At 72.6% G+C, this 55,334-nt stretch carries 52 protein-coding genes and 2 tRNA genes (1 of these 54 running past the window's edge); 28 read left to right on the top strand and 26 right to left on the bottom strand.

The annotated features are described in order from the left end of the window. The 7 genes in view from ABTX60_RS09640 to ABTX60_RS09610 are tightly spaced (at most 52 nt apart) and all read left to right on the top strand, a layout consistent with a single transcriptional unit that may run on beyond the window. On the top strand, nucleotides 1-95 hold the end of the coding sequence (locus ABTX60_RS09640) for a helix-turn-helix domain-containing protein (protein WP_352096535.1). It extends 583 nt beyond the left edge of the window; 95 of the gene's 678 nt are visible here — the last part of the coding sequence; the start codon falls outside the window, past its left edge; the stop codon is at nucleotides 93-95. 52 nt (nucleotides 96-147) lie between these two features. Next, nucleotides 148-1,617, top strand: coding sequence for a M24 family metallopeptidase (locus ABTX60_RS09635; RefSeq protein ID WP_352096534.1), 1,470 nt, complete (start codon nucleotides 148-150; stop codon nucleotides 1,615-1,617). Continuing rightward, nucleotides 1,617-2,594, top strand: a complete 978-nt coding sequence (locus tag ABTX60_RS09630; protein ID WP_352096533.1) for a thiamine pyrophosphate-dependent dehydrogenase E1 component subunit alpha — start codon at nucleotides 1,617-1,619, stop codon at nucleotides 2,592-2,594. Before ABTX60_RS09635 ends, ABTX60_RS09630 begins: the two co-directional genes overlap by 1 nt. Further along, the gene (locus ABTX60_RS09625) at nucleotides 2,582-3,562 is read left to right on the top strand and encodes an alpha-ketoacid dehydrogenase subunit beta (RefSeq protein ID WP_352096532.1); all 981 of its coding nucleotides are present in this window, start codon (nucleotides 2,582-2,584) and stop codon (nucleotides 3,560-3,562) included. Before ABTX60_RS09630 ends, ABTX60_RS09625 begins: the two co-directional genes overlap by 13 nt. A gap of 39 nt (nucleotides 3,563-3,601) precedes the next feature. Beyond that, a complete protein-coding gene (locus ABTX60_RS09620; RefSeq protein WP_352096531.1) occupies nucleotides 3,602-4,963 on the top strand; it encodes an amidohydrolase family protein in 1,362 nt (453 codons plus the stop codon). Then, a complete protein-coding gene (locus ABTX60_RS09615) occupies nucleotides 4,960-5,841 on the top strand; it encodes a cupin domain-containing protein (protein WP_352096530.1) in 882 nt (293 codons plus the stop codon). The genes ABTX60_RS09620 and ABTX60_RS09615 overlap by 4 nt, the downstream gene beginning before the upstream one ends. Next, a complete protein-coding gene (locus tag ABTX60_RS09610) occupies nucleotides 5,838-6,527 on the top strand; it encodes an SDR family oxidoreductase (protein ID WP_352096529.1) in 690 nt (229 codons plus the stop codon). Before ABTX60_RS09615 ends, ABTX60_RS09610 begins: the two co-directional genes overlap by 4 nt. A gap of 46 nt (nucleotides 6,528-6,573) precedes the next feature. On the opposite strand, the gene ABTX60_RS09605 is transcribed toward ABTX60_RS09610, so the two are convergent. From ABTX60_RS09605 to ABTX60_RS09590, 4 genes are read right to left on the bottom strand one after another with little or no spacing between them, the layout of a single operon-like run. Next, complete coding sequence (locus ABTX60_RS09605) at nucleotides 6,574-7,221, bottom strand: HhH-GDP family DNA glycosylase (RefSeq protein WP_352096528.1); 648 nt, start codon at nucleotides 7,219-7,221, stop codon at nucleotides 6,574-6,576. Between the two features lie 3 nt (nucleotides 7,222-7,224). Continuing rightward, nucleotides 7,225-7,569, bottom strand: coding sequence for a DUF3140 domain-containing protein (locus ABTX60_RS09600; RefSeq protein ID WP_352096527.1), 345 nt, complete (start codon nucleotides 7,567-7,569; stop codon nucleotides 7,225-7,227). 49 nt (nucleotides 7,570-7,618) lie between these two features. Then, the gene (locus ABTX60_RS09595; RefSeq protein ID WP_352096526.1) at nucleotides 7,619-8,095 is read right to left on the bottom strand and encodes a Dps family protein; all 477 of its coding nucleotides are present in this window, start codon (nucleotides 8,093-8,095) and stop codon (nucleotides 7,619-7,621) included. After that, on the bottom strand, nucleotides 8,092-8,349 hold the full coding sequence (locus ABTX60_RS09590; RefSeq protein ID WP_352096525.1) for a WhiB family transcriptional regulator: 258 nt from the start codon (nucleotides 8,347-8,349) through the stop codon (nucleotides 8,092-8,094). Before ABTX60_RS09590 ends, ABTX60_RS09595 begins: the two co-directional genes overlap by 4 nt. A 183-nt stretch (nucleotides 8,350-8,532) precedes the next feature. On the opposite strand from ABTX60_RS09590, the gene ABTX60_RS09585 reads away from it, so the two are divergent. Together ABTX60_RS09585 and ABTX60_RS09580 are read left to right on the top strand one after the other, a co-directional pair. Continuing rightward, nucleotides 8,533-9,720: a thiolase family protein gene (locus ABTX60_RS09585; RefSeq protein WP_352096524.1), complete on the top strand. Its 1,188-nt coding sequence runs from the start codon at nucleotides 8,533-8,535 to the stop codon at nucleotides 9,718-9,720. 74 nt (nucleotides 9,721-9,794) lie between these two features. Then, entirely contained in the window at nucleotides 9,795-10,568 is a 774-nt protein-coding gene (locus ABTX60_RS09580; protein ID WP_352096523.1) for a sulfite exporter TauE/SafE family protein, read from the top strand. 10 nt (nucleotides 10,569-10,578) lie between these two features. On the opposite strand, the gene ABTX60_RS09575 is transcribed toward ABTX60_RS09580, so the two are convergent. After that, nucleotides 10,579-11,379: an HAD-IIA family hydrolase gene (locus ABTX60_RS09575; RefSeq protein ID WP_352096522.1), complete on the bottom strand. Its 801-nt coding sequence runs from the start codon at nucleotides 11,377-11,379 to the stop codon at nucleotides 10,579-10,581. Nucleotides 11,380-11,747: 368 nt separating this feature from the next. On the opposite strand from ABTX60_RS09575, the gene ABTX60_RS09570 reads away from it, so the two are divergent. Further along, complete coding sequence (locus tag ABTX60_RS09570; protein WP_352096521.1) at nucleotides 11,748-12,488, top strand: cobalt-precorrin-6A reductase; 741 nt, start codon at nucleotides 11,748-11,750, stop codon at nucleotides 12,486-12,488. 49 nt (nucleotides 12,489-12,537) lie between these two features. Here ABTX60_RS09570 and ABTX60_RS09565 read toward each other — a convergent pair whose 3' ends face one another. The 3 genes from ABTX60_RS09565 to ABTX60_RS09555 all read right to left on the bottom strand — a co-directional run bounded on the left by ABTX60_RS09565 (nucleotide 12,538) and on the right by ABTX60_RS09555 (nucleotide 16,344). After that, nucleotides 12,538-14,613 (bottom strand): MDR family MFS transporter, encoded by a 2,076-nt coding sequence (locus tag ABTX60_RS09565; protein ID WP_352096520.1) that lies wholly within the window; start codon nucleotides 14,611-14,613, stop codon nucleotides 12,538-12,540. Between the two features lie 90 nt (nucleotides 14,614-14,703). Beyond that, nucleotides 14,704-15,474 (bottom strand): precorrin-6A synthase (deacetylating), encoded by a 771-nt coding sequence (gene cobF / locus ABTX60_RS09560; protein ID WP_352096519.1) that lies wholly within the window; start codon nucleotides 15,472-15,474, stop codon nucleotides 14,704-14,706. Between the two features lie 330 nt (nucleotides 15,475-15,804). Beyond that, the gene (locus tag ABTX60_RS09555; RefSeq protein WP_352096518.1) at nucleotides 15,805-16,344 is read right to left on the bottom strand and encodes a DUF309 domain-containing protein; all 540 of its coding nucleotides are present in this window, start codon (nucleotides 16,342-16,344) and stop codon (nucleotides 15,805-15,807) included. Between the two features lie 98 nt (nucleotides 16,345-16,442). Between ABTX60_RS09555 and ABTX60_RS09550 the strand changes: the two genes are divergently transcribed. The 3 genes from ABTX60_RS09550 (at nucleotide 16,443) to ABTX60_RS09540 (ending at nucleotide 18,526) form a co-directional block, all read left to right on the top strand. Continuing rightward, nucleotides 16,443-16,516, top strand: a tRNA-Pro gene (locus ABTX60_RS09550). Nucleotides 16,517-16,662: 146 nt separating this feature from the next. After that, a complete protein-coding gene (locus ABTX60_RS09545; RefSeq protein ID WP_352096517.1) occupies nucleotides 16,663-17,646 on the top strand; it encodes an aldo/keto reductase in 984 nt (327 codons plus the stop codon). Between the two features lie 55 nt (nucleotides 17,647-17,701). Continuing rightward, nucleotides 17,702-18,526: a DUF427 domain-containing protein gene (locus tag ABTX60_RS09540; protein ID WP_352096516.1), complete on the top strand. Its 825-nt coding sequence runs from the start codon at nucleotides 17,702-17,704 to the stop codon at nucleotides 18,524-18,526. 25 nt (nucleotides 18,527-18,551) lie between these two features. Here ABTX60_RS09540 and ABTX60_RS09535 read toward each other — a convergent pair whose 3' ends face one another. The 6 genes from ABTX60_RS09535 to iolC are packed head-to-tail and all read right to left on the bottom strand — an operon-like array spanning nucleotide 18,552 to nucleotide 25,542. After that, entirely contained in the window at nucleotides 18,552-19,337 is a 786-nt protein-coding gene (locus ABTX60_RS09535) for a GntR family transcriptional regulator (RefSeq protein ID WP_352096515.1), read from the bottom strand. Nucleotides 19,338-19,358: 21 nt separating this feature from the next. Continuing rightward, nucleotides 19,359-20,852, bottom strand: coding sequence for a CoA-acylating methylmalonate-semialdehyde dehydrogenase (locus ABTX60_RS09530; RefSeq protein ID WP_352096777.1), 1,494 nt, complete (start codon nucleotides 20,850-20,852; stop codon nucleotides 19,359-19,361). Nucleotides 20,853-20,894: 42 nt separating this feature from the next. Next, nucleotides 20,895-22,769, bottom strand: coding sequence for a 3D-(3,5/4)-trihydroxycyclohexane-1,2-dione acylhydrolase (decyclizing) (iolD, locus tag ABTX60_RS09525; protein WP_352096514.1), 1,875 nt, complete (start codon nucleotides 22,767-22,769; stop codon nucleotides 20,895-20,897). After that, complete coding sequence (gene iolB / locus ABTX60_RS09520; RefSeq protein WP_352096513.1) at nucleotides 22,766-23,659, bottom strand: 5-deoxy-glucuronate isomerase; 894 nt, start codon at nucleotides 23,657-23,659, stop codon at nucleotides 22,766-22,768. The genes iolD and iolB overlap by 4 nt, the downstream gene beginning before the upstream one ends. 13 nt (nucleotides 23,660-23,672) lie before the next feature. Further along, the gene (locus tag ABTX60_RS09515) at nucleotides 23,673-24,551 is read right to left on the bottom strand and encodes a Cgl0159 family (beta/alpha)8-fold protein (RefSeq protein ID WP_352096512.1); all 879 of its coding nucleotides are present in this window, start codon (nucleotides 24,549-24,551) and stop codon (nucleotides 23,673-23,675) included. Nucleotides 24,552-24,564: 13 nt separating this feature from the next. Continuing rightward, nucleotides 24,565-25,542: a 5-dehydro-2-deoxygluconokinase gene (iolC, locus tag ABTX60_RS09510; RefSeq protein WP_352096511.1), complete on the bottom strand. Its 978-nt coding sequence runs from the start codon at nucleotides 25,540-25,542 to the stop codon at nucleotides 24,565-24,567. 320 nt (nucleotides 25,543-25,862) lie between these two features. On the opposite strand from iolC, the gene ABTX60_RS09505 reads away from it, so the two are divergent. The 5 genes from ABTX60_RS09505 to ABTX60_RS09485 are packed head-to-tail and all read left to right on the top strand — an operon-like array spanning nucleotide 25,863 to nucleotide 30,817. Further along, the gene (locus tag ABTX60_RS09505) at nucleotides 25,863-26,882 is read left to right on the top strand and encodes a sugar ABC transporter substrate-binding protein (protein WP_352096510.1); all 1,020 of its coding nucleotides are present in this window, start codon (nucleotides 25,863-25,865) and stop codon (nucleotides 26,880-26,882) included. Beyond that, the gene (locus tag ABTX60_RS09500) at nucleotides 26,882-27,958 is read left to right on the top strand and encodes an ABC transporter permease (protein WP_352096509.1); all 1,077 of its coding nucleotides are present in this window, start codon (nucleotides 26,882-26,884) and stop codon (nucleotides 27,956-27,958) included. Before ABTX60_RS09505 ends, ABTX60_RS09500 begins: the two co-directional genes overlap by 1 nt. Before the next feature lie 5 nt (nucleotides 27,959-27,963). Further along, nucleotides 27,964-28,875 (top strand): ATP-binding cassette domain-containing protein, encoded by a 912-nt coding sequence (locus ABTX60_RS09495; protein WP_352096508.1) that lies wholly within the window; start codon nucleotides 27,964-27,966, stop codon nucleotides 28,873-28,875. Nucleotide 28,876: 1 nt separating this feature from the next. Further along, a complete protein-coding gene (locus ABTX60_RS09490) occupies nucleotides 28,877-29,779 on the top strand; it encodes a sugar phosphate isomerase/epimerase family protein (RefSeq protein ID WP_352096507.1) in 903 nt (300 codons plus the stop codon). Nucleotides 29,780-29,797: 18 nt separating this feature from the next. Continuing rightward, nucleotides 29,798-30,817: a Gfo/Idh/MocA family protein gene (locus ABTX60_RS09485; protein WP_352096506.1), complete on the top strand. Its 1,020-nt coding sequence runs from the start codon at nucleotides 29,798-29,800 to the stop codon at nucleotides 30,815-30,817. 43 nt (nucleotides 30,818-30,860) lie between these two features. Here ABTX60_RS09485 and ABTX60_RS09480 read toward each other — a convergent pair whose 3' ends face one another. From ABTX60_RS09480 to ABTX60_RS09465, 4 genes are all read right to left on the bottom strand, one after another. Continuing rightward, the gene (locus ABTX60_RS09480) at nucleotides 30,861-31,877 is read right to left on the bottom strand and encodes a Gfo/Idh/MocA family protein (RefSeq protein ID WP_352096505.1); all 1,017 of its coding nucleotides are present in this window, start codon (nucleotides 31,875-31,877) and stop codon (nucleotides 30,861-30,863) included. After that, nucleotides 31,874-32,878, bottom strand: coding sequence for a Gfo/Idh/MocA family protein (locus tag ABTX60_RS09475; protein ID WP_352096504.1), 1,005 nt, complete (start codon nucleotides 32,876-32,878; stop codon nucleotides 31,874-31,876). The genes ABTX60_RS09480 and ABTX60_RS09475 overlap by 4 nt, the downstream gene beginning before the upstream one ends. A 120-nt stretch (nucleotides 32,879-32,998) precedes the next feature. Beyond that, nucleotides 32,999-33,775: an SDR family oxidoreductase gene (locus tag ABTX60_RS09470; RefSeq protein ID WP_352096503.1), complete on the bottom strand. Its 777-nt coding sequence runs from the start codon at nucleotides 33,773-33,775 to the stop codon at nucleotides 32,999-33,001. A gap of 8 nt (nucleotides 33,776-33,783) precedes the next feature. Then, on the bottom strand, nucleotides 33,784-34,941 hold the full coding sequence (locus ABTX60_RS09465; RefSeq protein WP_352096502.1) for a phytanoyl-CoA dioxygenase family protein: 1,158 nt from the start codon (nucleotides 34,939-34,941) through the stop codon (nucleotides 33,784-33,786). A gap of 108 nt (nucleotides 34,942-35,049) precedes the next feature. On the opposite strand from ABTX60_RS09465, the gene ABTX60_RS09460 reads away from it, so the two are divergent. Continuing rightward, nucleotides 35,050-36,081 (top strand): LacI family DNA-binding transcriptional regulator, encoded by a 1,032-nt coding sequence (locus ABTX60_RS09460; RefSeq protein ID WP_352096501.1) that lies wholly within the window; start codon nucleotides 35,050-35,052, stop codon nucleotides 36,079-36,081. A 63-nt stretch (nucleotides 36,082-36,144) separates the two neighbouring features. Further along, entirely contained in the window at nucleotides 36,145-36,756 is a 612-nt protein-coding gene (locus ABTX60_RS09455) for a TMEM175 family protein (RefSeq protein WP_352096500.1), read from the top strand. An 8-nt stretch (nucleotides 36,757-36,764) separates the two neighbouring features. Here the strand turns inward: ABTX60_RS09455 and ABTX60_RS09450 are convergent, their stop codons facing one another. Next, entirely contained in the window at nucleotides 36,765-37,928 is a 1,164-nt protein-coding gene (locus ABTX60_RS09450) for a Gfo/Idh/MocA family protein (protein WP_352096499.1), read from the bottom strand. Nucleotides 37,929-38,037: 109 nt separating this feature from the next. On the opposite strand from ABTX60_RS09450, the gene ABTX60_RS09445 reads away from it, so the two are divergent. Both ABTX60_RS09445 and ABTX60_RS09440 read left to right on the top strand, forming a co-directional pair. After that, a complete protein-coding gene (locus ABTX60_RS09445) occupies nucleotides 38,038-39,036 on the top strand; it encodes a LacI family DNA-binding transcriptional regulator (protein WP_352096498.1) in 999 nt (332 codons plus the stop codon). A gap of 252 nt (nucleotides 39,037-39,288) precedes the next feature. Continuing rightward, on the top strand, nucleotides 39,289-39,786 hold the full coding sequence (locus tag ABTX60_RS09440; RefSeq protein WP_352096497.1) for a hypothetical protein: 498 nt from the start codon (nucleotides 39,289-39,291) through the stop codon (nucleotides 39,784-39,786). A 68-nt stretch (nucleotides 39,787-39,854) separates the two neighbouring features. On the opposite strand, the gene ABTX60_RS09435 is transcribed toward ABTX60_RS09440, so the two are convergent. After that, a complete protein-coding gene (locus ABTX60_RS09435; protein WP_352096496.1) occupies nucleotides 39,855-40,199 on the bottom strand; it encodes a cupin domain-containing protein in 345 nt (114 codons plus the stop codon). Nucleotides 40,200-40,466: 267 nt separating this feature from the next. On the opposite strand from ABTX60_RS09435, the gene ABTX60_RS09430 reads away from it, so the two are divergent. The 3 genes from ABTX60_RS09430 to ABTX60_RS43205 all read left to right on the top strand — a co-directional run bounded on the left by ABTX60_RS09430 (nucleotide 40,467) and on the right by ABTX60_RS43205 (nucleotide 41,177). After that, the gene (locus ABTX60_RS09430) at nucleotides 40,467-40,748 is read left to right on the top strand and encodes a hypothetical protein (RefSeq protein ID WP_352096495.1); all 282 of its coding nucleotides are present in this window, start codon (nucleotides 40,467-40,469) and stop codon (nucleotides 40,746-40,748) included. A 44-nt stretch (nucleotides 40,749-40,792) separates the two neighbouring features. Beyond that, nucleotides 40,793-40,866, top strand: a tRNA-Pro gene (locus ABTX60_RS09425). A 233-nt stretch (nucleotides 40,867-41,099) separates the two neighbouring features. Then, on the top strand, nucleotides 41,100-41,177 hold the full coding sequence (locus tag ABTX60_RS43205) for a 50S ribosomal protein bL37 (protein ID WP_370443954.1): 78 nt from the start codon (nucleotides 41,100-41,102) through the stop codon (nucleotides 41,175-41,177). 105 nt (nucleotides 41,178-41,282) lie between these two features. Here ABTX60_RS43205 and ABTX60_RS09420 read toward each other — a convergent pair whose 3' ends face one another. Together ABTX60_RS09420 and ABTX60_RS09415 are read right to left on the bottom strand one after the other, a co-directional pair. After that, a complete protein-coding gene (locus tag ABTX60_RS09420) occupies nucleotides 41,283-42,638 on the bottom strand; it encodes an HEXXH motif domain-containing protein (RefSeq protein ID WP_352096494.1) in 1,356 nt (451 codons plus the stop codon). A gap of 8 nt (nucleotides 42,639-42,646) precedes the next feature. Next, nucleotides 42,647-43,870 (bottom strand): FxsB family cyclophane-forming radical SAM/SPASM peptide maturase, encoded by a 1,224-nt coding sequence (locus ABTX60_RS09415; RefSeq protein ID WP_352096493.1) that lies wholly within the window; start codon nucleotides 43,868-43,870, stop codon nucleotides 42,647-42,649. A 257-nt stretch (nucleotides 43,871-44,127) separates the two neighbouring features. Between ABTX60_RS09415 and fxsA the strand changes: the two genes are divergently transcribed. The 3 genes from fxsA to ABTX60_RS09400 all read left to right on the top strand — a co-directional run bounded on the left by fxsA (nucleotide 44,128) and on the right by ABTX60_RS09400 (nucleotide 49,115). Continuing rightward, nucleotides 44,128-44,322: an FxSxx-COOH cyclophane-containing RiPP peptide gene (fxsA, locus tag ABTX60_RS09410; protein WP_352096492.1), complete on the top strand. Its 195-nt coding sequence runs from the start codon at nucleotides 44,128-44,130 to the stop codon at nucleotides 44,320-44,322. A gap of 124 nt (nucleotides 44,323-44,446) precedes the next feature. Continuing rightward, nucleotides 44,447-48,073, top strand: coding sequence for an FxSxx-COOH system tetratricopeptide repeat protein (gene fxsT, locus ABTX60_RS09405; RefSeq protein ID WP_352096491.1), 3,627 nt, complete (start codon nucleotides 44,447-44,449; stop codon nucleotides 48,071-48,073). Between the two features lie 46 nt (nucleotides 48,074-48,119). Further along, nucleotides 48,120-49,115, top strand: coding sequence for a hypothetical protein (locus ABTX60_RS09400; protein ID WP_352096490.1), 996 nt, complete (start codon nucleotides 48,120-48,122; stop codon nucleotides 49,113-49,115). On the opposite strand, the gene ABTX60_RS09395 is transcribed toward ABTX60_RS09400, so the two are convergent. The 4 genes from ABTX60_RS09395 to ABTX60_RS09380 are packed head-to-tail and all read right to left on the bottom strand — an operon-like array spanning nucleotide 49,093 to nucleotide 54,824. Then, nucleotides 49,093-51,369 (bottom strand): serine/threonine-protein kinase, encoded by a 2,277-nt coding sequence (locus ABTX60_RS09395; RefSeq protein ID WP_352096489.1) that lies wholly within the window; start codon nucleotides 51,367-51,369, stop codon nucleotides 49,093-49,095. The two genes, ABTX60_RS09400 and ABTX60_RS09395, sit on opposite strands and share 23 nt — an antisense overlap. Nucleotides 51,370-51,416: 47 nt before the next feature. After that, nucleotides 51,417-52,502: a P-loop NTPase family protein gene (locus ABTX60_RS09390; protein WP_352096488.1), complete on the bottom strand. Its 1,086-nt coding sequence runs from the start codon at nucleotides 52,500-52,502 to the stop codon at nucleotides 51,417-51,419. Continuing rightward, on the bottom strand, nucleotides 52,499-53,515 hold the full coding sequence (locus ABTX60_RS09385; RefSeq protein WP_352096487.1) for a hypothetical protein: 1,017 nt from the start codon (nucleotides 53,513-53,515) through the stop codon (nucleotides 52,499-52,501). The genes ABTX60_RS09390 and ABTX60_RS09385 overlap by 4 nt, the downstream gene beginning before the upstream one ends. A gap of 55 nt (nucleotides 53,516-53,570) precedes the next feature. After that, nucleotides 53,571-54,824, bottom strand: coding sequence for a cation:proton antiporter domain-containing protein (locus ABTX60_RS09380; RefSeq protein ID WP_352096486.1), 1,254 nt, complete (start codon nucleotides 54,822-54,824; stop codon nucleotides 53,571-53,573). Between the last annotated feature and the right edge of the window lie 510 nt (nucleotides 54,825-55,334).

Genomic DNA, 55,334 nt, shown 5'->3' with positions numbered 1-55,334 from the left:
CCGTCTGCTTCGAGTCGACGACCCCCCACCGTTACCGCAACGATGGAGAGGTACCGGCGGTGGGCGTCTGGTTCGTTTCCGGCGATGTTCAGTGACGCTTGACACCCATCGCACACGGGCGTTCACTCCGAAGTGGGGGTGGTCGCCATGGCGATCCGCACATACGGCCCCAACGCCGTCGACTGGGAAGAGCGCATCGACCTGGACCGGCTGCGGGGACAGCGGCTGGCCCGGCTGCGCGAATCCCTGAACCGCTCCGAGCTCGGCGCGGTGCTCAGCTTCGACTTCGCCAACATCAGGTACATGACGGCCACCCACATCGGCACCTGGGCGATGGACAAACTGATCCGCTTCGCCCTGCTGGTGCGCGACGGCGAACCGGTCGTCTGGGACTTCGGCTCCGCCGCCCGCCACCATCAGCTCTACAACCCCTGGCTGGACTACAGCGACGGCGAGGGCGGACCGCCCACCGGCGCCCGGGCCGGCATCTCCACCCTGCGCGGCGCCTTCCACCCGGACGCCGGGATCGCCGAGGACGTGGCGGCCAAGATCGCCGCCGAGCTGCGCGGCCACGGGCTCGCGGGCGAGCCCCTGGGCGTCGATGTCGCCGAGATGCCGGTCCTCGCCGCGCTGCGCGCCGAGGGCATCGACGTCGTCGACGGGCAGCAGGTGTTCCTGGAGGCCCGCCGTATCAAGACCGGCGACGAGATCGCCCTGCTCACCCAGGCCTGCGCCATGGTCGACGCGGCCTACGAGGAGCTGTACGGGTACCTGCGCCCGGGGGTGCGCGAGAACGAGTGCGTCGGCGTGGTCAGCAAGGTGCTGTACGACCTGGGCAGCGAGTACGTCGAAGGGGTCAACGCCATCTCGGGCGAACGCTGTTCACCGCATCCGCACGTCTACAGCGACCGTCTGGTCCGCCCCGGCGACCCCGCCTTCTTCGACATCCTGCACAGCCACCTCGGCTACCGCACCTGCTACTACCGCACGTTCGCCGTGGGCAGCGCGTCGCGGGCGCAGCGGGACGCGTACGTGCGCTGCCGGGCGTACATGGACGAGGCGATCGCCCTGGTCCGGCCGGGCGCCACCACCGCCGACATCGTGCGGCTCTGGCCGCGCGCCGAGGAGTTCGGCTTCGCCGACGAGACCGCCGCCTTCGCCCTCCAGTACGGCCACGGCGTCGGCCTGTCGATCTGGGAGAAGCCGATCTTCAGCCGTCTGGTCTCCCTCGACCACCCCGAAGTCCTCGAAGAGGGCATGGTGTTCGCCCTGGAGACGTACTGGCCGGCCGCCGACGGCTGGTCCGCCGCCCGGATCGAGGAGGAACTGGTCGTCACCGCTCGGGGCTGCGAGGTCATCACCAAGTTCCCCGCCGAGGAACTACTGGTGGCCGGGCGCAAGTACTGGACGGTGGGCGGCGAACTGAACACCCGGCGCGAGGCGCAGTCCCACCTCAACACGGGGGACCGCGAGCGGGCGGACACCGGGGAGCGCGCACACGCGGACACCGGGCAGGGCTCGCGCGCGGACACCGGGCACCGCTCACGTGCGGACACCGGGGAGCGCTCACCCGCGCACACCGCGGACCGTCGGCGGACGAGCCACGGGGACCGCTGATGGACGCCACCGCGCTCCTCGACCGGTACGAGCGGATGAACGTCATCCGCCGGACGGAGAAGGCCGCCCACGACCTGTTCCTGCAGGGGCTGGTGAAGGGCACCACCCACCTCGCCGCCGGGCAGGAGGCGATCGCCGTGGGCGCGAGCGCCGCCCTGCGCCCGGACGACTATGTGTTCGCCACCTATAGGGGCCACCACCACGCCCTCGCCCGGGGCGCCACCCCCGAGGAGTGCCTCGCCGAGCTGATGAGCCGGGCGACCGGGCTGTGCCGGGCCAAGGGCGGTTCCATGCACCTGACGAAGGCGGCCACCGGCATGCTCGGCTCGTACGCCATCGTCGGCGCCCATCTGCCGATGGCGGTGGGTGCCGCCTGGTCGGCCCGGCTGCGGGGTACCGAGCAGCTCGCGGTCGCCTTCTTCGGTGACGGCGCGACCAACATCGGTGCCTTCCACGAGTCGCTCAACCTGGCCGCCGTCTGGAAACTGCCGGTGCTGTTCGTGTGCGAGAACAACCTCTACATGGAGTACACGCCGATCGCCGACGTCACGGCCGTGCCCCGCCCCGCCGCGGACCGGGCCCCCGCCCACGGCATCCCGGGCGAGGTCGTCGACGGCAACGACGTCGTGGCGGTCGAGGAGGCGGTGGTGCGGCTCGCACTGCGGGCCCGGGCCGGAGACGGGCCCGCCGTGCTGGAGGCCGAGACCTACCGCCACTTCGGGCACAGTCGCGCCGACCCGGCTGCCTATCGCCCGGCCGAGGAGGTCGAACGCTGGCTCAAGCACGACCCGTTGGACCTCGCGCGGGGGCGCCTGGCCGAGCTCGGGGTGGGCGCGGAGACGGTCGCCGGGGTCGACGGGCGGGCCCGGGCCGTGGTGGAGCGGGCCGTGGAGGCGGCGAAGGCCGCGCCTCCGCCCGATCCTCGTGAGGCACTGACCGACGTGTGGGCGGACGGAGGTGCCGCATGGCGGACGTGATCACCTACCGGGACGCGGTCGCCGAGGGCATCGCCCGCGAGATGCGGCGGGACGCGTCGGTGGTGTGCCTCGGGGAGGACATCGGCGCCGCCGGAGGGGTGTTCAAGACGACCACGGGGCTGCTGGAGGAGTTCGGGCCTGAGCGCGTGTGGGACACGCCCATCTCCGAACAGGCCATCGTGGGCGCGGCGATGGGCGCCGCCATGACCGGGATGCGGCCCGTCGTGGAGATCATGTTCTCCGACTTCCTGGCCTGCTGCTGGGACTACCTCGCCAACGAGATCCCCAAGGTCCGCTACATGACCGGCGGCCAGGTGACCGTGCCCCTCGTCGTGCGCACCGCCAACGGCGGCGGACTCGGCTTCGGCGCGCAGCACTCCCAGGCCACCGAGAACTGGACCCTGACCGTCCCCGGGCTCAAGGTCGCGGCGCCGGCGACACCCGCCGACGTCATCGGCATGCTGGCAGCGGCGATCCGCAGCGACGACCCGGTGGTCTTCTTCGAGCACAAGGGGCTGCTCGCGACCAAGGGCCCACCGCCCCTGCCCGATCACGTCGTCGAGCTGGGCCGGGCGGCGGTCGTCCGCGAGGGCGGTGACATCACGCTCGTCGCGCTCGCCGCCATGGTCCCCTTGGCCCTGAAGGCCGCCGACGTCCTGGCCGGGGAGGGCATCGAGGCCGAAGTGGTCGACCTGCGCTGCCTCGTCCCGCTGGACGCCGCGACCGTCCTCGCCTCGCTGCGCAAGACCTCCCGGCTCGTCACCGTCGAGGAGAACCCGTACCAGGGCGGCTGGGGCGCCACCGTCGTCTCGGTCGTCGCCGACGAGGGATTCGGCCTGCTGGACGCGCCGGTGCGGCGGGTGGCGGGGGAGTGCGTCCCGCTGCCGTTCGCGGACGCGCTGGAGGAGCAGGTCATCCCCACCGTCGACAAGATCGTCACGGAGGTGCGCCGGCTCGCCGCGTACTGAGCCGCACACCCGCACCGAACACCCTTGGGAGGAAGCGCGATGACCACCAGGACACTGCTGCGCTCCGGTCACGTGATCTCGATGGACCCGGGCATCGGGGACCTGCCCCAGGGGGACGTCCTCGTCGAGGACGGCAGGATCGCGGCCGTCGAACCCGAGATCAGCGCCGACGCCGACGTCCTCGACATGAGCGGCCACATCGTGATCCCCGGCTTCGTCGATACCCACCGCCACACCTGGGAGGCCCCCATCCGGGGCGTCGCCCCCGACGCCACCCTCGACGACTACTTCGTCGACATCCTCGACACCTTCGCCCCCCTGTACACCCCGGAGGACGTGTACGCCGGCAATCTCGCGGGCGCGCTGGAGTGCCTCAACGCCGGCATCACCACCCTCGTCGACTGGTCGCACATCAACAACACCCCCGAGCACCCGGACGCGGCGATCCAGGGCCTGAGGGAATCCGGCATCCGGGCGCAGTACGCGTACGGCAGTGCCAACACCTCCCTCGCCGAGTACTGGTTCGAGAGCAGGGTCGCCATCCCCGCGGACGACGTACGGCGGATCCGGTCGACGCACTTCGCGTCCGACGACGGTCTGCTGACCATGGGCCTCGCCACCCGCGGCCCCGGTTTCTGCCTCGACGAGGTCGTCACCGCCGAGTGGGCCATGGCGCGCGAGCTGGGCCTGCCGATCACCGTGCACGTGGCCATGGGGCGCCTCGCCGGCCGCTTCGGCATGGTGAAGCAGCTCCACGCCCTGGGGCTGCTCGGCCCGGACACCACCTACGTCCACAGCTGCCACCTCAGCGGGGAGGAGTGGCAGATGGTCGCCGACAGCGGCGGCATGATCTCGGTCGCGCCGCAGGTGGAGCTCCAGATGGGGCACGGCTGGCCGCCCGTGATGCAGGCCGTCGAGTACGGTCTGCGGCCCGCGCTCAGCATCGACGTCGTCACCACCGTGCCCGGCGACATGTTCACCCAGATCCGCGCGGCCTTCGCGGCCGAACGCGCCCGCGTCAACGCCGACTGCTGGCAGGCCAACATGCCCGTGCCCAGCACCATGCTGACAGTGCGTCAGATGCTGGAGATCGCCACCGTCAACGGCGCCCGCGTCGCCGGCCTCGAGGACCGCACCGGCTCCCTGACCCCCGGCAAGCGCGCCGACATCGTCGCGATCGACGCCACCGCTCCCAACGTCGCCCCGGTGCACGACGCGGTGGCCGCGGTGACGCTGTGCGCCGACGTCTCCAACGTGGACACCGTCCTCGTCGGCGGCGTGATCCACAAGCGCGACGGCCGGCTCCTCGGCGACTTCGCCCGCGCCCTGCGGCTCGTCGACGAGTCCCGCGACCGGCTCCTCGCGGCGAAGGCGGCCAAGGCGGCGAAGGCTCCGGCATGACGAATCACCTGGTGCGCCACGCCGCCGACCCGCCCGAACCGCCCTTCGACGGCCACGGGCACCGGCGTCGGGCACTGGTCGGCGAGGACGACGGCAGCGTCCACACCGGTTTCGGGCTGTGCGAACTGCGCCCCGACGGCCGGGTGCCGGCTCATGTGCACTCCTACGAGGAGAGCTTCCACCTCCTCGACGGGGCCGTGATCCTCGACCTGCCCGAGGGTTCGTACCTGCTGGAGAAGGGCGACTACGGCCTGCTGCCGACCGGCGTCCCGCACGCCTGGCGCGGGGCCGGGGGCACCGGCGGGCGCTGGGCGGACATGCTGGCCCCGGTGCCGCGCGCCCGCTACGGGCACGACACCCAGGCCGTGCCGGACCTGCCCGCGCGCGATCCGGTCCGGGTGGACGTGCGCGACCCGCGCACCCGCCGCTTCGGCCGGTTCGAGCCCGGCCTGATGGATCCCGGCAGGCAGTCCCAGGACCTGCTGGCCGTCACGGCGAGCATGCGGACCGCGCTGCTGGTCTACAGCGGGATCACGGTGAAGATGATGATCGACGGCGATCTGGGCGCGGTCGCCTCCACCATGTTCATGGTGCAGTACGCGTCCGACGGGGTCATCGGCACCCACGACCACCCCTTCGAGGAGACCTATCTGATCCTGGAGGGCGTCGCGGAGGCCACCCTCGACGGCGAACGGCACCGGCTGCAGCCCGGCGATGTGGCCTGGGCGGGCGCCGGATGCGTGCACGGGTTCGTCAACGCCGGGCACGGCTCGCTGCGCTGGCTGGAGACACAGGCGCCGCAACCGCCGTCACGGCACTCGTACCGGTTCACGCGGGACTGGGACTACCTGCGCGCGGCACTGGAGGAGAAGTCATGAGCAGTGTGCTCGTCGTCGGCGGCACGTCCGGGATCGGGCTCGAGTTCGCCCGGTCGCGCGCCGGAAACGGAGACGACGTGGTTCTCACCGGCCGCGACACCCAGCGGGCCGAAGCGGTCGCCAAGGAGGTCGGCGCCCGCGGACTCGCCCTCGACCTGGCGCGGCCACTGGAGATCGCGGCGGCCCTGGCCGGTATGGGGCGCGTCGACCATCTGGTGATCGCGGGCGTCTCCCGGGACGACAACAAGGTGACCGACTACGACATCGACGCCGCCCTGCGCCTGGTCACGCTCAAACTCGTCGGGTACACGGAGGTCGTGCACACGCTGCGCGGCCGCCTGCACGACGACAGCGCCATCGTGCTGTTCGGCGGCCAGGCCAAGGAACGCCCCTACCCGGGCGCGACGACGGTGGCGACGGTCAACGCGGGCGTGCGGGGCCTGATGAACTCCCTCGCCGTCGAGCTCGCTCCCGTCCGGGTCAACGCCGTGCATCCCGGTGTCGTGGGCGACAGCCCCTACTGGCAGGCCAAACCGGAGAAAGTGCTCGCCGCCCTGCGCACCGAAACACCCACGGGGCGGCTCGCCGCGATGGCGGACGTGGTGGACGCGGTGGACTTCCTGCTGCGCAACCGGTCGGTCAACGCCGTCGAACTGACGGTGGACGGGGGCTGGTTGCTCGGGTGAGCCGGCGGCCTGGCCGGAAGGAGCGCGGCTGCTCCGAGGTGGCCGGTCAGCCGGCGCGGCGCAGTGTGTCCTGCGCCACCTCCTTGTCCATCGCCGCCCGCACCAGCGCGGCGGCGAGGACGGCCGGGTCGGTGTCCCCGGCCAGTTCGGTGATGCGCTCCGGATCCCCGGGCAGGTTCAGCCGCTCGGCGCCCTGGAGGGCCTTGGCGTCCAGGTAGGGGGCCGCCTCCGGCCAGACTCCCTGTGCCTCGCGCAGAAAGATGTCGGCACCCGCAGGCCCGATTCCGGGGAACTCCTGGAGGAGGCGGCGTAGTTCGGGGACCTCGCCGTCCGCCTCCCGGCGCAGCCGCCGCAGGTCGCCGCCCCACCGTTCGGACAGCAGCTCGGCGGCGTCGCCGAGCTGGGTGGACGTACGCTCGTCGTAGCGCCGGTAACCGCCCCGGCCCAGCGCGTCGACCCGTTCCCGCCAGGAGGCCCGCGCCATACGCCGCGGATCGCGCAGCCCCGCCTCGTGCAGCGCACGGGCGGTGGCCAGCGCGATCGAACCGCGGATGCGGGCACTGAGCAGCTGGGACAGCACCAGCAGCCGGTACAGCGGCTGGGGCGTGTCCTTCAGCGCGATGCCCGCCTCCTCGGCGTACGTCCGGCCGTGCACGTCGACGAGTTCCCGCACGACGCGCGCGGGGCGGTCCACGGTCTACCCCTTCAGCGGATCGTGCCCGACGGTCATCAGCCGGTGCCGGCGACGAGTGTCCTCGGCCGTCACCTCGGGCTCGGGCTCGTTCTCGAGGTCCACCTCGTCGGTGACCTTGTCCACGACCTTCCGCATCACGTGCAGGTCGTCCTCGGTCAGATCGGTGCGCCGCTTCTGGAGGATGGCCAGGACGTGCTGCCCGGTGGCCGGGCCCGCCTGGTCCGGCAGCGGCTCGGTGGCCTCGTCGGCGTCGCGGACCCGCAGCCATGCCGCGAGTTCCTGCGAGGTCATGTTCACCACGCGGTGGAAGTCCTCCCACAGCGCGTCGAGTTCGAGGGCGTCGGTCATCGCCTGCCCCTTTCCGTACGTGGGTGTTCTGCGCCGGTCCGCCCGCGGGTCAGCGGGGGAAGTTCTCGGCGTCGAACATCCACCGCTGCTTCTCCAGCTCCGCGGTGATGCTGATCAGCAGGTCCTGGGTGACCGGGTCCGCCTTCTCGGTCGCGTCGATGCGCTCGCGCAGCCGGGCGACCGCGTCCTGCAGCGCCTCAACCATCACCCGCACGGCGTCCGAGTCGCGTACCCAGCCCTCCTGCGGGGCGGGCAGGGTGAAGTCCTTGGCGACGGTCTCCGGCCGGCCGTCCGGCGGGACGCCGAGCGCCGCGGACCGCTCCGCGACCGTGTCGGCGAAGTCCCGGGTCGCCGTGACCACCTCGTCGAGCTGGAGGTGGATGGAGCGGAACCGCGGTCCGACGATGTTCCAGTGCGCCTGCTTCCCGACCAGCGAGAGCCCGAGCAGATCCACCAAGGTGTCCTGGAGTGCCTCGCAGGCGACCTTCCGGGCGTCGTCGGGCAGGGTGCTCCTCACAGTCGTCATAGGGCGCTTCTCCTTCTCGCGTCGTTCCTGGTCGTCCGGAGCAGTGCGTCGCGCTCGTCCTCGCCGGTGCCGCCCCACACGCCCGCGGCCTGGCCGCTGCTCAGCGCGAAGTGCAGGCACTGGTCGGTCACGGGGCAGCGCGCACAGACCCGCTTCGCGGCGCTCACGTCGCGCAGGGCGGGGCCGGCGGTGCCGACGGGAAAGAACAGCTCGGGGTCCTCGCCCACGCAGGCGGCGCTGCGCAACCACTCCATGAACGCGCGGGTGCCCCGGACGCTCTGGGGCAAACTCGGCCCGTGAGCATCACCTGACCTGCGATACGACTGCGGGACACCGTGGGAGGCGCAGAATCTTCACAGGGGGTGGACCGAGGGTCTATAGTCCGAAACTAGCAGTGCTAATTAATGCGCGTTGATGCGCGGCGTGAGGAGCCTTTCGTGCGTCCCGTCCATTTCGCGGCCGCCCGCCGCACCCCCATCGGCAAGCTGCGGGGATCCCTCTCCTCCATCCGCCCCGACGACCTCGCCGCGACCGTGGTCCGCGCCCTGGTCACCGGCGTGCCCGCGCTGGACCCGGCCCGGATCGACGACGTCTACTGGGGCGCCGCCAACCAGGCGGGCGAGGACAACCGCAACGTCGCCCGCATGGCCGCGCTCCTCGCCGGCCTCCCCGACTCCGTGCCCGGCGCCACCGTCAACCGGCTCTGCGCGTCGGGTCTGGAAGCCGTGACCACGGCCGCCCGCACCATCGCCGCCGGCGAGGCCGACGTCGTGATCGCGGGCGGCTCCGAGTCGATGAGCCGCGCCCCCTTCGTCCTGCCCCGCCCCGACGAGGCCCTGCCGCACCGCATCGAGACCGTCGACACCCGCCTCGGCTGGCGCCTGGTCAACCCGGCCATGCGCGAGCTGCACGGCCTGCTGGCCATGGGCGAGACGGCCGAGGAGGTCGCCGCGCGGTACGGCATCCCGCGCGAGCGCCAGGACGACTTCGCCCTGCGCAGCCACCAGCGCGCCGCCCTGGCCCGCAAGAACGGCCACTTCGACGACGAACTCCTGCCCGTGGAGCGCCCCGACGGGGTCGTCGTCGACACCGACGAGTGCGTCCGCGAGGACACCTCGTACGAGAAGCTGTCCCGGCTCAAGCCGGTCTTCCGCGACGGCGGCACGGTCACCGCGGGCAACGCCTCACCGATGAACGACGGCGCCGCCGGCCTCCTCCTCGTCAGCGAGGACGCCCTGAACGATCTGGGCCTTACGTCCCTGGGCCGCTACGTCGCCGGCGCCTCCGCCGGTGTCCACCCCGACGTCATGGGCATCGGCCCCGTCCCCGCCACCCGCAAGGCGCTGGCCCGTACCGGCTGGAGCGTCGGCGACCTGGAGGAGGCCGAGTTCAACGAGGCCTTCGCCGCCCAGGCCCTGGCCTGCGTGGACCAGCTCGGCATCGACCCGGAGCTGGTCAACCCGAGCGGCGGCGCCATCGCGCTGGGTCACCCCCTGGGCTGCTCCGGAGCCCGCATCCTGACGACGCTGCTGCACCGGATGCGGCGTACGGGGGCGGGACGGGGCCTCGCCACGATGTGCGTCGGGGTGGGCCAGGGCAGCGCGGTCCTCGTCGAGCGGCCTTAGCACTCCGGGCGGCGCCCACCAGGCGAGACAGCGCTTACGAGCACCGGTTCGTTGCACATAGCATCAGTGTTCGCATGAACACCATGACGCTCTGGCACATCACCGGCTGGGAGTTCGCCGCCCTCGCCTTCGCGGCCCTGCTCGTCGGCTTCTCGAAGACCGCCGTGAGCGGGGCCAACACGGTCAGCCTCGCCGTCTTCGCGGCGGTGCTGCCCGCCCGCGCCTCCACCGGCGTGCTGCTGCCCATCCTGATCGCCGGCGACCTCCTGGCCGTCGCCACCTACCGGCGGCACGCCCACTGGCCCACGCTGTGGCGGCTGTTCCCGGCGGTCGCCGCGGGCGTCGTCGTCGGCACGGTGTTCCTCCTCTGGGCCGACGACGCGATCGTGCGGACCTCGATCGGCGCGATCCTGCTGCTGATGGCGGCGGTCACGGTCTGGCGCCGGCGCACGGCAGACAGGGAGGAGGAACCGGAGTCGGTCACCACCCGCTCGGGCCGGCTCAAGGCCCGCTCCTACGGTGTCCTCGGCGGCTTCACCACCATGGTCGCCAACGCGGGCGGGCCCGTGATGTCGATGTACCTGCTCTCCGCGGGCTTCCGCAAGCTCGGCTTCCTCGGCACCTCGGCCTTCTTCTTCCTGATCGTCAACGTCTCCAAGCTGCCCTTCAGCGCGGGCCTCGGCCTGATCGACGGCCGCTCGCTCCTCCTCGACCTGGCGCTCGTGGCGTTCGTCGTGCCCGGGGCGCTGCTCGGCAAGTGGGCCGTGCACCGGATCAACCAGCGGCTGTTCGAGCAGCTCGTCATCGCGGCGACGATCGTGGGCGGTCTCCAGCTGTTGCTGCGCTGACTCCCGCACGCTACTGCCGCGCCGACTCCCGCAACAGCGCCGGAAGGTCCGCGAAGGAGCCGATCACGTGGTCGGGCCTGCCGTCGGCGGCCCGCAGCGTCTCCTCCTGGAACTTCCCGGTCCGTACGAGCACCCCGGTGACCCCGGCCCGCTGCGCCGCCAACACGTCGGACTCGACGTCGTCTCCGACCATCACCGCCTCGTCGGCGCCGACGCCCAGCCGCGCGAGCGCCGCATCGAAGAACGCCCGCGCCGGCTTGCCGGTGATCTCGGCCTCCACCCGTGCCGCCCCCTCCAGCCCGGCCAGGAACGCCCCGGAGTCCAGCCGCAGCCCCTCGGCCGTACGCCAGTACAGGTTGCGGTGCATCGCGACCAGCCGGGCCCCGCGCTGCAGATGCCCGAAGGCCCGGTCCAGCGCCGCATAGCCGAACTCGGGACCAGCGCCGCCGACCAGCACGACATCCGGCACGCTGCCGGTGTCGCCCGCCTCGACGACGGTGACACCGTCCAGGTCCTCCGCGATGTCGCCGCTGTTCAGCAGCGCGCACCGGGCGCCCGGGCAGTGCTCGGCCAGGTACGCGGCGGTCGCGGCGGGCGCCGTGAGGATGTCCTCGGCGGAAACCGGGAAGCCCGCCTCCGCCAGCGCCTGGGCGATCGACGCCCGGGTACGGGAGGTGGTGTTGGTGACCAGCAGGACGCCGAGCCCGGCCTCCCGGATCTCCCGCAACGCCTCGACGGCCCCGGGCAACGGCCGCCACGAGACGGTGAGCACCCCGTCGATGTCGATGAGCACGGCACGCACGGACTCCATGCCAGGACGATAGCGACCGGGGGCCGACCCCGCCGGTCGACACCTGCCCCGCTTCCGGGCGGCTGGCCGGGCTCGCCGCTCGGCCGCCGTCCTGCGCCGGTGCCTGTCTCGCGCCGTCGCCCGCTGCGCGGCCGCCGTCCTCCGCCAGTGCCCGTCCCGCGCCGTCCCGCCGACGTCGCCCGCCGGTGTCCGTCTCGCGCCGTCGCCCGCCGGTGCCGCCGCCGTGCCCCGCCGTCGCCCGCCGGGGCCCGTCCCCCGCCGTCGCCCGCCGCCGTCGCCCGCCGTTCCCCGTCCCGCGCCGTCCCGCCGGCGTCCCACGCCAGTACCCGTCCCGCGCCCGCCGCACCGGACCTCGTACGCTCGACGCCGTGTCCCCTCACGTCCTGATCCTCGGCGGCACGACCGAGGCCCGTGCCCTGGCCGCGGCGCTGTCCACCCGCCCCGGCGTCCGCGTCACGACCTCCCTCGCGGGCCGCGTCGCCGCGCCGGGCGCGCTCGACGGGGAGGTGCGCGTCGGGGGCTTCGGCGGGGCCCGGGGACTGGCCGGCTGGCTGCGGGACGAGAGCGTGGACGCGCTCGTCGACGCCACACACCCCTTCGCCGAGTCGATCACCGCCAACGCCGCCCGCGCCGCCACCGAGACCGGCGTCACCGCCGTGGTGCTCCGCCGCCCCGGATGGCGGTCCGGCCCCGGGGACCACTGGCACCCGGTCCCCTCACTGGACGCCGCCGCGGACCTGCTCCCGCGCCTCGGCCGCCGGGTGTTCCTGACCACCGGGCGCCTCGGCCTGGCCTCCTTCGCCCACCTGACGCGACTCCAGTTCGTCGTGCGGTCGGTGGATCCCCCCGAGCCGCCGATGCCCCCCGACACCCATGTGCTCCTCGCCCGGGGCCCGTTCACCGTGCCCGGCGAGACAGCCCTGCTGCGCGAGCACCGCATCGACGTCCTGGTGACCAAGGACAGCGGGGGAGCGGCCACGGCGGCCAAACTGACGGCGGCCCGGGACTTCGGGCTGCCGGTCGTGGTCGTAAGGCGGCCGCCGCTGCCGGACGGTGTGACGGCCGTATCCGACGTGGACGGCGTGCTGCGACGGCTGGGGCTCGGCTAGAGCTGGCACAGTGAACCGGCCGTCGGGCTTCGGCCGGATTCCGCGGCCCTCACACCGAGCCGGCCGTGAGGGACTTCTCCGCACTGCGCGGCAGCCCGTGGCTCAGATCCTCCACCAGCAGCCGTTTCGCGATCGCGTCGACCGCCACGCGCAGGTCGCTGTCCGAGGGGCGGCCGATGTCCCGCCCCAGCCGGTCCTCCAGCCAGTCGGCCCAGGCCCGCGTGAGGACCGCCGCCTCGCGGGCGCCCGCCTCGGTGTGGGACAGCAGGGAACCGGCGCGGGTCAGGAACCCTTCCTCGACCATCCGCTCGAAGACCGGCAGCAGCACCTCCGGAGGCAGCCGGCGCCGCGCGGCGATCAGCCCGAGGCTCGCGTGTCCGACCATGCGGGTGAACAGCTCGACCTGCATCACCGCCCACGCCCCGGCCACGTCGAGCCGGGTGTCGGACTCCAGGACGATCCGCCGCGCGGTGTCCAGATCGGTACGGCCGATGATCTTGCCGACGGCGGCCTCCAGCACCCGCCGGGAATCCGCGCCGCTCGGCGAGCCGAACCCCTCGCCCATGTCGGTCGAGCCCGTCCGCGCGGTGTCGCGCAGCCGGACCTGCTTGAGGAACAGGGCGACCAGGAAGCCCAGCGCGGCGACCGGCACCGTCCACAGGAACACGGTCTGGAGCGTGTCGGCGTAGGCGTCGACGATGGGTGCGGCCGCGGCCGACGGCAGCTCGTGCACGCCTTCCGGACTGGTCGCCGCACGGCTGAGCGTGGCCGGGTCCAGCTCACCGGTCCGCGCCGCCTGCGCCACCCCGTCGCGGAGGTTGGGCGCCAGCGCGTTGGTGTAGATCGTGCCGAACACGGCCGTGCCGAACGAGCTGCCGAGCGTACGGAAGAAGGTCACGCCGGAGGTCGCGGTGCCCAGGTCGGCGTAGTCGACGGTGTTCTGCACCGCGATCGTCAGCACCTGCATGCACAGGCCGATGCCACTGCCCAGCACGAACATGTACAGGGACTCCAGCCACGAGCCGGTGTCCGGCCCCATGAGGGACATCAGGAACAGGCCGACGCCCATCACCAGCGCGCCGACGATCGGGAAGATCCGGTACCGCCCTGTCCTGCTGACCACGGTGCCGCTGAAGACCGACGCGATGAGCAGCCCCGCCACCATCGGCAGCGTCCGCACACCGGAGATCGTGGCCGAGTCGCCGTCGACGTACTGGAGATACGTCGGCAGGTACGTCATCGCGCCGAGCATCGCGAAGCCGACGATGAAGCTCAGCACCGAGCAGACCGTGAACACCGGGTTGGCGAACAGCCGCATGGGCAGCATCGGTTCGCGCGCCCGCGTCTCCACCCGGCAGAACAGGCCGAGCGCGACCACACCGCCCACGAACAGCCCGATGATCACCCACGAGTCCCACGCGTACTCGTTGCCGCCCCAACTCGTCGCCAGGATCAGGGCGCTGGCGCCCACCGCCACGAGCGCGATGCCCAGGTAGTCGATGACCGGCCGGGAGAGAGACTTCACCACCGGAATGGTCCTGGCCGCCGCCATCACGACCACGATCGCGATCGGCACATTCACGTAGAACGCCCAGCGCCACGTCAGATGGTCGGTGAACAGCCCGCCCAGCAGCGGCCCGATGACGGTCGCCACCCCGAACACCGCGCCGATCGCGCCCTGGTACTTGCCCCGCTCGCGCAGCGGGATCACATCGGCGATCAGCGCCATCGAGGTGACCATCAGCCCGCCCGCGCCGATGCCCTGCATCGCCCGCCAGGCGATCAGCAGCGACATGTTCGTCGCCAGCCCGCACAGGAACGAGCCCGTGATGAACACGACCGCCGAGACCTGGAAGACCACCTTGCGGCCGAACAGGTCTCCGAACTTGCCGACCAGCACGGTCGCGACGGTCTCCGCGAGGAGGTACGACGTGACCACCCACGACATGTGGTCCGCCCCGCCCAGGTCCGACACGATGGTCGGCAGCGCGGTGCCGACGATGGTCTGGTCGAGGGCCGCGAGCAGCATCCCGAGCATGATCGTCACGAAGACGACGTTGCGGCGACGGGCGTCCAGCACCGGCGGCTGGGAGGCGGGCAGGGCGGTTTCCTCCACGACGGTCACCTCGTCACCTTCACACCTGTGGGCTACGTGCGCATGCCAGAACGTCCGCACGGGTGCCCGGTGATGGGCCCCTCAGTCCCGCCGGTCCCGTCAGTCGCGGGAATGCCGGCGCAGCAGATACGTGTCCATGATCCAGCCCTTGCGCTCACGGGCCTCGGCCCGCAACCGCTCGATGCGCGGGGCGGCCTCGGCGATCGGGCCGGAGACGAGGATCTCGTCCGGGGTGCCGATGTAGGCGCCCCAGTAGATGTCGACGTCCTCCCGCGCGTACTGCCGGAAGGTCTGGTGGGCGTCGAGCATGACCACCACGTCGTCCACGCCCTCCGGGAAGCCCTCCGCCAGTCGCCGGCCGGTGGTGATCTGCACCGGGCGGGCGACGCGGTTGAGGCCCGTGCGGTGGCGGGCGACGAGCGCGGAGACGCTGCTGATGCCGGGCACGACGTCGTACTCGAACGTCACGGCGCCTCGCTCCAGCACCTCCTCCAGGATCCCCAGCGTGCTGTCGTACAGCGACGGGTCGCCCCACACCAGGAACGCGCCGGTCTGCTCCTCGCCGAGCTCCTCGGCGATCAGCCGCTCGTAGATGTCGGCGCGGGCGGTGCGCCAGTCCCCGACGGCGGGGGAGTAGGCCGCGCCGCCGGCGCTCCGGTCCCGCTCCGGGTCACGCGCCTCGACGACGCGGTACGTCCCCTCGGGCACGTGCGCGTCGAGCATGTCCCGGCGGAGCCCGGTGAGGTCCGCCTTCACCTCGCCCTTCTCCAGGATGAAGAACACATCCGTGCTCCGTAGCGCCCTGACCGCCTGGAGGGTGAGCTGGTCGGGGTCGCCCGCGCCGATACCGATGACATGAATCTTTCGCACGCCCCGAGTCTGCCGCACCGGTTCGACGGCCCTTGCACCGCGGTCACCCTGCCGGCGGCCAGGGCCGGGGGACAGCGCGGCGGCGCCCGGGAGAAAGGGGGCAGGGCGCCGTCGCCCGGGCCCGGGAGCGCGTCGTCCCTGAGCCCGGGGAGAGCGCCTCGTCACTCGAGCCACGGGACAGTGCCTCGTTGCCTCGTTGCCTCGTTGCCTCGTTCCCCCGGGCCCGGGACAGCCTCGTTCCCCCGGGCCCGGGACAGCCTCGTTCCCCCGGGCCCGGGACAGCCTCGTGCCCGTCACCGCGGTCCGGGTTCAGCCCTCCCGGCGGGCGGGTCAGCTCGCGGGCGCCCCACCCCGCAGCCGGGGCGCCCGCGCCCCCGCGTCCACCGCCCGGCCGTTCCGCTCGACCTCCCCGGCCAGCTCCCGCGCCCACGCGGCGACGCCGGCGACGTCGATCCCGTGCGGCAGGGTCTGCCCAGCCTCGGACGCCCAGGCCTCGGAGGCTCCCGCCCCGCGACGCAGAAGCCGGGCCCCGCCGGTCAGATTCCCCCGGGCGGCGTGCGTGAGCCCCACGGCGAGCTGGGCGAGCGCGCGCCACAGCTCGCGCTCCTGCTCGGGCCCCGACTTCCACGCGTCCTCGAAGACCTCGTGCGCGTGGAACGGCTTGCCCTCGTCCAGCAGCCGCTGCGCTTCCGCGACGGTCTCCTCGGGGGTGCGGACGACGCCCTCGGGCTGCCGGGGCACACCGTCCGCGCCGTACGGCAGGGGCCGTCCGAGTCCGTCCCGGGGCCGGGCGTTGCGCGCCCGCCCCTCACCGTCGCGGTCCCGTGTGTCGCCCGGCCGGCCCGAGCCGGTCTCTCCTGTGCTGCCCATAGGCCGATTGTCCCGCCCGGCCCGTTTTCGGCGCGGCCAGGGGTGTGGGGTAAGGTGCTGTTCGCGCGATCACGCGGCTCACCGCGGGTGGCGCGCACCGGGACGTGGCGCAGCTTGGTAGCGCACTTGACTGGGGGTCAAGGGGTCGCAGGTTCAAATCCTGTCGTCCCGACGGTGCGAAGGGTCCCGCAGGCCGATGCCTGCGGGACCTTTTTGTCGTGCACATCCGTGGTGCGTACGCCCTTGACCTCAAGAGCACTCCAAGCTGAAGACTCCCCTGCGTGCCCGAGACCCGGAGCACCGGAGGGAGCGACACCCATGAGGTACCGCGCGATCGGCACGAACCCCACGACCCGCCGCGAGGTGAGTGTCCTCGCGCTCGGCGCGATGCTGTTCGGCTCGGTGACGGACGAGGCGACGTCCTTCGCCCTGCTCGACCGCTACGTCGAAGCCGGCGGGAACTTCATCGACACGTCCGACAACTACGCCTTCTGGGTCGACGGAGGCCAGGGCGGCCAGAGCGAGGAACTCCTCGGCCGCTGGCGGCGCAGCCGTGGCGTAGGCGACGAGATCGTCATCGCGACCAAGCTCGGCGCCCGCCCCCTGGCCCCCGGCACCGGATACGTCGACAACCCCGAGGGCCTGTCCGCGAAGGTGATCCGCGAGTCCGCCGACCGCAGCCGCGAGCGGCTCGGCATCGCCACCATCGATCTGCTGTACGCGCACATCGAGGACCACACCGTCGAGCCACAGGAAACCGTCGAGGGCTTCGCCGCCCTCGTCGCCGAGGGCACCGTCGGACTGCTCGGCGCGAGCAACCACGCCGTGTGGCGCGTGGAACGGGCCCGGGCCCTCGCCGCCGCCGCCGGACTTCCCGGCTACGAGGTCCTCCAGTACGCCCACACCCACCTGCGCCCCCGCGCCGACGTCCCAGGCGGCCTCTTTCCGGACGGCAGCCTCGGTTACGCCGGCCCTGACCTGATCGGCTACCTGAGGGCCGAGCCCGGCCTGGCCCTGGTCGCGTACTCGCCGCTGCTCAGGGGCGCCTACGCCCGCCCCGAACGCATGCCCGCCGAGTTCGACCACCCCGGCACCCCCGCCCGGCTCGCGGTGCTGCGGGACGTGGCCCGGGAGACGGGTGCGACCGTCAACCAGGTCGTGCTGGCCTGGCAGATCGGTGGCGACCTGCCCGTCGTGCCGCTGGCCGGGGTCTCCTCGGTCGCCCAGCTCGAGGAGAACCTGGCCGCGGTGGACCTGGAGCTGACCCCGGAGCAGCGCGCCCGGCTGGACGCGGCGCACTGACACCGTGGGACCGTGGAGGGGAACGGCATCCGGACCTCCGGAAGGAGCACCGGCCATGACCACCCACCCGGCCCACCCCGCCGCCCGCTCGATCAGGACCACCCCGGAAGGCCTCATGTGGGAGCCCAGCGAGCGCTGGGTGCGCGGCCGCAAGGGCGACATCACCGTCGTCGACAGCCGGCACCCGGTGCTCGTCTGGGAGCCCCACCTGCCCGTGCCGCAATACGCCTTCCCGGAGGAGGACGTCCGGACCGACCTCCTCCGCCCGGCCGGGAGCCCGCCCATCGGCACCCACACCGGCTCCCGGGTCTTCTACGACCTCGACGCCGACGGCGAGGTGCGCGAGAACGCGGCCTGGACGTTCCCCGTCGACGACCTGGCAGGCCACATCGCCTTCGAATGGTTCCTGCGCACCGACACGGGCCTCGACCACTGGTACGAGGAGGACGAGGAGATCTTCATCCACCCCCGTGACCCGCACAAGCGCGTCGACGCGCTGCCGAGCAGCCGGCACGTGCGGGTCGAGATCGACGGGCAGGTCGTCGCCGACAGCCACGCTCCCGTCCTGCTCTTCGAGACGTCCCTGCCCACCCGGTACTACCTCCCCCGCGAGGACGTCCGCCTCGACCTGTTCGACGCCACCGACCACCACACCGGATGCCCCTACAAGGGCACCGCCTCCTACTGGTCCTGGCGCGGCGGGGCCGATGTGCCGCCCAACCTCGTGTGGACCTATCCCGAGCCGCTGCCCGCCGTGTCGGTGATCCGGGGGCGCGTCGCCTTCTTCAACGAGGTCGTCGACATCACGCTGGACGGCGAGCGCCTGGAGCGGCCGGACACGCCGTTCAGCCGGATGCTGCGGAGGCGGAGCCGCTCGTGAAGTGCCGAGCAGGGCGGGCCACCGCCTACGGCCGCACCAGCAACTGGAAGTCGAACGAATAGTGCGAAGCCCGGTAGGTGTGCGTTCCGTACTCGACCGGGCGCCCGGTGTCGTCGTACGCCGTGCGCTGCATCGTGAGCAGCGCCGCCCCCTCCGCCTCGTCCAGGCGGGACGCCTCGTCCGCCGTGGCCGCGCGGGCGCCGACGGTCTGGCGGGCGCTGTGCAGGGTGATGCCCGCCGCGCGCATCACGCGGTACAGGCCGGTCGACTCCAGACGGGCGCTGTCGAGGTCCAGCAGGGACGCCGGCAGGTAGTTGCGCAGCAGCGCCACCGGCCGGCCGTGGGTGCGGCGCAGCCGGTCCAGGACGGTCACCTCGCCACCCTCGGGCACACCGAGGGCGGCGGCCACGTCGCAGGCGGCCGGGACGACCTCGTTGCGCACGACCTCGGTCGTCGGCCCCTGCCCGGCAGCCTCCAGGTCGTCGTAGAGGCTGCTCAGTTCCAGCGGGCGCCTGACCTGGCTGTGCACCACCTGTGTGCCCACGCCGCGCCGCCGGACCAGCAGCCCCTTGTCGACGAGGGACTGGATGGCCTGGCGGACGGTGGGGCGGGACAGGCCGAGGCGGACCGACAGGTCCACCTCGTTGCCCAGCAGGTTCCCCGGGGCGAGGACCCCGCGCTCGATCGCCGCCTCCAGCTGTTGCGCGAGCTGGTGGTAGAGCGGTACGGGGCTGCCCCGGTCCAGGGCGAAGTCCAGCGCGCCGAGCGCCGGGGCGGCCGTGGTGCGGGCCCGGTCACAGGACTTCGCCATGGATGAACCCCCTTACGGGTGTCAGGAGTTGCTCGGGAAGCCGAGGTTGATGCCGCCGTCCGAGGGGTCGGGCCAGCGGGTGGTGATGACCTTGCCCTGGGTATAGAAGGCGATGCCGTCGTTGCCGTAGACGTGCAGGTCGCCGAAGAGGGAGTCCTTCCAGCCGCCGAAGGAGTGGTAACCGACGGGGACCGGGATCGGCACGTTGACGCCGACCATGCCCGCCTTGACCTCCAGCTGGAAGCGGCGGGCCGCGCCGCCGTCCCGGGTGAAGATCGCGGTGCCGTTGCCCCAGCGTGAGGAGTTGATCAGCTGGATGGCCTCTTCGTAGGTCTCCGTGCGGACGACCGCCAGCACCGGGCCGAAGATCTCGTCCCGGTACGCGTCCGCCGTCAGCGGCACCCGGTCCAGCAGGGAGACGCCGAGGAAGAAGCCGTTCTCGTGGCCGTCGACCGAGAAGCCCGTGCCGTCCACCACGACCTCGGCGCCCTGCTCCGCGGTAGACGCCACGTACGACGCCACCTTGTCGCGGTGCTCGCGGGTGATGAGCGGGCCCATCTCGGACGCCGGGTCGTTACCGGGGCCGATCCTCAGGTTCTTCGCGCGCTCGGCGATCTTGCCGACCAGCTCGTCACCGATGTCACCGACGGCCACGACCACCGACACGGCCATGCAGCGCTCGCCCGCCGAGCCGTACGCGGCGTTGATCGCCTGGTCCGCGGCGAGTTCCAGGTCGGCGTCGGGCAGCACCAGCATGTGGTTCTTGGCGCCGCCCAGGGCCTGCACCCGTTTGCCGTGCTCGACCGCCTTCAGCTGGATGTACTTGGCGATCGGCGTCGAGCCGACGAAGGACACCGCCTCGATGTCCGGGTGCTCCAGGAGCCGGTCCACGGCCGTCTTGTCGCCCTGCACGATGTTCAGGACGCCCTCCGGCAGACCCGCCTCGGTGGCCAGCTCGGCCAGCCGCAGGGAGGCCGACGGGTCCTTCTCCGACGGCTTCAGCACGAAGGTGTTGCCGCATGCGATCGCCAGCGGGAACATCCACATCGGCACCATCGCCGGGAAGTTGAACGGAGTGATGCCCGCGACCACCCCCAGCGGCTGGCGGATCGAGGCCACGTCCACGCGGGTGGAGACCTGGGTGGACAGCTCGCCCTTGAGCTGGACGGAGATCCCGCACGCCAGCTCCACGATCTCCATGCCGCGCGCGACCTCGCCGAGCGCGTCGGAGTGCACCTTGCCGTGCTCGGCGGTGATGAGCTCGGCGATCTCGTCGCGGTGGGTGTCGAGCAGCTCGCGGTACTTGAACAGGATCGCCGTGCGCTTGGCCAGGGAGGACTCGCCCCAGCTCGCGAAGGCGGCCTTGGCGGAGGCGACCGCGGCGTCGACCTCGTCGACGGACGCGAAGGCGACCTGCTTCTCCTGGGCGCCGGTCGCCGGGTTGTAGACGGGGCCGAACCGGCCGGAGGCGCCCTCGACGGGCTTGCCGTCGATCCAGTGGGTGAGGGTCTTCATGGTGCGCAAGGGCCTTTCGTGGAGCGTGGGTTCAGGGGGAGTTCAGAGGTGGCGGCGGCGGTCCACCACGTGGCTGTCGTAGCGCTCACGGGCCTCGACGGCGGCCTCCCGGGTGGCGGTCTCGGCCACCGGCACGTCCCACCAGGCCTCGGCCGGGGGAGCGGTGGGGGCCGGGTCGGTCTCGACGTACACACACGTCGGGCGGTCGGAGGCCCGGGCCGCGGCCAGGGCCTCGCGCAGCTCGCGCACCGTCTTGGCGCGCAGCACGTCCATGCCGAGGCTGGCCGCGTTGGCGGCGAGGTCGACGGGCAGCGGGGCGCCGGTGAAGGTGCCGTCGGCGGCCCGGAAGCGGTAGGCGGTGCCGAACCGCTCGCCGCCCGTCTCCTGCGACAGGCCGCCGATGGAGGCGTAGCCGTGGTTCTGGATCAGGACGATGTTGAGGGGCAGTCGCTCCTGGACGGCGGTGACGATCTCCGTCGGCATCATCAGGTAGGTGCCGTCACCGACCAGCGCCCATACCGGGGCGCCCGGGGCGGCCTGCTGGACGCCGATGCCGGCCGGGATCTCGTAGCCCATGCAGGAGTAGCCGTACTCCAGGTGGTACTGGCGCGGGCTGCGCGAGCGCCACAGCTTGTGCAGGTCGCCGGGGAGCGAGCCGGCGGCGTTGATCACCACGTCGTCGTCGCCGACGGCCGCGTCCAGTGCGCCGAGCACCTGCGTCTGGGTCGGGACCGCGTTCTCGTCGGCGGCGCGGTAGGCGGCCTCGACGACCTCGTCCCAGCGCTCCTTGCCGGCGCGGTACTCGGCCTCGTAGGACTCGGACACTCGGTGCCCGGCCAGCCCCTCGGCCAGCCGCTCCAGGCCGGACCGCGCGTCGCACACCAGCGTCCGTGCGGCCAGCTTGTGCGCGTCGAAGCCGGTGATGTTGAGGTTGAGGAACCGCACGTCCGGGTTCTGGAAGAGGGTGCCCGAGGCGGTGGTGAAGTCGCTGTAGCGGGTGCCGACGCCGATCACCAGGTCGGCGGTGCGGGCGAGTGCGTCGCTGACCGCGGTGCCGGTGTGTCCGATGCCGCCGAGGTCGGCGGGGTGGTCGTGGCGCAGCGAGCCCTTGCCGGCCTGGGTGGAGGCGACGGGGATGCCGGTGTCCTCCACGAACGCCTTCAGCGCCGCTTCCGCCTCGCTGTGGTGCACGCCGCCGCCCGCCACGATCAGCGGTCGCTCGGCCGACCGGATCGCCTCGACGGCGGCCGCCAGCTCCACCGGGTCCGGCGCGGGACGCCGCACGTACCAGACCCGCTCGGCGAAGAACTCCTCCGGCCAGTCGTACGCCTCCGCCTGCACGTCCTGGGGCAGGGCGAGGGTGACGGCGCCGGTCTCGGCCGGGTCGGCCAGCACCCGCATCGCCTGGAGCGCCGAGGGAATCAGCGCCTCGGGCCGGGTGATCCGGTCGAAGTACCTCGACACCGGGCGCAGCGTGTCGTTGACCGACACGTCGGCCTCGACCGGGTGCTCCAGCTGCTGGAGCAGCGGGTCGGGGGCGTGCGAGGCGAAGTAGTCACCGGGCAGGAGCAGCACCGGCAGCCGGTTGATCGTCGCCAGGGCCGCGCCGGTGACCAGGTTGGTGGCGCCCGGGCCGATCGAGGTCGTCACCGCCTGCGCGGACAGGCGGTTCAGCTGCCGGGCGTAGCCGACCGCCGCGTGCACCATGGACTGCTCGTTGCGGCCCTGGTGGAACGGCATGACATCCTCGCCCACCTCCAGGAGCGCCTGGCCGACGCCGGCGACGTTGCCATGGCCGAAGATGCCCCAGGTCCCGGCGATCAGCCGGCGGCGCACGCCGTCCCGCTCGGTGTACTGGGCGGACAGGAACCGCACCAGGGCCTGGGCGGTCGTCAGTCGGCGGGTGGGGGCGCTCATACGGCGGTCTCCGGGGCGGTGTAGAGGGGGAGCCGGGAGTCGACCGGCTGGTCCGGCCAGGTGTCGCGGACCCAGGCGTGGTCGGGGTGGTCGCAGATCAGCCAGGCGCGCTCGGCCTCCGGGCCCGCCATGACGTTGAGGTAGTACATGTGGTGGCCGGGCGTGGCCATCGACGGGCCGTGCCAGCCGTCGGGGATGAGCACGACGTCGCCGTCGCGCACTTCCGCCAGGACGTCGGTGTCCCGGCCCGGGCCGGACGGGGACACACGCTGGTAGCCGAGGCCGGGGATTCCGTCGTGCCCGGCGAACTCGAAGTAGTAGATCTCCTCCAGCACGGACTCCTCGCCGGGCCGGTGCTCGTCGTGCTTGTGCGGCGGGAACGACGACCAGTTGCCGCCCGGGGTGATCACCTCGACCGCGATGAGCTTGTCGCACTCGAAGACCCCGGCCGCGCCGAAGTTGTTGACCTGCCGGGAGCAGTTCCCGGTGCCCCGCAGCTCCACGGGCACCTCGGACGCGGGGCCGTAGCGGGCGGGCAGCCGGCGGGTGCAGCGCGCGCCGGTCAGCGCGAACCGGCCGCCCGCGGCGGACGCCACGGTCGCGCGGGCGTCGCGCGGCACGTACGCGAAGTCGCTGACACCGCTGAACACATCGGCACGGCCCTGGAGTTCGAAGGTGTCCTGGCCGAAGTCGTCCGCCGCGGCGACCGTGCAGCCGCCGCTGAGCGGGACGACGATCCACTCGCTGTCGCCGGTGTCGAAGGAGTGCGTGCCGCCCGGCGGCAGCTCCAGGACGCGCAGGCTCGAGTGGCCCCAGCCGGCCTTCTCGGGCGTGACGTCGACGGCGTAGGGGCCGCCGAGGGCCTTGCCGGCGGGAAGGTGGAACGTCATTGCATCCTCCGGATCACAGCAGACCGACGGCCGTGTCGACCGCTTCTTCCACGCTGCCCCCGGCCGGGTAGAGCAGCGACCGTCCGACCACCATGCCCTGGACGGTGGGCAGCCGCAGGGCCTTGCGCCAGCGTTCGTAGGCGCCCTCCTGGTCCTCGCCGACCTCGCCGCCGAGCAGGACGACGGGCAGTGTGGAGGTCTCAAGGACCTCGGCCATGTCGTCCGGGTCGTCGGTGACGGGCAGCTTCAGCCAGGTGTAGGCGGAGGTGCCGCCCAGACCCGAGGCGATGGCGATCGACCGGGTGACGGCCTCGGCGGACAGGTCGTTGCGGACCCGGCCGTCGACCCGCCGGGACATGAACGGCTCGACGAAGAGGGGGAGGCGCTGAGCCGCCATGGCGTCGATCGCCCGCGCGGTGGACTCCAGCGTGGTCAGCGAGCCCGGGTCGTCGTAGTCGATGCGGACCAGGAGCTTGCCCGCGTCGAAGCGGAGCCGGGCGATGTCCTCGGCGCGGTGGCCGGTGAAGCGGTCGTCCATCTCGAAGGACGCCCCGGCCAGGCCGCCGCGGTTCATGGAGCCCATGACAACCTTGTCGTCGAGGACGCCGAGGAGCAGGAGGTCCTCCAGGATGTCGGCGGTGGCGAGCACCCCGTCGACGCCGGGCCGCGACAGCGCGGTGCACAGCCGCTGCAGCAGGTCCGCGCGGTTGGCCATGGCCAGGCGCCGGTTCCCGACCCCGAGGGCGCCGCGGGCCGGGTGGTCGGCGGCCACGATCATCAGCCGGCCGCTCGCGCCCAGCAGCGGGCGGCGCACCCGGCGGGCGGCCGCTTCCGCGACCGCCTCGGGGTTGCGGGCTCTGACCGTCGTGAGGTCGGGGATGCCGATGTTCAAGGAAGGCTCCGTTTCAGTGGCTCGTGCTCGGCGACGGCACCCCGGCGAGGAGGTCGGCGACCTCGGACTCGGTGGGCATCGCGGAGGAGCAGGCGAGGCGGGAGGCGACGAGGGCACCGGCGGCGTTGGCGTGGCGCATGGTCCGCTCCAGGTCCCAGCCGGCGAGCAGACCGTGGCAGAGCGAACCGCCGAAGGCGTCGCCCGCGCCGAGGCCGTTGACCACCTCGACCGGCACCGGCGGCACCTCGGCCCGGGCGCCGTCGCGGTGCACGGCCAGGACGCCCTTGGGGCCCTGCTTGACGACGGCCAGCTCCACACCCGCCTCCAGCAGCGCGTCCGCGCAGGCCTGCGGCTCGCGCACGCCGGTGGCGATCTCGCACTCGTCGAGGTTGCCGACCGCGACCGTGGCGTGCCGCAGGGCCTCGCGGTAGTACGGGCGGGCCTCCTCGGGGTCGCGCCAGAACATCGGGCGCCAGTCGAGGTCGAAGACGGTGATCCCCGACTTGTCGCGTGCCTTGAGGGCGGCGACCGTGGCGGAGCGGCTCGGCTCCTCGCTGAGGCCGGTGCCGGTGATCCAGAAGATCCGGGCGCCGCGGATGGCGAAGAAGTCCAGCTCGTCGGTGTGGATCTCCAGGTCCGGCGCCTTGGGGCGGCGGTAGAAGTACAGCGGGAAGTCGTCGGGCGGGAAGATCTCGCAGAACGTGACCGGCGTCGGGTACGCCGCGACCGGGGTGACCCAGCGGTCGTCGACGCCGAAGCCCTTGAGCTCCTCGTGCAGGTAGGTGCCGAACGGGTCGCCACCGGTGCGCGTGATCACCGCCGTACGGCGTCCGAGGCGGGCGGCGGCGACCGCCACATTGGCCGCGGAACCTCCCAGGAACTTCCCGAACGTCTCCACTTTCTCCAAGGGGACGCCGGTCTGCAGGGGGTAGAGGTCGACCCCGATGCGGCCCATCGTGATCACATCGAAATACTGGGCTGGCTCGGCCATGCGCGACCTCCTCGGGAAGCTGGGGATGCGGGTCCTGGGGCGCCCTGACACGGTGGGGCGTGGATCCACGGGACCTGCCGCCCCCCAGGTGTAGGTCCCGGAGGGCGGCGCTGTCAATAGTTTGTACTTACATTCGGACCTGCTCGTGAAATGATGTCTTAACAAAGTATTGACAGCGGGCGCGGCAGGGACTTGTATCCCGTGGCATCACGACAGTCCGCTTGCGGCATCATGATCCGGACTCCGTAAGGCTCCGGGACCACGGATCCCTTCGTGATCCCTTCCTTTCCCCGCAGTAGCACAGTGAGGTGCCAGGAAAGATGGACCGCTCTTCCCACCCCCGCTCTCGCAGGCTCGCGCCCGTCGTCGCCGTGGCCGCGGCAGCGGCCCTGACCCTCGCCGGCTGCTCCAGCAGTTCCGGAGGCAAGAAGTCCGAGGAAGGTGCCGCCGGCGCCTCGGCCGGCAAGGCGACCACGCCGCGCATGACCGTCGCCCTCGTCACCCACCAGGCGCCCGGCGACACCTTCTGGGACACCGTCCGCAAGGGCGCCGAGGCCGCGGCCGCCAAGGACAACATCAAGCTCGTCTACTCCGCCGACCCGAACGCGGGCACCCAGGCCAACCTGGTCCAGAACGCGATCGACCAGAAGGTCGACGGCATCGCCGTCACCCTCGCCAAGCCGGACGCCCTCAAGGGCGTCATAGGCAAGGCCGAGAAGTCCGGCATACCCGTCGTCGGCCTCAACTCCGGCCTGAGCGACTGGAAGAACCTCAACCTGCTGGAGTTCTTCGGCCAGGACGAGTCCGTCGCGGGCGAGGCCTTCGGCAAGAAGCTCAACGAGGTCGGCGCCAAGAAGGTCCTGTGCGTCATGCAGGAGCAGGGCAACGTGGGCCTCACCCAGCGCTGCGACGGCGTCGCGAAGACCTTCGACGGCAAGGTCGACCCGCAGAACGTCAACGGCACCGACATGCCGTCCGTGAAGTCGACGATCACGGCCAAGCTGAAGCAGGACCCGTCCATCGACTACGTGGTGACCCTCGGCGCCCCCTTCGCGCTGACCGCGGTGCAGTCGGTCGCGGACGCCGACAGCAAGGCCAAGATCGCCACCTTCGACCTCAACAAGGACCTGATCAAGGCCATCAAGGTCGGCTCGATCCAGTTCGCCGTCGACCAGCAGCCGTACCTGCAGGGCTACCTGGCCGTCGACGGTCTGTGGCTCTACAAGAACAACGGCAACTACAGCGGCGGCGGTGAGCAGCCCGTGCTGACCGGCCCGGCTTTCGTCGACAAGTCCAACGTCGACAAGATCGGGGAGTTCGCCGCGAAGGGCACCCGGTGATGAGCATGACCCAGCAGGCTGAGCCGGCGGTGGACACACCGCCGGCCCCCGGCCCGAAGCAGACCGACGGCCGGATGCGGCAGCGCCCCCTGGCGCTGCGGCTGCTCGCCCGGCCCGAGGTCGGTGTGTTCCTCGGTGCCGTGGCCGTGCTCGTGTTCTTCCTGTTCGCGGCACCGCCGGTGCGGGACGGCAGCTCCATGGCCAACATCCTGTACTCGTCGTCGACCATCGGGATCATGGCGCTCCCCGTGGCCCTGCTGATGATCGGCGGGGAGTTCGACCTCTCGGCCGGTGTCGCCGTGATCACCTCGGCGCTGACCGCGTCGATGCTCAGCTACCAGCTGACCATGAACGTCTGGGTCGGCGTGATCGTCGCCCTGCTCGTGTCGCTCGCGATCGGCGCCTTCAACGGCTGGCTGTTGGTCAAGACCGGGCTGCCGAGCTTCCTCGTCACCCTCGGCACGTTCCTGATCCTTCAAGGCGTGAACCTCGCGGTCACCAAGCTGATCACCGGCAACGTCGCCACCGACGACATCAGCGACATGGACGGCTTCACCCAGGCGCAGAAGCTCTTCGCCTCGACCTTCACCGTCGGCGGGGTCAACGTGAAGATCACCGTGGTGTGGTGGCTGGTCTTCGCGGCCCTGGCCACCTGGGTGCTGCTGCGCACCAAGTACGGCAACTGGATCTTCGCCGTCGGCGGCAACAAGCACTCCGCCCGGGCCGTCGGCGTCCCCGTGACCTTCACCAAGATCTCACTGTTCATGCTGGTCGGCTTCGGCGCCTGGTTCGTCGGCATGCACCAGCTGTTCTCCTTCAACACCGTGCAGTCCGGCGAGGGCGTGGGCCAGGAGCTCATCTTCATCGCCGCGGCCGTCATCGGCGGCTGCCTGCTGACCGGTGGCTACGGCTCCGCGATCGGCACGGTCTTCGGCGCCTTCATGTTCGGCATGGTGCAGCAGGGCATCGTCTACGCCGGCTGGAACCCCGACTGGTTCAAGGCCTTCCTCGGCGTGATGCTCCTCGGCGCCGTCCTCATCAATCTGTGGGTCCAGCGCACGGCGACCCGGAGGTGACCGCGATGACCAGCAAAGAAACGGGCACCCACGGTGCCGTCCTGAAGGACACCCCGCCCGCCGACGAGCGTCCCCTCGTCGCACTCCGCGGCGCCGGCAAGTCCTACGGCAACGTCCGCGCCCTGCACGGGGTGAGCCTCGAAGTGCACCCCGGCAAGGTGACCTGCGTCCTCGGCGACAACGGCGCCGGCAAGTCCACCCTCATCAAGATCATCTCGGGGCTGCACCAGCACACCGAGGGCGAGTTCCTCGTCGACGGCGAACCGGTGCGCTTCTCCACCCCGCGCGAGGCCCTCGACAAGGGCATCGCCACGGTCTACCAGGACCTCGCCGTCGTCCCGCTGATGCCGGTGTGGCGCAACTTCTTCCTCGGCTCCGAGATGACCAAGGGTCCCTGGCCGCTGCGCCGTCTCGACATCGAGCGGATGAAGAAGACCGCGGACGAAGAGCTGCGCAACATGGGCATCGTCCTGGACGACCTGGAGCAGCCCATCGGCACGCTCTCCGGCGGCCAGCGCCAGTGCGTCGCCATCGCCCGCGCCGTCTACTTCGGCGCCCGCGTCCTCATCCTGGACGAGCCGACCGCCGCCCTCGGCGTCAAGCAGTCCGGTGTGGTGCTGAAGTACATCGCCGCCGCCCGCGAGAAGGGCCTGGGCGTCATCTTCATCACCCACAACCCGCACCACGCCTACATGGTCGGCGACCACTTCAGCGTGCTGCGCCTCGGGACCATGGAACTGTCCGCCTCCCGCAGCGACGTCTCCCTCGAGGAACTGACCAACCACATGGCCGGCGGCGCCGAACTGGCTTCTCTCAAGCACGAGTTGTCGCAGGTCCACGGCGTCGACGTCGAAGAGCTCCCCGAAGAGGGAGACCTCACCGCACCCGTAGCCGCCTCTTCGGAAGGAAAGTCCTGACATGGCCCTCGCGCTCGACCGCATCCGGGTCGGCTCCGCCCCCGACTCCTGGGGCGTCTGGTTCCCCGACGACCCCCAGCAGGTGCCCTGGGAACGCTTCCTCGACGAGGTCGCCGAGGCCGGCTACTCCTGGATCGAACTCGGCCCGTACGGCTACCTGCCCACCGACCCGGCTCGGCTCACCGACGAGGTGACCAGGCGGAACCTCAAGGTCTCCGCCGGCACCATCTTCTGCGGCCTGCACCGCGGCCCCTCCGAGTGGGACTCCACCTGGGAGCAGGTCAGCCGGGTCGCCGCCCTCACCCAGGCCATGGACGCCAAGCACTTGGTCGTCATCCCGTCCTTCTGGCGGGACGACAAGACCGCCGAGATCCTGGAAGCGCCGGAGCTCACCACCGAGCAGTGGCGCAACCTCACCACGGGCATGGAGCGCCTCGGCCGCGAGGTGAAGGACACCTACGGCCTGGACATCGTCGTCCACCCGCACGCCGACACCCACATCGACACCGAGGAGCACGTCGAGCGGTTCCTCGACTCGACCGATTCCGCCGCGGTCAACCTTTGCCTGGACACCGGGCACTACGCCTACTGCGGCGGCGACAGCGTCAAGCTGATCGAGACCTACGGCGAGCGCATCGGCTACCTCCACCTCAAGCAGGTCGACCCGGAGATCCTCGCCGACGTGGTGAAGAACGAAATGCCGTTCGGCCCCGCGGTGGCGCGCGGTGTGATGTGCGAACCTCCGGCCGGCGTCCCCGAGTTGGGTCCGGTCCTCACGGCCGCCCAGAAGCTGGGCGTGGACCTGTTCGCCATCGTCGAGCAGGACATGTACCCCTGCGAGCCGGACAAGCCGCTGCCGATCGCGGTGCGCACCCGCAAGTTCCTGAGGTCCTGCGGCGCCTGACGACCCGAAAGGACGGCCATGACGGAGCCTGCCCCGCTGGGAATCGCGGTCATCGGTACCGGAAGGATGGGCGCCGACCATGTGCGCCGTATCCACGACGTCACCAGCGGAGCACGGGTGGCCGCCGTCGTGGACGTCGACGCGGAGCGCGCGAAGGCCGTCGCCGCCCGTGTCGACGGCTGCACCGCGCACACCGATCCGGCCGCCGCGATGGCCGCGTCCGACGTGGACGCCGTCCTGATCGCCTCCCCGGGCCCGGCCCACGAAGCCGCCCTCCTCGCCGCCTTCGAGCACGATCTGCCCGTCCTGTGCGAGAAGCCGCTCACCCCTGACGCGGCCTCCGCCCTGCGCGTCCTCGACGCCGAACTGCGCCTCGGCCACCGCCGGGTCCAGGTCGGCTTCATGCGCCGCTACGACCCCGAGTACGCGAAGCTGAAGGCCCTGCTGGCCACGGGCCAGATGGGCCGCCCGCTCATGGTGCACAACCGGCACCGCAACGCGGCCAGCCCGCCCTTCTTCACCAGCTCCATGCTCATCAGCGACTCCGTCGCCCACGAGGCCGACGCGACCCGCTGGCTGCTGGGCCACGAGATCACCGCCGTCACGGTGCTGCGCCCCACCCCGTCGGCCAACGCGCCGGACGCCCTTCAAGACCCCCAGTTCGTCGTCTTCGAGACCGACGGCGGCGCCCTCAGCGACGTCGAGATCTTCGTCAACTGCGGCTTCGGCTACCAGGTCCAGGCCGAGGTGGTCTGCGAACGCGGCACGGCCCGCATCGGCGACGGCCACGCCCTGGTCACCAACATGGCCGGCCGCTGGGGCGGCACCATCGCCCAGGACTTCACCGAACGCTTCGAGACGGCCTACGACCAGCAGATCCAGACCTGGGTCGACGCCACCCGCCGCGGCGAGGTCACCGGCCCGAGCACCTGGGACGGCTACGCCGCGGCGGCGGTGTGCGAGGCGGGCGTCAGGGCGCTGGAGAACGGCGGCCGGGTGGAGATCGAGCTGGCGGAGAAGCCGGCGCTGTACTCCTGAGAAGAGGGCCCGGGGCCACGCCCCGGGCCCTCTTCGGCCTGCCTCAGATCCGGGTGCGCGGCCGGGGCTCGAACCCCGCCGTCCGGTAACACGCGTCGATGAACTCCATCGTCGTCACCGCGTCGTCCGCGTCCAGCGGCAGTGGCGCGGCCTCCCGGACCCGGGCGGCGAACGCCTCCAGTTGGTAGGTGTACGACGAGCGGGTTCCCAGCAGCTCCGTGCGCTCGCCCTCCGCGGTGCGGACCACGACGCGGTCGTCCAGGTGCGGGAGGACGAAGTTCGGGGCCGTCGCCTCGCCCCGGGAGCCGACGATCCGGATGCTCATGTCCAGGCCGTCGTACGCCATGTGGCAGCGGGCCGAGCCCGTCGCGCCGCCGGGGTACTCCAGGTCGGCGTCCAGCCACTCGTCGACGCCGGGCGCGCCCGCGCGCTCCCCGGCCCGGGCCGCGGCCAGGCGTGGGGCGCCGCCCGCCCAGGGGGCGAGCATCCGCAGCGCGTGCAGGCTGTAGCAGCCGAGGTCCATCAGGGCACCGCCGGCCAGCGGCAGCGACCAGCGCGGGTCGGTGTCCGGCGGCGCTGCGATGGCGACCCTGGCCTCGACGTGCCGCAACTCGCCGAGTTCACCCGAGGCCAGCAGCTCGTGGAGGCGCCGGGTGACGGGGTGGAAGAGGTAGTGGAAGGCCTCCATGAAGACCGTCCCGGCCTTCCCTGCGGCCTGCCGCACTTCCGCGGCCTCCGCGGCGTTGCTCGCCGACGGCTTCTCCGACAGCACGTGCTTGCCGGCCGCGAGGGCGGCCAGATTCCAGGGCCCGTGCAGGCCGTTGGCGAGCGGGTTGTAGACGACGTCGATCTCGGGGTCGGCGATCAGCTCGGCGTACGAGGACGCGACCCGCTCCACGCCGTGCCCGGCGGCGAACGACTCGGCTCGGGCACGGTCGCGGGCGGCCACCGCGACGAGGCGGTGGCCGGTCGCCCGGGCCGGGTCGATCAGGGAGCGTTCGGTGATCCGCGCGGCTCCCAGCACACCTATGCGCAGGGGTTCCCGGCCCTTGCCGCTCATGCCTGGCGTACCTCCTCGATGGTCACGTGGCGGTGCTCGTGCAGCGACAGCGTGCACGCGTCGGCGATCCAGCCCGCCTCCAGGGCGTCCTCGATCGTGCAGGGGGAGGGGCGGGTGCCGGCCACGACCTCGGTGAAGGCGGTCAGTTCGGCGCGGTAGGCCTCGGTGAAGCGGTCCATGAAGAAGTCGTGCGGCGTGCCCGCCGGGAAGGTCACCCCGGGCTCGACCGAGCGCAGCGGCAGCTTGTCCTCCAGGCCGACCGCGATGGAGTCCTCGAAGCCGTGGATCTCCATGCGGACGTCATAACCGCGGGCGTTGTGGCGGGAGTTGGACACGACCGCGATCGTGCCGTCGTCGAGGGTGAGGATCGCGCCGGTGGTGTCGGCGTCACCGGCCTCCTTGATGTATTCGGCGCCCCGGTTACCGCCGACGGCGTACACCTCCCGTACCTCACGGCCCGTCACCCAGCGGATGATGTCGAAGTCGTGCACCGAGCAGTCGCGGAAGATGCCCCCGGAGGCGGCGACGTACGCGGCCGGCGGGGGCGCCGGGTCCAGGGTCGTCGAGCGGACCGTGTGCAGCTTCCCGAGTTCACCGCTGCGCACGGCGGCGCGGGCGTTGACGAACCCGGTGTCGAAACGGCGGTTGTAGCCGATCTGGATCGGGACGTCCCGGCCGGCCACGGCCTTGAGCACCTCGACCCCCTCGGCCATGGTCCTGGCGACGGGCTTCTCGCAGAAGACGGGGACGCCGGCCTCGACCCCGGCCAGGATCAGCGCCGGGTGGGCGTCCGTCGCGGCGGCGACGACGATGCCGTCCACACCGGCGGCCAGCAGCGCCTCCGGCGAGTCCACGACATCGGCCCCGAACCGCTCGGCGGCGGCCTTGGCGGCGTCCGCGAACGGGTCGGTCAGGACGAGGGAGTCGACGACGTCGAGTCCGGAGAGGGTCTCGGCGTGGAAGGCGCCGATGCGGCCGAGGCCGAGGATTCCGATACGCATGGGTGTTGCTCCTAGAGGTAAACGGGGGTGGTGCTGCGCCCTTGCTTTTGGGGGCGCGAGGAACTGCGCGATCAGCCACAACGGCGCCGCACACGACCGATGACCGTGCGCGGCACATCCTCAGTCGAGTCCCCCCAACACGTTCTGATCCCAGTCGATGACCGACCCGGTGACCACCCCGGACCGCTCCGACAGCAGGAACACAACAAAGTCGGCGATCTCGTCCGGCTGGCCGAGCTTGCCCATCGGCAGCTTCGCGGCGGCCTCCTCACGCCAGTCGTCCCCGGCCCCGTGGAACGCCTTCTGCGTGGCGTCCTCGCCCTCCGTCGACGTCCAGCCGATGTTCAGGCCGTTGATCCGGACCCGGTCCCAGCGGTGGGCGTGCGCGGCGTTGCGGGTCAGCCCGATCAGTCCGGCCTTGGCGGCGACGTACGGCGCGAGGAACGGCTGCCCGCCGTGCGCCGACGACGTGATGATGTTGACGATCGTGCCGGGTGCCTCACGCCCCACCATGTCCGCCACCGCCGCCTGCATCGCGAAGAACGGGCCCTTGAGGTTGATCCCGATGTGCTGGTCGAACAGCTCGGGCGTGGTGTCCAGCAGCGTCCCCCGGGACGTCAGACCGGCGGAGTTCACCAGGCAGTCCACGCGGCCGAACGTCTGAACGACCCGGGCCACGGAGGCCTTCGCCTGCTCGGCGTCCGACAGGTCGGCCCGGACGTACAGCGCCTTGCCGCCCGCGGCGGTCAGCTCCGCCACCAGGGCCTCGCCCGGCTCGGGGCGCCGCCCGGTGACGGCCACGACCGCTCCTTCGCGGACCGCGGCCCGGGCGATGGCCGCGCCGACCCCCTGGCTGCCGCCGTTGACCAGGACGACCTTGTCGTCGAGAAGTCCCATCGAGTTCCTCAGCTCTCTCGCCGTTCGGCACCGGCCCGCAGCTCCGCCCGGAGCGCCTCCGGCGTCCACGCCTCGCGCAGGGCCCGGCGCACCAGGTCCGCCTGCGAGGGCGGGGCCAGGCCGTCGACCGGCGGGTCGCCGTCGAGGTTGGTGGGGAAGGGGTAGCCCTCGGCACTCGCCGCGATCACCTGCTCCAGCCACGCCTGGTCGGCGCCCGCGGCCTTGCGCGCGAGGAGAACGGGGTACACCGCGTTGGCCACGGCCTCCCGGTCCACCGTCTCCATCGCACGGCCGAACGCAGACGAAATCTGCAGCAGGTTGGCCATGCGCCGGATGTCCACCGAGCGGTTGGTGCCGGCCGCGTGGAAGAGGGCCGGGTTGAAGAACACGGCGTCGCCCTTGGCGAGCGGCAGCTGCACCTGGTGCGCGTCGAAGTACGCCCGGAACTCCGGGAGCCGCCAGGCGAGGTAGCCCGGCTCGTACTTCTGCGAATGCGGCAGGTACATCGTCGGCCCCGACTCCACCGGCATGTCGCAGTGCGCGACCGCGCCCTGCAGCGTCAGCACCGGGGAGAGGCGGTGCACGTGCGCCGGATAGGCGGCGGCGGCCTCGTTCGACAGGAATCCCAGGTGGTAGTCGCGGTGCGCGGTCTGCGCGGCACCGCCCGGGTTGACCACGTTGAGCTGGGAGGTGACCTGGTAGCCGGGGCCCAGCCAGGCGGTGGCGACCAGGGCCAGGGTGTCGTTCGCGTAGTAGTCGGCGAACGCCTCCGGGTCGTACAGGGCCGCCTTCTCCAGCGCGTTCCACACCCGGTCGTTGGCCCCCGGCGCGGCGAAGTGGTCACCGGCCGCCGCGCCCGAGGCGCGCTGCTCGGCGATCAGCGCCTCGAAGACGTCGGTGGCCCGGTCCACGATCCGGGGGTCGGGAAAGGCGCCGCGGAAGACCACGATGCCGGGCCCGTCGGCGAGCGCCCGCACCAGCTCGGCCTGGACCACCCGGTCGCCTTCCAGCAGCCCGCAGTCGTAGACGGGCACGTCGCGCTCGACCGCGGAGGCGTGCGGATAGTCGGCGGGGTCGGTGGCCTGCTCGACCAGATCGCGGAACGCGTCGAGATCGCACTCCTGCTCGGACAGCCAGGCACGGTGGTGTACGGAAGTGAAGGACATCGTCGTCCCTTCGGGGTCACGGAGCGACGCAGCCCTGTCATTCTTGTCAGTACAAACCCCTCGAACAACCAGCAGTGAGCCATCAAAAACCCCTCAAGGAGTCGGCGTATGGGACACCCGTTCCCGATCCGGGAGATCGCCCGGCAGGCGGGCCTGAGCGAGGCGACCGTCGACCGGGTGCTGAACGGCAGGGGCGGGGTGCGGGAGAGCACCGCGCGGGAGGTCCGCCAGGCCATCGCCGATCTCGACCGGCAGCGCACCCAGGTGCGGCTGGTCGGCCGGACGTTCATGGTCGACATCGTGATGCAGGCGCCCGAGCGGTTCACCACCGCGATCCGCGCGGCCCTGGAGGCCGAGCTGCCGTCCCTGCGTCCGGCGGTGCTGCGCTCCCGCTTCCACTTCCGCGAGACCGGCCCGGCCGCGGAACTGGTGCGGACCCTCGACCGGATCGCCCGGCGCGGCTCGCAGGGCGTGATCCTCAAGGCCCCGGACGTCCCCGAGGTCACCGCCGCGGTCGGCCGGCTCGAAGCCGCCGGCGTCCCGGTCGTGACGCTGGTGACCGACCTGCCCGCCAGCGCCCGCCTCGCCTACGTCGGGATAGACGACCGGGCGGCCGGCGCGACGGCCGCGTACCTGATGGGCCAGTGGCTGGGGGAGCGCCCGGGCAACATCCTCACCAGCCTCAGCAGCGGGTTCTTCCGCAACGAGGAGGAACGCGAGATGGGATTCCGCAGCGCCATGCGCGTCCGGCACCCGGAGCGCACACTGGTCGAGATCGCCGAGGGGCAGGGCCTGGACACCACCCAGTACGACCTCGTCCGGGCCGCACTCGAACGCGACCCGGACATCCGCGCGGTGTACTCGATCGGCGGCGGCAACATCGCCACGCTGCGGGCCTTCGACGACCTGGGCCGCGACTGCGCGGTGTTCGTCGCGCACGACCTCGACCACGACAACACGCGCCTGCTGCGCGAGCACCGCCTGTCCGCCGTGCTCCACCACGACCTCCGCCAGGACGTACGCGAGGCCTGCCACACGGTCATGCGGGCCCACGACGCGCTGCCCCCGGCGGGAGCGACCCTGCCCTCGGCCATCCAGGTGGTGACGCCGTACAACATGCCACCGCAGGCGGCCGTGTGATCCGTGGGCGACGCCTGGCGTGGGTACGGGAGGCGACCCGGCCCCGCCCCTACCGTCGGACCCATGTGGACCTCGCGCCCGGACGGCGGCCCCGAGCGGTTGGTGACCCTGGTCGACGGCGTGTTCGCCATCGCCATCACCCTGCTCGTCCTGGACCTCTCCGTGCCCCGGGACCTCGATCCCGCCGCGTACCGCAGGGCCCTGGGCGAGCTGGTCCCGGACCTCGGGGCCTACGCGCTGAGCGTCGCGGTGCTGGGGAGCTTCTGGCGGGACCACCGGCGGATCTTCCAGGACGTCCGCGAGATCGACGGCCAGGTGATCGGCATCTCGATGGTGGGCCTCGGCGTCGCGGCCCTGGTGCCCTTCCCGACCCGGCTGCTCGCCGAGTACGGAGCTCAGCCGGTGTCGGTCGCCGTGTACTCGGGCGCCGTCGCGGCGCTGGGTGCCTGCCATCTGATGGTGGCCGCCGTCCTCGTGAAGCGGCCCTGGCTGCGCCACGACACGCCGTCCGAGGCGGCGACCCCGCTCTACCTGCTCGACAGCGCCACGTCGGTGGTGGTCTTCCTGGCCAGCGTCCCCCTGGCCCTGGTGGCGGGCCCGAGGATCATGTGGCTGTGGCTCGTCCTCGTCCCGGTGAAGGTCTCCCTGGGCCGACGGCTCCAGAGCCCGGGCTGAGACGGGAGTCAGGCCCGCCCCGGCACGTCCGCCCACGTCCCGCTCTGCGCCGAGCGCGCCATGGCGTCCAGCGCGGCCGCACTGTGCACGGCATCCGCGAGCGTCGCCCCGTACGGGGTGCCCTCGGCGACCGACCGCAGGAAGCGGTACGCCTCGACGACCTTCAGGTCGTCGTACCCCATGGCGTTCGCCGCGCCCGGCTGGAACGCGGCGAACTCCCCGTCGCCGGGGCCGGCGTAGACCGTGGTGACGGACTGGTCCTGGTACGTCGTACCGCGGCTGACCCCCAGCTCGTTCATGCGGCGGAAGTCCCAGAACACCGCGCCCTTCGTGCCGTGCACCTCGAAGCCGTAGTTGTTCTGCTCGCCGACCGACACCCGGCAGGCCTCCAGGACGCCGCGCGCCCCGGAGGCGAAGCGCAGCAGACAAGCGACGTAGTCCTCGTTCTCGACCGGGCCGACTTCGCCGCCGGAGGCGCGGCTGTGGCCGGCCGTGGCGCCGGACGGGCGGGCCCGCTCCGGGAGGAAGATCGCCGTGTCGGCCGTCAGGGACGTGATGTCGCCGAGCAGATGCCGGGCGAGGTCCACGCCGTGCGAGGCCAGGTCGCCCAGCACCCCGCTGCCGCCCCGCTCTCGCTCGTAGCGCCACGTCAGCGCGCCCTCGGGGTGCGCCGCGTAGTCGCTGAACAGCCGGATGCGCACGTGCGTGACCGTGCCGATCTCCCCGGTGGCGATCAGCTCGCGGGCCGTCTCGACGGCGGGCGCGTTGCGGTAGTTGAAGCCCACCGTGCCCTGCACACCGGCCTTCGCGACCGCGGCCGCGACCGCGCCGGCGTCCTCGGCGGTCAGACCCACCGGCTTCTCGATCCAGATGTGCTTGCCCGCCTCGGCCATGGCGACGCCGATCTCGCGGTGCAGGAAGTTCGGCGCGGTGATGCTGACCGCCCGCACCCGGGGGTCGGCGGCCACCTCGCGCCAGTCCCGGGTCGTCGAGGCGAACCCGAACTGCGCGGCGGCCTCCTCCGCCCGGCCCGGGACCTCCTCCGCGACCGTGACCAGCTCCGGGACGAGGGGCAGCTGAGGGTAGTGGTGCCGCACGCGCGCATACGCCTGGGTGTGCACCCGCCCCATCCAGCCGAATCCGATGACGGCGACGCCGAGCGTGTCCACCATGAGAGCCCCTTTGGACCGTTCCAGAACTTGTCCAGGCCACCCTGAGCGGGGTTCGCCGACGCTGTCAACCCTTTGACAAGCCGTGCCGCCTCATGGAACGGTCCATCTCATGAGACCGCCGACGATCCGGGACGTGGCCGAGCGGGCCGGTGTCTCCAAGTCGCTGGTCTCCCTCGCGCTGCGCGGCTCGGACCAGGTCCGCCCCGAGAAGCGGGACGCCGTGCTCCGGGCCGCCCGGGAGCTCGGCTACCGGCCCAACGCCGCCGCCCGCAGCCTCAGCGAACAGCGCACCCGCACCATCGGTGTCCTCCTCAACGACCTGCGCAACCCCTGGTTCGTGGACCTCCTCGACGGCCTCAACTCCCTGCTGCACGCCAACGGTCTGCGCATGCTGCTGGCCGACGCCCGCCTCAACCGCCGCACCGGCCAGGACCCGGCCGACCCGCTGCTGGACCTGCGCGTCGACGGCCTGGTCGTGGTGGGCACGCTGCCCGACCCGGCGGCCCTCGGCGACGTGGCCGGGCGGATCCCGGTCGTGATGGCCGGCTCCCGTGAACCGGCGCCGCCGGGCGTCGACGTCGTGGCGGGCGACGACGAGCGGGGCGCCCTGCTGGCCGCCGAACACCTGATCGGCCTCGGGCACCGCCGCATCGCGCACATCGCGGGATACGGCGCGGTCGGCGAGCTGCGGCGCCGGAGTTTCGAGGCGGCGATGCGCCGGCACGGCCTTGCGGACCGGATGGTGGTCGAGCCGAGCGACATGACCGAGGAGGGCGGCTACCGCACGACCGTCCGGCTGCTCGGCCGCCCCGACCGGCCCACGGCCGTCTTCGCCGTCAACGACATCGCCGCCATCGGCGTGCTCTCGGCGGCGGGGGAAGTGGGTCTGCGCGTCCCGCACGACCTGTCCGTCGTCGGCTACGACAACACGAGCATCGCCCGCCTGCGGCACGTGTGGCTCACGACGGTCGACAACACGAGCCATGACATCGGCCGCCGCGCCGCCCGCTGCCTCCTGGAGCGCTTCGAGGGCGCGGACGGCGCGGGCCGGGTCCAACTCGCCACGCCCACCCTGGAGATCCGGGGAACGACGGCGCCGGTGCCCTGATCGCGCACCTGGAGCGTGTCTCGGACGCCGCTGTGAGTCCGTCGTCAGCTGCCGTACTCGGTCGTTCGAAGGCGGGCAACCTGCCCGGGGCACTCGGGGCCTCAAGGACAGCGGCTGCGTCCTGGGCTCCTTCGCCCGGCGCTTGCGCCCTCTTCAGGTCCCCCTCAGTGGGTGCGCCCTCATCCGCAGGGCGGATATGGTCCGCCGTAGCGGACGAGGCATTGCCGCCACGCCCAGGGCCAGCATGTTGTCATGACGACAGCGACCGCCTCCCTCCCCGCCTCCGCGCCTGTCTGGGCTCGCCGCGCCGCCCACGCCATCGCTCTGTGCGCCGTCCCGTCCGGCCTGTGGCGCATCGCCATGGCATCCGGTGTCTATGTGGGCTACAGCGATCAAGTGCTGCGCGACGTCTTCGACATCCCAGGCTGGGGCATCGCATACGTCGTCGGCCTCTCCGTCCTCACCGAGCTGGCCGCTCTGTTTCCGCTGCTGCTCGTCAGCGACCGGTGGAGGCCGATGCACCCCAGGCTCCTGGCCCCGCTGGCCTGGACCGCCTCGGGCGTCCTGGTCTCGGTGGCACTGTGGCAACTCGTTGTCGCTTTCACCGTCGAGAGCAAGACGTACATGTCGAGCGGTACGGCACAGACCGTCTGGGGGTTCGCTTTCGCCCCGCTGTTCGCCATCCCGGCCCTGATGACCGCGGTGACCTGGTCGTACGCAAAGCGGCATCGGGCACGGGGACAGGCATGACCCCTAGTGCGTGTCCTCACCGCCGAACGCTCGGGGCCATCGCGCGGAAGTGCCGCACAGAGCCTGGCTCAGAGGTTGATCGCGTACGCCTTGCGCAGGGTCTCGTGCACCGTCCACGTCGTGCGGTCGCCCTCGCGCAGCACGGCCATGTCGCCCGGCCCCACCGTGAGCGTCGGCCCGCCCTCGACCTCGATCGTCGCCGACCCGCTGATCACGACGAACAGTTCGTCGGCCTCGGTGTCGGTGACGACGCCGGGCGTGATCTGCCAGACGCCCCGCACCTGGCGGCCGTCATCCGACTCCCAGACCACCTTCCCGGTCACCTCGGGCGTCCCGGAGACGATCTGATCGGGGGCGAGGGGCTCGGGTTCGAGTTCGGCGTCGGGGACGTGGAGTACGAAGCTGTGCGTCATGCGGCGACCCTAGCCCTGGTCGGCGGGGGAACGGCCCCGACAGGGTGTGGGGTGCCGGCCGGGCCGGGCGGACACTTCGTCGCTCCGGATCGTGCGGGGCTTGCCGCTGACGCCGGGCGTTACCGCACCGGCCCCGTCCCTGTTGTCCGTCTCAACCCCTATGCCCTGGTCGGGAGTTCCCGCCGACTCGCGTATTGTTTGCGGCATATGCCCTGCGGTTGCGATGGCCGGGGGCGTGCGAGTGTGCGGGCGAAGGGGGAGCAGGACGTGGACGACACGCGGCGGCGATCCGCCCGGGGAGCCGAACTGACCGGAGGTGTGGTCACGGCCCTCCTGGCCGTCGCGGCATTCGCGGGCCTTGCCACCACGGCGGGGCTCCCCTGGTGGGCCGTTCTCGCCGTGGCCGTCTCGACGGTGGGTCTCTCGGGGTGGACCCGGCGCCCGGACCGCCCGGCGGCGCGGGCCGGGGGACCAATCGCTGAGCGGGGCGAGGGGCGAGCCGGGGAGCGGGGCGGAGAGCGAGTCGGGGAGCGGGTCCCCATGCGGTAGGGTTGACCTGCGTGATCACGCGGTTCCACCCACGTGAGACGCATCGGGACGTGGCGCAGCTTGGTAGCGCACTTGACTGGGGGTCAAGGGGTCGCAGGTTCAAATCCTGTCGTCCCGACTCGTGTGAGTCGCAGGGCAGGGCTGTTTTCGGAGGCATCCGAAGGCAGCCCTTGCGTATGTCCACGTTCAGGTGTGCGAAGAGTGCTGCTGCTCCGGCGGCCGTGACATGGGCCACCCGCGTGCATCCGCATCGTTTGTGTTTGCTTTCGCGTCGGCTGGAAAGTGGCTCTGTAGTCACCGGACGCGGCAATCCGGTGGATGGTGACCGAAAAGCCGGAAAGAGGAGGTCCGATGTCCTCGAAGCGACGTCGCAAGAAGAAGGCCCGCCGCAAGAACGGCGCGAACCACGGCAGCCGTCCGCAGTCCTGAGAAGTACTGCGGGCGCGCCGACGCGAACGGGTGGGTGGCATCTGCCACCCACCCGTTCGCGTTCGCAGACCCGTCGCGCTCTCTCGGCCGTCCGGTGCGGTCGGATCAGATCAGCTGCGCCTCCGGCACCCCGTTCGTGCGGACCCACTCCGCGCGGTGTTCCGCGGCCAGGGCCATGCCGCGGCGGCGGGACTCGGCCGGGACCGGGAGCCGGCACAGGGCGTCGAGCGTGCTCAGCATCGTCTGCGCGAAGTGCTGCCCGAGGGCGGTGAGGCGGCCGGAGGCCAGCAGGACCTCAGTGGCCTCCCGGGCGCCCGTCCGCCAGCGGGTGAACTGAGCCTCGGCCAGGGCGAGTTCCGCTGGACTCTGCTCCACGTCCCGGCGCCGGTTCCAGAAGTCCGCCACGCCCAGGTGTGCGTACGCCCCGTGGAAGAGGCCGAGCAGGGGACGCGGATCGGGGCGCCAGGGCGCGTAGTAGAGCTCCTCGCCGTCCGGCTCGAAGAGGTCGAACAGATGCAGCACCGCGGCGAACTTGCCGTGCTGCATCTCGTGGGCCATGGACAGCGCCAGGCCCCGCGCGGAGCGCGGCCGGGACAGTGCCATGGCGCCGAACGCCTCCGCGCTGCTGCCGCTGAAGCTGCCCGGGCGGTCGACCGGGACCAACGTGCGCGGACCCGCGGCGAGTTCGGCGTACGTCCCGGGGTGGTGGTCGCGCAGCAGACGGCAGGACTCCCGTGCCGTGGCCTCCCACCGGTGCAGGTCGCCCGGGGTCAGCCCCAGCGGCCGTTCCGGGACGCCGGGGAAGCGCAGCGGGTCGGCGTCGTCCAGGAGCAGTGGTGCGCCGGTGCCGGACACCGCGAGCCGGTGGGCCGCCTGCCACCGGCCCGACGGCCCCGAGGGAGCCTGCGGCACCTCGACCGGGCCGGGCGGGGAAGCGCGCCCCGCCACCCCGATCCGGGCCGCGCCCCCGGTGTCGACCACCACCTCGGCCAGGCCGCCGGGCCGGGCGCCCGGGAAGCGTGCCCCGCCGAGCGAGGGCAGGAACACCTGGTCCGTCGTCATCGGCCACCGCACCCGGCAGGGCACGCCCGCGCGGACCGAGGCGGCCGCGGCCAGGGCGCTGAACCAGTGGACCGGCGGCGCGCACGCCATCCCGGCCCCGCCCTCGACGACCCGGTCCAGCCGGGCCAGCAGGCCCGTCAGCGCGGTGCCCGCCGAGGGATGGGACAGGACCGCGGCCACGGCCGCAGGATCGACCCGATGGGCCGCCGCGAGCAGGTCCCACGCCCGCCCGGCCGCGTCGGCCACGTCCCCGCCGGCCGCACCGGCGGCCCGCGTCACCGCCAAGGCGCAGGCCAGCCGGCGGCTGTACTCGGCGTGGGCCAGCAGGCGCAGAGCTTCGGCCCCGCCGCCGCCCGTCGCGAGCGCGGTGATCAGCCTGCCGGGCACACGCAGCGGCACGGGCCCCCTCATACCGCTTCCGCCGCGGCGGTGCGCAGCCGGTCCAGGTCCGCGGCCAGCCGCCCCCTGACCCGTGTGATCAGAGCGGCCAGGTCCGCGCAGTAGACACTGGGGTTCGCGAACCCGGTGGCCGCGCGGTAGCGGTGGGCGTAGTGACCGCCCCCGCACACCCGCCGCAGCCGGCAGCCACGGCACTGCGCTGACAGGCCGTCGACGCCCCACTGCCGGGCCGCGACGCCCGGATGGCGCAGCAGCGCGTCGAAGGAGTCGCGTCGTACGTGCAGGCCCGTCCGGGCGGCTCCGTGGTACGCGGTGCGCAGCGTGTCGTCCTGGGCGAGCGAACCGTCCGTCTCCACCACCGCGTACCGCACCGGGGCCATGCCCAGCGCCTCCGTCTCCGGGGCCCCGCCGAGCAGCAGCGCCATCATGTCCTCGAGCAGCCGCACCCGCGTCTCCCGCCGCCCCGCCCCGTACCACCGCTCGAACACCTGCCACAGCCAGTCCGCGTACGGTGTGCCGGGGCGCAGCCCGGGCGGGGGAGTGTGCCAATTGCCCTGCGGCAGCAGGAAGTCCACGGCGGGCGGGCGGTACGTCAGCAGGTGCTCGTAACAGCGCACCGGGTCGTTGCGCAGGTCGATGGTGCACAACAGGCCCGCGAACAGCTCGCGATGGGGGCCTTCGGCGAGCCGGCACACAGCGTCGGCGACGCGGGCGTGGCTGCCGCGCCCGTCCGCGCCACGGCGGTGCCGGTCGTGCGCCGCGCGGTCCCCGTCCAGGCTGACCGAGACGCGAATGCCGTGCTCGGCGCACAGGTCGAGCCAGCGCTCGGTAAGCCGCACCCCGTTGGTCTGGAGCGTGAGGTGCAGCCGTACGCCGGGACCGGCCGCGGCACGCAGCACCGAGGCGGCGCGCCCCAGAGCGGCCTCGCCCGCCAGCAGCGGCTCACCCCCGTGCAGCACCACACCGGCCTCGCGCACCCCGTGGGCCGCGAGGTGCTCGGCGATGCGCCCGGCCGTGCGGTCCACCGTGTCCGGCGCCATGGTGCGCGGCTGCTCACGCCAACTCCGGTCCTGCGCACGGTACATGTAGCAGTACTGGCAGGCCAGGTCGCAGCGGCTGTGCACCTTCAGGACGAAGGAGTGGAACGGCGCGGGCACCCAGCCGGCCGCCTCCCTGGCCACGACGTCGGCCGCGACCGGCCACGGCGGCTCCGCATGGCGCAGCCGATTCATACGCACCCCCCGGTTCGCATGCCGCCCGGCCCGTGCCCGCCCGGCCGGTCCACGCCATTGGGCCCAGTATTCGGGGCCGGTGACAGACCGTCAACATCGAGAATCCGTCGTCCGGGCCGCCACCGCCCGAAAGTCGCCGTTTTCCCGCGGCACCCCGTGGGGACGTCAACACTGGACACCGAGTCCCGGGACACGCAGGCGCCGGGCGTGGAGAGCCGCCACGACGGCGGTCCGTCGGGCACCGCGGAGGATGGGCCATGGCAGAGCTCGAGGAAGCGGGTGCCGAGCGGGACGAGGCCGCACTGGAGTCCGTCGTGCTGGACCTCACCGGCGTGCCGCTCGACGACCTCGCCGCGCTGCCGCCCTCCGCGCTGGGCCGGACCCTGCGCCGGCTGCGCACCGGCGGCGACCCGGACGAACCGTTCGTCACCGGCCACAACGAGAGCCAATGACCGGCCCACGCGCCGACGCGACCCTCACGCGAAACCGTCTGATCAGGGGCAACCCGTCCTATACTGACCGTCCCTGACTGTCGTGCCCCACCGTCCAGCACCTGCCGTCCGAAGCGGAGTGGCCATGCCCGACATCCACGCAGCCGACCGCTCGGGACGGTTCGCCCTCTTCTGCTCCACCGCGGAGAACCTCGGCGTCAGCACGACGGTGCACAACGTCGCGGACCTGCTGGCCGCCGGCAACCGCAGCGTCCTGATCGTGGACGGCCGGGCGACCGGCACGCCGGGCGGCGCCCCGCTGCCCGAGCCGGAACCCGGACGCATCCACTCCGCTGCCCGCCCGGACGCCGCGTCCCTCCTCGCCCTCGGCTCGGACCCCCGGGCCCTCGCCTACGATCACGTCCTCGTCGAAGCCCCGCTGCCCGACGCGATCGGCGCGCCGGGCGAGGGCAGACTCGGCTCCCTGGCCGACTCCCTCGTGCTCTGCTTCGCCATGACCGCCTGGTCCATCGACGGCGCCGCAGCCCTGGCCGAGCAGCTGAGCGGCGGCCGGTCCGACCGGCCCGTGCGGCTGCTGGCCCTGGGCCTGAAGAGCAACGTCGAGTCGCACGACCGGCTGCGCGGCGCGCGCGAACGGGTGCGCCGCAAGTTCGGCCCCCTGATGCGGGCCGCCCGCACCTCCGAGGTCGCCTTCCTGGAGGTCCCGTACCACCCGCTCTACCTCGACGCCCGGCAACTCGCCGTGGAGAGCGAGCCGGAGGGCTCCGTGACGGGGCTGCGCCCCTACTACGAGCGGCTCGCCGACTGGCTCCGCAACCGGCGTCCGCTGCCGCTGAGCCGGGTCACCCTCGTCCACTCCCAGCGCCACGCGCCCTGGGCGGCCTGGCTGGAGGACCAGTTCCGGCGCGGCGGCATCCGCACCGAACTGCGCGCCCTGGACGCCTACTCCGGTGACCGGCCGGCCCCCGGCACCGCCCTGCTCTTCCTCTCCCCGGCGGACATGGACCACGCCGCCCTCGCCCAGCTCGCCGCGCTGTCCCACCCCGACGTCCGGATCGTCCTGGCCGACGAGCCCTTCCCCGACCCGGGCGCCGCCCACCACGAGCGCATCGACCTGCGCGGCACCGACGAGGACGAGGCCGTGCGTCGGCTGTACGCCGGGCTCGGCCTCGGCGCACCGCCCCCGACGGACGGCACGCCGGGTGCCCGCTTCCCCCGGCTGCCCGCCGTCACCAACGTGGCCCCCCGCTACAGCGGCTTCGTCGGCCGCGACGACGTCCTCGGCGGTCTCCTGGAGGAACTGCGCGCGGCGGGCCGGGACCGCACCCCACTGGTCGTGCACGCCGCGAGCGGCTGGGGCAAGAGCGAGATCGTCCGGGAACTGTGCCACCGCTTCGGCTCCGCCTACGACGTCGTGTGGTGGGTGCGCTCCTGGGAGATCCCGCGCGCCCGCCGCGGTCTGACCCGGCTCGCCGGCCGGCTCGACCTGGTCACGACCGGCGACGGCGCCTCCCCGGCCCTGTTCGAGCACCTCTCCCGCACCGACACCCAGAGCTGGCTGCTCGTCTACGACGGCGCCGATTCCCCCGACGGGCTGCAGGAGTTGCTGCCCACCCCGCACTCCCGCGGGCACGTGCTGATCACCAGCCGCGGCGCCCCGGCCACGCCCGGCATGGCGGCCTTCTCCCTGCCGCCCATGTCACCGGCCGAATGCCGGGCCGTCCTCGGCGAACGGCTCGCCGAGATCGACGAGGAACAGGCCCAGCGGGTCGGCCAGGTCCTGGGCTTCGTCCCGCTCGCCCTGCGCATCGCCGCCCTGTGCCTCGCCGAGCGCGCCGCGGCCCACCGGCGCGACGACAGCATGGGCGACCAGGCCGCGGCCAGGGCCGCCGTCGCGTACCTCCTCGCCGAGTACCGCACCGCCCAGCAGGCCCTGCTCGAACAGGAGGGCACCGCCCCGCCGGTGTCCGTCATGGTGCGGGTCGCGCGGCAGACCGTGCTGCACACCCCGGGCGCCGCCGCCTGGCGCGCGGAGAGCCGCACGAGCGACGCCCTGGGCTGGCTGCTGAACGCCGCCTCCCTGCTCACGGGCCGGGGCATGGGCCTGGAACTGCTGCGCTCGCGGCGCATCCTCTCCGAGCTCGCCCGTGACGACAGCGCGGACGGTGCGCCGGCCCGCCGGATCCCCGCCGACACGCGGATGCCCGACGAACACATGGTGAGCGTCGCCCTGTGGGCCCTGTCCCGGGTCGGGCTCCTGGAGGTCGACTTCGACCGGCCCGACCAGCCCCTCGGCCAGCACCACGCCGTACGGGACGCCCTGCGCGCCGGCATGGATCCGGCCGAGCGCGCCCACATCGAGCAGGTGCTGCGCGGCACCCTCGCCGAGTACACCCCGGACGAGAACCGCGGCCTGAGCGCCGACTGGGCCCGCGAGGTGTACTCCCTGCGCCTGTGGGAGGACCACCGCCCCCGTGTCCGGCGCTCCCTGCTGCGCCACCTCAACGCCCTCAGTCAGCGCGGCGAGACGGCCGACCTCGCCCGCCTGCTCGACATCTCCGAGCGCGCGCAGGCGTCCTGGGCCCCGGCGGACGACGACGACCCGTCACCGGAGTACCTGCGCCTGCTCAACTTCACCGCCCGCGCCCACCGCCTCACCGGTGCCTACGAACCGGCCCGCCGGCTGTCCGAGCAGGCCCTGCGCGGCCACCGCCGGCTGCTCGGCCCCCTGCACCCGAGAACCCTGCTGTCCGCCGACTCCTACGGCGCCAACCTGCGCTCCCTCGGCAGGTTCTCCGACGCGCTGTTCCAGGCCCGGCCGGTCCTGGAGGGCCTGACGCTGCTGCTCGGGCCGCAGCACGCCGCGACCGTGCAGGCCGAGCACAATCTCGCCTTCACGGAGGCCCTGAGCGGACGCGCCCCCGACGCCCTGGCCCGGCTCCTGGCCCGGTTCCGCTACCGCCAGTCCGTCGGCGGCGAGGACGACCCGGCCGTCTGGCGGTCCGCCGACCTGCTCGCCTGGGTCTACCGGACCCTGGGCCGCGACGCGGAGTCCCAGGACCTGCTGCGGCAGTGGCTGCACCGGCACGGCGACATCGCCACCGGCACCCGGCTGAACATCGAACTCGGCCTGGCCGTCAGCGAACGGCGCATCACCTACAACTCCGCCCGCCCCCACGAGAGGGTCTACGGCTACGAGAAGGCCCTCGAACGGGACCGGCGGGTGCTCGCCGAATCCACCGGCCGGTTCGGCGCCGGCCATCTGGACACCCTGCGCTGCCGCTTCAGCCTCGCCGCCGACCTGCACGCACTCGGCAAGCACGACGAGGCCGAACACGAGGCCCGCCTGTGCGGCCGGGCTTTGGAGAGCACCCTCGGCGCCTGGCACCCCTACGCCGCACTGGCCGGGGTCCGGCACGCGGTGTACCTGCGGGCCTCCGGTGCCGTCGAGGACGCGGAGGCCATCGGCCGGGCCGCGCTGAACCTCCTGTCCGACCGGCTCGGCGACAGCCACGCCTGGGTGTCCGCCGCGGAGAACTCCCTCGCGGCCACCCTCGCGACGGCCGGGCGGCCCGGGGAGGCGACCCGGCTCGTCGAGAGCGCCCTGCGCCGTTTGCGGGACCTGGACATGGGGCATCGCCCCGACGGGCGGCGCGTGGGGGCGCACCACGCCTGGCTCACCTCCCGGGCCACCGGCCCCACCGCACCGGCCAGGGACTTCGACATCGATCTGGAACTGCCCGGCATCTGATCCAGGCGCCCTCGCCCGGGCGTTCCCCGACGGAAGGTGAGCGCAGGTGGCGACAGCCCCGCACCCGGAGACCGAGCTCTTCACGGAGTCCCACTGGTCCCCGGAGGGCCACGGCCGGATAACAGCGCTGTGCCAAGGGGCCTTCGCGGGTGTCCCCGCCCTCAGGTCCGTGTCCCATTACAGCAATGGGATCATCGACTTCGTGGTCCGCCGGGGCGACTGCCCGCCGCTGAGCAGCCTGGTCACCGTGGGCGGCGAGGACATCGCCAACGAGGCGCTGCCCGGCAGCCGGCTGCTGCTGTGCACCCAGGACCTGGGCGCGCTGATGCGACCGCTGGGCACGGGTGAGCTGATGCGCGTCGTGGTGGCCAACGCGCACGGCGGACTGTGGGGCGGCCGCGTCAAGGCGGGGGAGTACCTGTCCGCGCACACCGACACGCCCGGCGGGGTGCCCGCCGTGGACGAGGCCATGAACAGCCTCGTCTCCGCCATCCGCACCCGGGTGCACCACCTGCCCGACGAGCTGCCCGGCGGCCTCACGGACACGATGGAACCCCTGCCGGAGGACAAGGGGAGGCTGCGGATCGACTTCGGGACGGCGGCGGCCGAGCACGACGGCCCCTCCGAGATGCGGCTGCGGGCCCTGTGGGGCGCCCACGTCAACACCCTGGACCTGCAGTACGCCGCCTACTACCGGGACTGGAAGCTCGTCTGCGCGGGCGACGTCTTCGAGAGCCCCGAGCTCGGCCCCCGCTTCCTGGAGACCAGCGTGCGCTCCCGCCGCACCTCCTACCGTGACCTCGCCCGGAGCCTGCGCGGCCATCTCGCCCGGCTGACCGACGCGCTGCGGCTGGTGGTGCCACCGCCCGCCGACCGTCTTGTCCTGGACGTCCAAGAGGGCGCCGTGTACGTGATCTGGCTGTCGCCGCGGGACTACGTCCTCGGGGTGACGCTGGACCAGCGGCAGGTCACCCACGCCGAGAGCCGGCTGCGCCTGCTCGCGGACGGCGTGGGCGGGGTCATGCGGACCGCACGGCACTGACCAGGGCGCCCCACACCTCGTCGGCGAGTGCCTCCACCGCCCGTGCGACGGTCGGCCGGTGCACCGGGCCCGCACCGCCGAGGGCCTGCACGGGCAGCACCTCCACCGCCGTCTCGTACTCCCGGCAGACCTCGCGCAGCCGCGCCCACTGCTCCTCACTCGGCACTCCGGCCGAGGCGGCGCGGAACCAGGTGTCGGCCCCCGTACGGAACGTCTCCGTCAACTGCCGCGCCAACGTGGCGCAGCCCAGCGCCGCCAGATCGGACGGCCCCGCCCGCAGAGCCGGACCATCGGCCGCGGCACCGCCGGACGGGCGCCCCGCCAGCCGCTCCACGGACGCGTCCAGCAGCGCGAACACCTCCTCGAACCGCCCCTCGACGGGATCCGGCAACGCCGAACGCGCCGGACCGGGCGCCACCGCGACCAGATCACGCCGGGCCAGATCGCTCACCGTCCGCCGCAGCTGCCCAAGTTGGGCACCGTGCTCACCGAGGGCACTGCGCAACTCGGTGGTCAGCTCGGCGAGATCGGCTTCCCGGCGCAGCTGGGTGAGACGGGCGCGCAGCCGGTCCAGGGCCTGGTTCACGGCCTGTGCGAAGTCGCCCGGACGGTACACCAGGGGCTGTGAGCCCACCGAGCGCGCCAGCCGGTCCCGCATGGTCCGCGACACATGGCCGTTGACCACGAGCAGCACCTCGGCCTGCGCCGGGTGCAGGGCGCCGCGCAGGGCCCGGACCCGGGCGGTGATGCGCTCCTCGTCGTCGGCTACGAGCACCGACGGGGTGACCACGATCGCGATGTAGGCGTTCGGGACCGGCTCCAGCCAGTACGCCACCGCCAACGGCCCGTCGGTGTCGGAGCCCCGCGCCGGGACCGGGTCGTGCGACGCGATGCGCCACTGGCCCTCGGCCAGCGCGTCGTGGATCGTGGACACCACCTGGTCCTCGGAGACGTTGTCGTGCAGCTCCCGCACGGCCCGCAGCACTGTCGCGGCACTCACCTCCCGGACCGCGCCGCCGCGGTCCTCGCTCAACTGCCAGGCGTGGTGGCAGGTCTTGAGGATCTCCCGGGGCACCCCACCGGTGAGTTCCTGGAGGATCCCGACCGACTCGGAGCCGAACGGCGCGGGCCACCGCTCGATCGCGTCCGCCCCCTCGGACGCGTCCGGCCGGGCCCCCGAACCGACGTACTCGGCGACCAGCCGCGCGGTGAGCTCCGCGCCGAACCGCGTCGGCCACAGCTGCACCACCCGCTCGTGCAGACTCGGCCGGAACGCGTTGAGCCCGCGCGGCGAGGTGCAGAACACCAGCAGACCACCCCGGCTCACATACACGTTGACCAGCCGCTCGAATGCGTCCACGAACGTCCGCCGGGAATCCTCCGGCCAGTCCAGGACCTTCTCCAGCGAGTCGATCAGCAGGACGTACGGTTTGCCCACCCGGCCGTGCAGGAAACCCTGGACGGCCAGCGCGTCGAAGACCGGGTCGATGCCCGAGACCGCGTCCTTGATGCCGCGTTCCCGCAACTGCTGCGCGGGCTCGTCGCCGCTCAGCCACGCCCACACCATCGACGTGAACCGGGGATCCTGGAGCAGGGCGAGCGCGGTGGCGAAGCGCCGGTGCTCCGTCACCTCGCCGAGGGTGACGCGCAGATCGGCGTGCATCACCTCGGGGTCGTAGCGCAGGGCGGAGACCACCTTGTCCGGGTCGAGGACCCGGTCGCGCAGCCCGGTGGCGATGTCGTCGAGGGCGATGTCGCCCAGCGGGATGTCGTCCGGCCGGCCCGGGCGCGACTCGGAGCTCTGCTCGCCGACCCGTACCGCCGTCACATAGGCGTAGTAGTCCCGGACGAGTTCCTCGAACGCGGCACGCCCCTCCGGGCTGTCCGCGGGGCCCCGCAGCCGGTCGCGGTACATCCGGCCGAAGTCCTGGGCCGGCTCGTCGACGATCCACAGGGCCGGGCCGTCCGGGCGGGTCAGCGCGTTGCAGACCTCCCGGGCCGCGTGGGACTTGCCGAGGCCGAACTCGCCCACCACGGCGATCGCCCGGCCGCGCCGCCCGCCCCGGGGCCGGTCCCGGAGGTAGTCGCGCACCAGGCCCTGGAGCTCCCCGAGGATCCGGGTCGGGACATGGGCGTTGCCCGAGTCCGCGGCCTCGACCGGTGCCTCGCCGAGGTCCGCCGACGGGCCGAGCCGCACGACCGGCACCAGGGGAAAGGGGTTGCTGTACCAGGTGTCTGCGCTGCTTGCGGCCACGATGGCACTCCTTGCGGGTCCTGTGAGGGCGCGGTCGGGGGTGGGCGTCAGCCGCCGGAGCGGGGCGGGATGGGAGCACGGAGCAGGGCGTCGCGGCCGGCTCGCCGCCGCTCCCAGTGGGGTCTGAGCGCGTCGGCGTCGATCGGCCAGGGGTGCGGCGCGCTGCGCAGCGCGTCCGCCGCCGAGTGGAACACCGTCCGCAGTTCGCGTACGTCGGCCGGCCGCCATTCGGAGTGTGCCGCCATCAGGGAGCTCCTGTCCGGCTCGACCAGGCCGTTCGGGCCGTCGTCCGACGCCCGGGCACTGTGGCTGAACCGCCAGATGTCCTCGGAGTTCAGTTCACGCAGCGCGAGATGGGTGACCGCCGCCGAGTCGCTCAGCGTGGCGGCCACTTCCCTCGCCGTCTCCGCCGCACCGTGGCTCACTTCGACGAACAGTACGATCCGGGTGTGCGCATTGCTCAGGCAGGTGCTCAGAAACCTCGCCCGGAGATCGGCGTCGTTCCACCGTATGTGCGGGATCACCGCCAGGAGCAGTGCGTTGTGCTGCACCAGCAGTTCGCTCATGTCGCTGTAGGCCTGGAACGGATCCTCTTCCGCGACGATCGACCGCACACGGGATTCGGGGAACTCGTGGAATCGCAGACTCTTCGCGATCTCCCGGCGTATGCGGGCGTTGATCAGACTGGTCGGGGCGAAGGCCCCGTCCGGGTCGACGCTGATGCGACGGCCGTCGTTCGCCAGGCCCGCGGTCGGCACACAGACGGCGAGCGGGCCGCCCGCCCAGGCCGCCGCCGCTGCCACCTGTTGCCTCACCTCGTGGATGCACCGGTGGATGAGACTGGTCTTGCCCATGCCGGGAGGTCCGCTGACGATCACCACGCGGCCGTGCCCCGAGCTCCCGTCGAGGAGTTCGCCGAGAGGGGGCCAGCCGGTGCTGAAGCGGTCCAGTTCCTCGCGTGAGTGATCCACGTCCACCCACTGGTGCAGGTGGTCCGGCTGCTTCCACGGCACGAGGGGATGGTCGGCGCTGAGCGCCGCGTGGTCCTTGCCACCGTGGTCACCGTGGTCCGCGCCGTTCGTTCCGTACGGTTTACGCACTCCGTAGGGGTTGGCCCAGTCGGAGCCGGTCATGCGTGAGGTCCTCCGGCGCCGGTGGGACGGTCGCTGTGACGTGCTCCGGGCAGCCACCACAGGGGCGCCGGGCGTCGCAGATCCGCCACCTCGCGGGTCCGCAGGTCCAGGGTCGTGCGCACGGCGTCCGCCTCGCTCTTTCTCTGGCGCGGCAGCAGGGGTTGCCCGTCCCTGCTGCCCGGCAGTCTGTTCGTCAGGGGAAGGGAATCGGCCAGCCGCCGGGCCGCCTCCCGGCGCCCGGCCGGGCCGGGCACCTGGGCGAGGAGACCGGAAAGTGCCTCCCGGGCCCGTAACGCCTCGGCGTGGTCCGTCTCGGGATCCTGTTCGTACGCCGTGAGATACAGCCATGCGATCCTCCGGAATTCCTGCACGGCCGCCGCCAGTTGCCGGTCGCGCGTGCGCCGCTCGGCCGAGATCCGTTCCGTCATCTGTCCGACCAGCGTCAGGGCCGCGCCGGCCGCCAGCAGGTACACCCCGTCGAGGAAACCGCCCAGGCCGCCTGAGCCGCCCGGGTCCGCGGACGCCCCCGGCGGATCACCCGCCGCGGCCAGGACCGCGTCGCAGACCCGCTCGAAGTCGCCCTGGTGCTTGTCGGCCCAGTCGTCGAGCGACAGCACGCCGCCCCCGGGGCCGGGCATCCGGACGGCGTCCCCACCACCGGCCGGTCCCAAGGGGCTGCGCACCACATCCAGTTGTAGCGCGGCGTCCCGGAGCTCGTCCCGGTGCTCGTCGGCCAGGCAGTACACCAGACGCACATCACTCCTGCCGGTGTCGGCGACGGCCTGGGCGGCGGTGGCGGACAGGAGCAGCAGGGCGCCGAGCAGGACGGGCTTCCAGCGCGGAGCGGGCTTCCGGCCCGAGGCGGGCTTGCGGCCCGGAGCGGGGGAGAGTGGCGGGCCGTCGTGGAGGGCGCGGCCGCAGAGCGGGCGCGGGACGCCGTAGCGGCTCCGAAAGCCGCGGACGCGTCCGCCACGGCGGGGACGCCCCCCGCCGCTCCCTTCCCGCTCACCCATCCGGCCTCCCCGTTCCCCTGGCCGCGACCCGTTCGGGACGCCGCACACCCTTCGGCTATGCGGAGGACCGCAGTCCGTCGGCCGTGGCCGGTGCCCCGCCCGGCGTGCCGTCGCCCGGCGCCGGATGCCGGGGGAGACGCTTCTGCCCGGCGGCGGGTTGCCGGCCTTTTCCGGCCCGGTGGCGCGACCAGCAGCCGAACGCGATTTGCGCCCCGTAGTGCAGCAGATTCACCGTCACCACGGCCGGGGCGACGATGCCGACCGTCTTGGGGAAGTCGCGTTCCAGGGTGAGGGCGAGCAGCACGGCCGTGAGCCCGTTCTGCTGGCCGATTCCCAGCAGGACCCGGTCCCTTCCGGACAGGCCGCGGACGAAGAGCGGCATCAGCAGCACGGCCACCACCGCCTGCGCGAGGAACGCCGAACCCCCCAGCAGCAGCCCGGGCTTGATCGAAACCCCTTGGGCGACGAACAGGCCCAGCAGTGCGGTGGCGAGCAGGAAGGCACTGGTCACCGCCCGCGCGAGAGGGCGGGTGAACGCCTGCGTCCGCAGGAAGAGTCCGGCCACCGCCACGGCCAGCATCAGCATGTTCGCGGCGGCGAGCACCAGCATGACCGCGACCAGGAGGACGGCGAGCGGAGTCGCCGGGCGCCGGGGGCGCACGCGCTGCCGCCCCGCCTCCCGGGTTGGCCACAGCCGCCCGCCCGCCCACCACGCCAGCAGGGCACCGGCGAGCAACAGCGCGTTCAGCACCAGCCCGAGGGCGTAGCCCTGGGCCCCGCCGCCCACCACCGAGGGCGCGCCCGTGTGCCCGGCGGCCGTGTAGGCGTACCCGGCGACGTACAGCGTCAGCAGCACCGTCATCGGGTCGTCGAACGAGGCCCACGCCGTGAGCAGGGAGCGGGCGCGCTGCGACATGTGCCCGTCCTTGCTGAGCGCGGTCACCGACAGCGGGTCGATCTGGGCGACGACGATGCCGAGGACCAGGTACTCCGGGCGGTCGAAGGCCCAGACCATCACGCCCGAGATCATCGCCGCCTTGAGAACGACCCCGAGCGTGACGGCCGCCACGACGCCCCGCAGGTCACGACGCAGATCCGCGAGATCGATGCCGTACGTGCTGCCGTACAGCCCCACGGCCAGCAACAGGCTGGTGGCGACGACGTACCCGGTGGTGCCGACGAGGCGCGTCGGGTCCGCCGCCAGGCCGATCGACGTCCCCAGAACCAGTGCGCCCAGCGCACCGAGCAGAACGGCCGGAACCGCCGGCAGCTTCCGCCGCCGGCCATGGTCGCGTCGGGACCTGTCCACCCGCTCCCCCCATCCCCCGGTGTCACGCCGCGAGCGTAGTCGGGCCGTAGGAACCTCGTGCGCCAATCGATACGGACGTGCAACCGCGAGAGCAATCAAGCGTAGATGTGAGCACTCGGACGGCGTAACACCATTTGCGGCCGTTCCTCTGCACGATGCCCGGTGACGACCGCCGCTGAACGCTCTTCACCCCTGGGGTGGATCCACGGCGCCCCAACCGGTGCGCCCCGCGTCCGCCCCGCCGCCCTCGACGGGGCGCCGGACGGCATAACGTCCACGGAGCGTGCGCCCCCGGCCGCGGCCGGACATCGGCGTGAACGAGCGGATGGCGGCGCACGCGCTGGCGGGCCGCGCCCGGCGCGCACGAGCCGGTGGCCCCGGCACGCACGAGCAGGTGGTTCCCCCGGTACACGGCGTGGTCGGGTACGTCGCCCACCCCCACGGGCGACGTACCCGACCGCGCCCCCGGCGCCGGGGGGCGGAAGAGCGGCGGGGAGGGGAAGGGGTGTT

It is taken from the genome of Streptomyces sp. NPDC126510 (genome assembly GCF_040302345.1).
GTDB lineage: Bacteria > Actinomycetota > Actinomycetes > Streptomycetales > Streptomycetaceae > Streptomyces.
The sequence above is the reverse complement of the archived record's forward strand: the minus strand, read 5'-3'. Positions and strand labels throughout refer to the sequence as shown.

Coding starts and splice junctions, on each gene's coding strand:
- ABTX60_RS09635 (WP_352096534.1), top strand. CDS start 148: ATGGCGATCCGCACATACGGCCCCAACGCCGTCGACTGGGAAGAGCGC.
- ABTX60_RS09630 (WP_352096533.1), top strand. CDS start 1,617: ATGGACGCCACCGCGCTCCTCGACCGGTACGAGCGGATGAACGTCATC.
- ABTX60_RS09625 (WP_352096532.1), top strand. CDS start 2,582: ATGGCGGACGTGATCACCTACCGGGACGCGGTCGCCGAGGGCATCGCC.
- ABTX60_RS09620 (WP_352096531.1), top strand. CDS start 3,602: ATGACCACCAGGACACTGCTGCGCTCCGGTCACGTGATCTCGATGGAC.
- ABTX60_RS09615 (WP_352096530.1), top strand. CDS start 4,960: ATGACGAATCACCTGGTGCGCCACGCCGCCGACCCGCCCGAACCGCCC.
- ABTX60_RS09610 (WP_352096529.1), top strand. CDS start 5,838: ATGAGCAGTGTGCTCGTCGTCGGCGGCACGTCCGGGATCGGGCTCGAG.
- ABTX60_RS09600 (WP_352096527.1), bottom strand. CDS start 7,569: ATGACCGACGCCCTCGAACTCGACGCGCTGTGGGAGGACTTCCACCGC.
- ABTX60_RS09595 (WP_352096526.1), bottom strand. CDS start 8,095: ATGACGACTGTGAGGAGCACCCTGCCCGACGACGCCCGGAAGGTCGCC.
- ABTX60_RS09590 (WP_352096525.1), bottom strand. CDS start 8,349: ATGGAGTGGTTGCGCAGCGCCGCCTGCGTGGGCGAGGACCCCGAGCTG.
- ABTX60_RS09580 (WP_352096523.1), top strand. CDS start 9,795: ATGAACACCATGACGCTCTGGCACATCACCGGCTGGGAGTTCGCCGCC.
- ABTX60_RS09575 (WP_352096522.1), bottom strand. CDS start 11,379: ATGGAGTCCGTGCGTGCCGTGCTCATCGACATCGACGGGGTGCTCACC.
- ABTX60_RS09555 (WP_352096518.1), bottom strand. CDS start 16,344: ATGGGCAGCACAGGAGAGACCGGCTCGGGCCGGCCGGGCGACACACGG.
- ABTX60_RS09545 (WP_352096517.1), top strand. CDS start 16,663: ATGAGGTACCGCGCGATCGGCACGAACCCCACGACCCGCCGCGAGGTG.
- ABTX60_RS09540 (WP_352096516.1), top strand. CDS start 17,702: ATGACCACCCACCCGGCCCACCCCGCCGCCCGCTCGATCAGGACCACC.
- ABTX60_RS09535 (WP_352096515.1), bottom strand. CDS start 19,337: ATGGCGAAGTCCTGTGACCGGGCCCGCACCACGGCCGCCCCGGCGCTC.
- ABTX60_RS09530 (WP_352096777.1), bottom strand. CDS start 20,852: ATGAAGACCCTCACCCACTGGATCGACGGCAAGCCCGTCGAGGGCGCC.
- iolD (WP_352096514.1), bottom strand. CDS start 22,769: ATGAGCGCCCCCACCCGCCGACTGACGACCGCCCAGGCCCTGGTGCGG.
- iolB (WP_352096513.1), bottom strand. CDS start 23,659: ATGACGTTCCACCTTCCCGCCGGCAAGGCCCTCGGCGGCCCCTACGCC.
- iolC (WP_352096511.1), bottom strand. CDS start 25,542: ATGGCCGAGCCAGCCCAGTATTTCGATGTGATCACGATGGGCCGCATC.
- ABTX60_RS09505 (WP_352096510.1), top strand. CDS start 25,863: ATGGACCGCTCTTCCCACCCCCGCTCTCGCAGGCTCGCGCCCGTCGTC.
- ABTX60_RS09500 (WP_352096509.1), top strand. CDS start 26,882: ATGAGCATGACCCAGCAGGCTGAGCCGGCGGTGGACACACCGCCGGCC.
- ABTX60_RS09495 (WP_352096508.1), top strand. CDS start 27,964: ATGACCAGCAAAGAAACGGGCACCCACGGTGCCGTCCTGAAGGACACC.
- ABTX60_RS09490 (WP_352096507.1), top strand. CDS start 28,877: ATGGCCCTCGCGCTCGACCGCATCCGGGTCGGCTCCGCCCCCGACTCC.
- ABTX60_RS09485 (WP_352096506.1), top strand. CDS start 29,798: ATGACGGAGCCTGCCCCGCTGGGAATCGCGGTCATCGGTACCGGAAGG.
- ABTX60_RS09480 (WP_352096505.1), bottom strand. CDS start 31,877: ATGAGCGGCAAGGGCCGGGAACCCCTGCGCATAGGTGTGCTGGGAGCC.
- ABTX60_RS09475 (WP_352096504.1), bottom strand. CDS start 32,878: ATGCGTATCGGAATCCTCGGCCTCGGCCGCATCGGCGCCTTCCACGCC.
- ABTX60_RS09470 (WP_352096503.1), bottom strand. CDS start 33,775: ATGGGACTTCTCGACGACAAGGTCGTCCTGGTCAACGGCGGCAGCCAG.
- ABTX60_RS09465 (WP_352096502.1), bottom strand. CDS start 34,941: ATGTCCTTCACTTCCGTACACCACCGTGCCTGGCTGTCCGAGCAGGAG.
- ABTX60_RS09460 (WP_352096501.1), top strand. CDS start 35,050: ATGGGACACCCGTTCCCGATCCGGGAGATCGCCCGGCAGGCGGGCCTG.
- ABTX60_RS09455 (WP_352096500.1), top strand. CDS start 36,145: ATGTGGACCTCGCGCCCGGACGGCGGCCCCGAGCGGTTGGTGACCCTG.
- ABTX60_RS09450 (WP_352096499.1), bottom strand. CDS start 37,928: ATGGTGGACACGCTCGGCGTCGCCGTCATCGGATTCGGCTGGATGGGG.
- ABTX60_RS09445 (WP_352096498.1), top strand. CDS start 38,038: ATGAGACCGCCGACGATCCGGGACGTGGCCGAGCGGGCCGGTGTCTCC.
- ABTX60_RS09440 (WP_352096497.1), top strand. CDS start 39,289: ATGACGACAGCGACCGCCTCCCTCCCCGCCTCCGCGCCTGTCTGGGCT.
- ABTX60_RS09435 (WP_352096496.1), bottom strand. CDS start 40,199: ATGACGCACAGCTTCGTACTCCACGTCCCCGACGCCGAACTCGAACCC.
- ABTX60_RS43205 (WP_370443954.1), top strand. CDS start 41,100: ATGTCCTCGAAGCGACGTCGCAAGAAGAAGGCCCGCCGCAAGAACGGC.
- ABTX60_RS09415 (WP_352096493.1), bottom strand. CDS start 43,870: ATGAATCGGCTGCGCCATGCGGAGCCGCCGTGGCCGGTCGCGGCCGAC.
- fxsA (WP_352096492.1), top strand. CDS start 44,128: ATGGCAGAGCTCGAGGAAGCGGGTGCCGAGCGGGACGAGGCCGCACTG.
- fxsT (WP_352096491.1), top strand. CDS start 44,447: ATGCCCGACATCCACGCAGCCGACCGCTCGGGACGGTTCGCCCTCTTC.
- ABTX60_RS09390 (WP_352096488.1), bottom strand. CDS start 52,502: ATGACCGGCTCCGACTGGGCCAACCCCTACGGAGTGCGTAAACCGTAC.
- ABTX60_RS09385 (WP_352096487.1), bottom strand. CDS start 53,515: ATGGGTGAGCGGGAAGGGAGCGGCGGGGGGCGTCCCCGCCGTGGCGGA.